Below are 43,577 nucleotides of genomic sequence, written 5' to 3'. Positions count from 1 at the left end.
GTGGTCCTACCCCCGTGCTTTCTACCTTGCACGGGGCCCATGGGTGCGATCGGCACCCGGCTTTCCCTGCGCCCTCTGCTCACAGAGCGGCGAAACGAGATGCAAAGCTCGGGCAATTCATGTCGCGAGAACGGCGCTTCACGCCCTCATCGTTGTCTGACATTTGAATCGGAGTTTTCTCCGTCATTGCGAGGCCCGCAGTGCCGCGGCAATCCATTGCCTCCGCAACGGCGGAATAGGTTGCTGCGCTTGAGCGCAATGACGGTGGAGGAGGGGATTCCGCCGCTACTCGAAGTCTGCCGGCGTCAGCTCGATCGGCTTGCCATGCGGCGTGCGGTCGGCGGCGTGGTCCCACGCATCACGGTAGCGATGGAGGGCCTGCGGCGTTGTCACACCCTTGGCCGCGACGAGATGCTCGAGCGTCGCCAGCCAGTGTTGGTAGTAGGTCTCGCCCGTGTCGGGATCGCCCGCAGCCTGCGCAAGCTTGATCTGTTCGGCGAGAGCTGCGGCCCATTCGGTCCAGGTGAAGAGGCCGCGCTCGTGAAGCGACAGCGCCATTGCGAAAGCCTGGGCTTCCCAGGGCGCGCGGAACACCGGACCGTCATCGTCGCGGGGAACGCCCGGCACCGCCCTGGCCGCGCGATCGGCTGCGACCGTGTCCATCACGCCGGCTCCAGATAAGGCTCGAACGCGTCGATCGAGACCTTGATGGTCGGGTCGGAGCCGGGGCCCCAGAGTTCGCGTCCATCAAACACGACGGTATAGAGCCATTGCGGATTCTCGCCGGCGTCGTTCGCCGCGGTATCCGGAAAGACATGGCAGCCATGGTCGCGTTCGACGACGCCGAGATGGCCGCGGACATAGCGCGGCAATCGCGTATGGGTGGTGGGATGGATGTTCCTGGCGCGCACCCTGTCGCCGGCCTTGAACTTCGCCGGCGCCGGCGCGGGGCGGCCGAACTTGCCGCGAACCATCGTGCGTTCGACGTCGCTGACGCTGAGCTTGCCGGGCGCGAGCGGCTTGGCCGGCTTCACGGCATGTCCCGCGGCGATGTCCTCCCTGGCGAGATAGCCCTTGTCGAGCAGCAGGTCCTCGAGCCCGAGCAGCCACTTCTTGTAATAGGAGCTCGAAAGATAGACGTGCGGGGGCAGGGCCTCGCGATAGAACCGCGAGGCGTCGATGTTGAAGGCGCCGGCCGCGCCCATCGCGCGGACCATCGCGAGCACCCGCGATTCCCACAGCTCGTGAAACATCGGCTCGTTCGCCTCGGGTTCGACCTTGCCGAACCCGTCCATGCCACCCATGTCATGCACACCGTTCACGATGGCGCTCCGGGCAGCTTCGGAAATCCGGTGCCGATCATGGAATCGCGTGTCACGAGTTCAGCGAGCTGCTGCTCGCTCCAGCCCTCGGTTCCCTCGGGCCGCATCGGCAGCACCAGGAAGCGCGTCTCCGCGGTCGAATCCCAGACACGGATTTCCGTCTCCTTCGGCAGACTCACGCCGAAATCGACGAGTACGCTGCGTGGGTCCTTGACTGCGCGCGAGCGATAGGGCGCCGCCTTGTACCAGACCGGCGGCAGTCCCAGCATTTCCCAAGGGTAACAGGAGCACAGCGTGCACACGACCATGTTGTGGCGGCCGGGCGTGTTCTCGACCGCGACCAGATGGTCGCCGACCCGGCTGACATGGCCGAGCGTTCCGACTGCCTTGGTGGCGTCTTCGAGCAGCGCCTTCTTGAAAGCGGGATCGGTCCAGGCCTTGGCGACGACCTGCGCGCCGTTGTGCGGGCCGATCCGCGTCTCGTAGGCCTGCACGATGGCATCGAGCGCGGCGGGCTCGATATAACCCTTCTCGGTCAGGATCGATTCCAGCGCGCGGACGCGCAGCTCGGTCTCCGACAATTCCGAATGGTCGTGATCGTGATGATCGTGATGTTCGCTCATGGGGGCAGGATAGGCGAACAGGCCGTGCTATGTCGAGGCAGGCAATCCCTACACCCAACAAAACAACGCGAGCAGGGAGGTACTGGTGGCTGACCATGTGACGATCGAGAAGGGCCTCGGACCCGAGGGCCGCATCGCCGTAGTGCGCTTCGATCGCGGCGACGGCATCAACGCGCTCTCGCCGGATGCGCTGCGTCAACTCACCGACGCTGCGCGCAGCTTCGAGGATGATGCTGGAACCTCCGTGGTCGTGCTGACCGGCGGCGCCAGATCGTTCAGCGCCGGCTTCGACCTGAAGGACGCCGAGGGCCGTGCGCGGCGCACCATGGACATGGGCACGCTGCGCCGGCACCTCAAGCTCGGGCCGCGGCTGACGCGGGCCTGGCAGGACATGGAGCAGGTCACGATCGGCGCCATCGAGGGCTTTTGCGTCGGCGGCGGCGTGGCGCTCGCGGTCGCGCTTGATTTCCGCATCATGGCGCGCGACGCGCATATGCGCGTGCCGGAGATCGGGCTCGGCATGAACATGAGCTGGCAGAGCGTGCCGCGCATGCTGCATCTGATGGGGCCGGCGCGCACCAAGCAGGCCGTGATCCTGGCCGATGACCGGATTTCCGCCGACGATGCGCTGGCGTGGGGTCTGGTGGAGCAGGTGGCCGCTTCCGGCAGATCATACGAGGCCGCGATGGCGCTCGCCGCCAAGGTCGCCGCCCAGCCGCCGATCTCGGTCGCGATGACCAAGCTCACGGTCAATCGCCTGGCCCATGCGCTCGATGACCTGGCCAGCCACATGGACCTCGATCAGTTCGCGCTTGCGAGCCTGACCGAAGACCACAAGGAGGGCGTGGAGGCATTCCTGGAGCGGCGGAAGCCGCGCTTCAGGGGCCGCTGACGGTGGTTCGCCCGCAGGGACGTTCGCGGATGGCCGGACGATATTGTCTTATGGTTGCTATATTTATGTGATACAACCTTACAATGCTGAATTGGCGACAGGGGCGGATCATGTTGCGAGCGGCTATTGCCTTGGGATGGCTTGCCGTCGTCGCGCTCGATCCGGCGCCGGCGTCGGCCTGGGGCTATCAAGGTCATCGCGTGGTAGGATCGATCGCGGATCAGTTGCTCAAGCCCGCGGCGAAAGCGCAGGTCCAGCAGATCCTAAACGATTTCGACACCCACGGCATCGACCTGCGCAAGGCCGCGCCGTGGCCGGATTGCGTAAAGAGCGTCGTCCGGCACGATGACGGCAAATTCCATTACGAGGTCGATCCTGATCATATCGAATTCGAGGTGCCCTGCACGCCGTTCAACTCGACGCGGGAGAGGGCGCGCATGGTGGATTACGCAGCCCGCAACTGGTCGACCTGCTCCTACACGCCCGACGGCTTCGAGCGCGGTTGCCACAACACCTTCCATTTCCTCGACGTCGCGATCCAGCGCAGCTACGTCGACCGCGGCCTCCAGGGCACCAATCCGCACGATCTGGTCGCGGCGATTGAGGCAGCCATCGCGGTGTTGCAGGGCAAGCCGATCCCGCCGCCGTTCCCGTTCTCGATCAAGGACAGGAAGGAGGCGCTGCTGTTGCTCGCGCACTTCATCGGCGACCTGCATCAGCCGCTGCATGTCGGCTCGGTGTATCTCGACGGCAATGGGCGGCTGGTCGATCCCGACGTCGCGCACAAGGTCGATCCGGACACCGAGACGAATGGCGGCAACGCCATCGAGGACAGCGTCGCTGTTCCGTTCCAGGTCATCAACCTGCATCATGAATGGGACGACATCCCGACCGACCTCGGGGATGCCGCGACCGGCGAACTCGTGGACGCCGCCAAATCGGTCCCACCGAGCCAGGGCGCGCTGGAGAGCTGGCCGGCAGCCTGGGCCACCGACACGCTGCTGGTGGCGCATGACGCGTTCAAGGGCCTGGTGTTCAAGCCAGCACAGCCGCCGGCACCAGCGAAGTGGACCGTCACGTACGACAATCACATCGACTATCTGCAGGCTGCCGACGCCATCAAGCGCAAGCAGTTGGCGAAGGGCGGCGCGCGGTTGGCGGAGCTCCTGAACACCATCTGGCCATGAGGAAAATCAGCGGCGGCATAGCGCGGGCATCCGTATCCGTAATTCGCATAAGGTATATTATGGAATATAATTATCTACAATTAAATCAGATATTTAGTGGGAAAACTTCACAGAATCCGAGGTCCGCGCCATCGTCGGTCATCGTCCGGCAGCGCATCGCGTGACGGCAGGCGGTCTCGTCAGAAAGCCCATATTGCCGCGGCTTGCGGACGCTGCAATAAGCGCGGCGGCATGCAGAGATCGCTGGTGACCCGGCGGCATCAGGTCCGTATAGGATTGACATCTCACAACAACAACAAGCCTCCTCGAGGGAGAAACCAATGAGCTTTTCACGACGCACGCTGCTGAAGGTCTCCGCCGCCTCCGCCGTCCTGGGCGGGATCGGCGCACCTTATGTCGCGCGCGCCCAGACCGCCGAGTTCAGCTACAAGTTCGCCAACAACCTGCCGGAGTCGCATCCGTTCGTGACCCGGGCCCGCGAGATGGCCGCGGCGATCAAGACCGAGACCAATGGCCGGTTTGATCTGCAGGTGTTCCCGAACAGCCAGCTTGGCTCCGACACCGACATGCTGAGCCAGGTGCGCTCCGGCGGAGTCGAGTTCTTCACCCTGTCGGGCCTGATCCTGGCGACGCTGGTGCCGGCGGCCTCGATCAACGGCATCGGCTTTGCGTTCCCGGACTATCCGACGGTCTGGAAGGCCATGGACGGCGACCTCGGCGCCTATGTGCGCGGCGAGATCAACAAGGCCGGCCTCGAAGTCATGGAGAAGATCTGGGACAACGGCTTCCGCCAGACCACGTCGTCGACCAAGCCGATCAACGGTCCCGATGATTTCAAGGGCTTCAAGATCCGCGTCCCGGTGTCGCCGCTGTGGACCTCGATGTTCAAGGCGTTCGACGCGTCGCCCGCCTCGATCAATTTCAGCGAGGTCTATTCGGCCTTGCAGACCAAGATCGTCGAGGGCCAGGAGAACCCACTGGCGCTGATCTCGGCGGCGAAGCTGTACGAGGTCCAGAAATACTGCTCGCTGACCAACCATATGTGGGACGGCTTCTGGTTCCTGATGAACCGCCGCGCCTGGCAAGCGTTGCCCGAGGATATCAGGACCATCGTCGCCAAGAACGTCAACGCGGCGGCGGTCAAGGAACGCGAGGACACCGAGAAGCTCAACGCGACAGTGAAGCAGGAGCTCACAGGCAAGGGGCTGGTCTTCAACCAGCCTGACGTGGCGCCGTTCCGCGACAAGCTCCGCGCCGCCGGCTTCTATGCCGAATGGAAGGGCAAGTATGGCGAGAAGGCCTGGGAGCTGCTCGAAAAGTCCGTCGGCAAGCTGTCCTGATCGAACGGGAGCGCTGCCATGGCTCATGTCGACATGACGCCGGCCGTGGCCGGTGAGGCGGGCGCCCCGTCCCCTCACCGCCGCTCCGTTCTCGGGTCGATCGAGGCCGCTCTTGGCCTGCTGGTCGAAATCCCGGCCGCGATCCTTGTCGTCGCCGAGGTCGTGATCCTGTTCGCCGGCGTGATCTCACGCTACGTGCTGCACTCGCCGCTGATCTGGTCCGACGAATTGGCGTCGATCCTGTTCCTGTGGCTGGCCATGCTTGGATCGGCGGTGGCGTTCCGCCGCGGCGAGCACATGCGCATGACGGCGCTGGTCGCGAGCGCCGGGCCGAGGCTGTGGGCCTATCTCGATGTCGTTTCGACCTGCGCGGCGTTGGCCTTCCTGATCCTGATCGTGCGGCCGGCCTATGAGTATGCCTACGAGGAAAGCTTCATCACGACGCCGGCGCTGCAGATTTCCAACACCTGGCGCGCGGCAGCGCTGCCGATCGGAACCTGCCTGATGGCGGTGTTCGCGCTGCTGCGGCTGGCGCGCGTCGGCGACTTCAAAACCTTCCTGATGGCCGCGCTCACGGTCGCGGTGCTGATCGGGGTGTTCTGGCTGGCGCAGCCTCTGCTGCGGCCGCTCGGCAATCTCAACCTGATCATCTTCTTCGTCGGCGTGGTCGGTTTCTGCGTCTTCGCCGGCGTACCGATCGGCTTTGCCTTCGGCATGGCGATCTTCGGCTATCTGGCGCTGACGACGCGGACGCCGCTGATGGTGCTGGTCGGCCGGATGGACGAGGGCATGAGCCATTTGATCCTGCTCTCGGTACCGCTATTCGTGTTCCTCGGCCTGCTGATCGAAATGACCGGCATGGCGCGCGCGATGGTGGCATTCCTGGCCAGCCTGCTCGGCCACGTTCGCGGCGGGCTGCACTACGTGCTGGTCGGTGCCATGTATCTTGTCTCCGGCATTTCCGGATCGAAGGCCGCCGACATGGCGGCTGTGGCGCCGGTGCTGTTTCCGGAAATGAAGCAGCGCGGCGCGCGACCCGGCGATCTCGTCGCCCTGCTCGCCGCGACCGGCGCGCAGACTGAGACCATTCCACCGAGCCTCGTGCTCATCACGATCGGCTCGGTGACCGGCGTCTCGATCTCGGCGCTGTTCACCGGCGGCCTGCTGCCGGGGGTCGTGCTGGCGATCACACTGTCGGGACTGGTGTGGTGGCGCTACCGCGGCGAGGATCTGAGCCATGTCCAGCGCGCGACGCGGAGCGAGGTCGGCAAGACCTTCGTCTTCGCCCTGCCCGCATTGGCGCTGCCCTTCGTGATCCGCTATGCCGTCGTCGAGGGTATTGCGACCGCGACCGAGGTCTCGACCATCGGCATCGTCTACGCCTTCGTCATCGGCCTTCTGATCTATCGCCAGTTCAAATGGCGGCGGCTCTTGCCGATGCTGATCGAGACGGCGTGCCTGTCGGGGGCGATCCTCTTCATCATCGGGACCGCGACCGGGATGGCCTGGGGCCTGACCCAGTCCGGCTTCTCGCGCGCGCTGGCGGCATCGATGACCGGCCTGCCCGGCGGCTCGGCGACCTTCATCGCAGTCTCGATCCTGGCTTTCGTGATCCTCGGCAGCGTGCTCGAGGGCATTCCGGCGATCGTGCTGTTCGGCCCGCTGCTGTTTCCGATCGCCCGCGCCGTCGGTGTCCATGAGGTGCACTACGCCATGATCATCATCCTGGCGATGGGCATCGGATTGTTCGCACCGCCGTTCGGCGTCGGCTATTATGCCGCCTGCGCCATCGGGCGCGTCGATCCGGCCGAGGGTATCCGGCCGATCTGGGGTTACATGCTGGCGCTGCTGATCGGCCTGATCGTGGTCGCCATCTTCCCGTGGATTTCGATCGGCTTCCTCTAAGAACCTTGGGATAGAGCCATGAGTGCAGCCCAAAACCAGTACGCGATCGGATTGGACAAGACGCCGGCCAACTACGTGCCGCTGACGCCGCTGAGCTTCCTGGCGCGTTCCGCCGCGGTGTATCCCAACCATCTCAGCGCGGTCTATGAGGGCCGCAGCCTCACCTGGAAAGAGACCTACGAGCGCTGCAGGCGCTTTGCATCCTATCTCGCCGGGCGCGGCATCGGCCATGGCGAGACCGTCGCAGCGATGCTGCCGAACGTCCCGGCGATGAACGAGTTGCACTTTGCCGTGCCGATGACGGGCGCGGTGCTGAATGCGCTCAACATCCGCCTCGATGCGGCATCGATCGCGTTTCAGCTCGACCACGGCGGGGCGAAGATCATCCTGGTCGACCCCGAATTTTCCGCCGTGATCGCCGAAGCCCTGGGCCTGATGCAGGGCCCGAAACCCTTCGTGATCGACGTCGACGACGCGGCGTTCACAGGCGGCAAGCGCATCGGCGAGATCGAATACGAGGCAGCCGTCGCGCAAGGCGATCCTGACTTCGTGGAGCGGCCCCCGGCCGACGAATGGGATGCGATCGCACTGAGCTATACGTCCGGCACGACGGGCAATCCGAAGGGCGTGGTGACGCATCACCGCGGTGCATACCTCAACGCCGTCAGCAATATCCTCGCCGGCAATCTCGGGCAGCATCCGGTCTATCTCTGGACGCTGCCGATGTTCCACTGCAACGGCTGGTGCTTCCCCTGGACCATCGCGGCGGCTGCCGGCATCAATGTCTGCCTGCGCAAGGTCGATCCGGCAAAGATCTTCGAGCTGATCCCGAAACACGGCGTCACCCACATGTGCGGCGCGCCGATCGTGTACAACACGCTGATCAACGCGCCTGACGCCCCCAAAGCCGGCTCGGCCAAACCGGTGGTCGGGCTGATCGCGGGCGCGGCGCCGCCTGTCGCCGTGCTCGAGGGCGGCGAACGCATCGGCATCAAGTTGACCCATGTCTACGGGCTGACCGAGGTCTACGGCCCCGCCTCCGTCTGCGCCGAGCAGCCCGGCTGGGACGAATTGTCGGCCGACCAGCGCGCGCAGATGAAGCGGCGCCAGGGCGTCTCCTATCCGCTGCAGGAAGGTGTCACGGTGCTCGACCCGGAGACGATGCGCGAGGTTCCACGCGACGGCGAAACCATCGGTGAGGTCATGTTCCGCGGCAACATCGTGATGAAGGGCTATCTGAAGAACGAGAAGGCTACACAGGAAGCCTTTGCGGGCGGCTGGTTCCACACCGGCGACCTCGGTGTGCTCGACGAGGACGGCTACGTCATCATCAAGGACCGCTCGAAGGACATCATCATCTCCGGCGGCGAGAACGTCTCCTCGGTCGAGGTCGAGGACATCCTCTACAAGCATCCGGCCGTGCTGTTCGCGGCCGTGGTGGCAAAACCCGATGCGAAATGGGGCGAAGTGCCCTGTGCCTTCCTCGAGCTGAAGGACGGCGCGCAAGCGACCGAGGCCGAGATCATCGCCTATTGCCGCGAGCACATGTCGGGCTTCAAGACGCCGAAATCGGTCGTGTTCGGCGCGATTCCGAAGACCTCCACCGGCAAGATCCAGAAGTTCCTGCTGCGCAACGCGGTCGGCTCCGCGAAGGCGATCTCGGCCTGAGCGGAGCCGTTCTCAGCCCTCGGCCAGCCGGCTGAGCAAGCCATAGAGCTGCTTTCTCTCGGCGGCATTGAGCGGCGCCAGCGTCTTTGCCGTGCACTCGATTTCGACCGGCAGCAACTGCTCGACCAGCGCCACCCCGGCGATCGTCAGATCGATCAGGATCAGCCGCTTGTCAGTCGGGTCACGGCGGGTCTCGAGCAGCCGACGTTTCTTGAGCCGGAGCACGACATCCCTGATGTTGGCGGGCTCCATCGCAACGAGTCGGCCGAGCAGGTTCTGCGACAGTGCGCCGCGCTCGTAGAGCCGGGCCAGCGTCGCAAATTGCGGTGCCGTAAGGTCATAAGCACCGATCCGGTCGACCAGGTTGGATGACGCGCGCTGATAGGCGCGCCGCAGCAGGAAGCCGACCTGATCCTCGAGGCTATAGTCCGGCGCTGCACGCTTGGCCGAGATGATGGACCTAGTCGACGTTCTCTGCATCCCGGTACATCACCTTGTGGCGCGTGGTGGAAACCCAGTCGTCGATCTGGGCCTCCGTCATGAAATGCGAGCCGTCGAACCGATTCCAGTTGCTGATATCGGCCAGGCTCTTCTTCCAGCGCTTGTACGGCGGTTTCGCCGGCGGGCCGAAACACATGATATCGAGCACCGATAGCTCCTCGGGGATGCCGAGCAACGGCTTCATGGCCCGTTGCGCCTTCTCCTGCCCGATCGCTGTCACCCACCAGACATTGTAGCCGAGCGCCGCGGCCGCCAGATGCGCCGACATCGTGGCGGCTGCAACGCTCTGCAGAAGGATCCGCTCCGCGTTCTCCTTGTACATCTTGTCGAGTTCAGAGCCGTCATTGAGGACAGGAAACGCCTTGACCCAACGGAAGTCGCTGGCGACGACGATGAAGCCCGGGGCCGATGCGAGCCCGCGATAGTCGGGGGTCGGGAATTTCATCTTGAGGCGGGCGCGTCGCACCTGCTCCTCGCGGAAATACTCGGTGATCTTGTTCTTCAGGTCCTGATCGGTGACGGCAATGAAGTGCCAGGGTTGGGCATTGGCTCCCGACGGCGCGTGCCGCGCCGCCTCCAGGATCATGTCGTAGTGTTCCGACGGCATAACGTAGCTGGGATCGAACGCGCGCGTGGTCAGGCGCTTCTTCACGACATCCATCAGTGCGTCATATCGCGTGCGGTCGGTGAAATCGCGCGTCGCCTCAGCCATCTGATGCTCCCGCATATCGTTATGATCATAACGATATGCCCAATGCGCGGAATGTCAACGCAAAAGCGCGGTGACGGGCGACATCGCGTGTGGGGGCGGCACGCGGGAGTGACCGGCAAGGACCGATCGGACGACGTTGTAGCTGTTGAGGTTTTCTAGCCGGCTCGGTCGAGCGTCAGCCGCATCCCGTCATAGGCCGGCACGACGCCGGCCGGCAGGCTCTGCCGCAGCACCTCGTAGTCGAGGTCGGAATGCATGTTGGTGATGACGGCGCGCTTCGGCTTGAAGCGGTCGATCCATGACAGCGCGTCGGCGACGCTGAAGTGGCTGGGATGTGGCGCATAGCGCAGGCCGTCGACGATCCAGAGATCGAGATCCCTGAGCGCCGCCCAGCTTTCCTCGGGGATGTCGTGCAGGTCGGGCGTATAGGCAGCATTCCCGATGCGGTAGCCGAGCGCAGGGATATTGCCATGCTGGACCAGGAAGGCGGAGAGCTCGATCGTACCGCCCTTCCCCTCGATCGTCTGGCTCTCGCCGGCCTCAATCGAACCGCGGTTGAGGATCGGCGGATAGTCGCTGCCTCTGGGTGAGATGAAGCAATAGGAAAACCGCGCCATGATGTCCTTGGCGGTCGACAAGTTGAAATAGACCGGGATGCGGCGGCGCTGATGCAGCACGACCGATCGCAGATCGTCGATGCCGTGGGTCTGGTCGGCATGCTCATGCGTCAGGAACACCGCGTCGATATGCTCGACATTGGCGTCGATCAACTGCTCGCGCAGATCGGGCGAGGTATCGATCACGACGCGAGTGGTGCCCTGCTCCGTCGTGCGCTCGGCCATGATCGAGCAGCGTCGGCGACGGTTGCGGGGATTGTTGGGATCGCAGGCGCCCCAGCCGAGCGCCGGCCGCGGCACGCCGGCGGAAGAGCCGCAGCCCAGAATTGTCAGTGTCAGCGTCATGCAGTCACCTTCGGCGCCGGCACTTTGGAGAACAGGCGGAAGAAGTTCTCGGTTGTTTGCCGCGAGATCTCCTCCATCGAGACGCCGCGCGTCTCCGCCAGCACCCTGGCGACCTCGACGACGTAGGACGGCTCGTTGCGCTTGCCGCGGAATTTGCCTGGCGCAAGATACGGCGCGTCGGTCTCGACCATGATGCGGTCGGCCGGAAGTTCGGCCGCCAGGGCCCGCAGTGCCTCCGACTTCTTGAAGGTCAGGATGCCCGTGAACGAGATCGACAGCCCGAGCGAGATCGCCTTCATCGCAAGCTCTCGCCCTCCGGTGTAGCAGTGCAGGACCGCCTTGAAGGGGCCCTTCGCCACCTCGTCCTGGAGGATGCGGCCGCAATCCTCGTCGGCCTCGCGGGTATGGATGACGAGCGGCAGGCCGGTGGCGCGGGCCGCTGCGATATGGGCACGAAAGCCGCGCTCCTGCGCCTCACGCGAGCCGTGCTCGTAGAAATAGTCAAGCCCGGCCTCGCCGAGCGCGACGACCTTCGGGTGCTTGGTGAGCTCGATCAGGTCGCTGGCCGGAATGCCATCCTCTTCATCGGCATGATGGGGATGAGTGCCGACGGAGCAATAAACGTCGGGAAAGCGCCCGACGATTGCGAGCAGGCCATCGAGCCGTTTCACCCGGGTCGAGATCGTGACCATACGGCGGACCCCGGCCGCCCCGGCGCGCCCGACGATTCCGTCGAGATCGTCGGCGAAGTCGGGAAAATCCAGATGGCAGTGACTGTCGACAAGCATGACTTTCGAACCGCTCACTCGGTCTTCGGTTCCACGTAGCGCGGGAACACGCCGGTCGGCGCCGGCAATGACGTGCCCGGCCTGATCCGCTCGCCAAGCGCCGCGAAGCTGCGCGCGTCCGCAGGGATGCCGAGACTGTCGAGCATCTTGGCGCAGGAGGACGGCATCACCGGTTGCGCCAGGATTGCGATCCGACGGACCACCTCGGCGGTGACATAAAGCACCGTCTTCTGCCTGACAGGATCGGTCTTCGCCAGCGCCCATGGTGCCTCGCCCGCGAAATAGCGGTTGGCCTCCGCGACCACGGCCCAGACCGTGTTGAGCCACTGGTGGATCTGCTGCGTCGCCATTGCGCTCCGCGACGCCTCCAGCATGGCGTCGGCCTGCGCCAGGATCGCCTTGTCGTTGTCGGTGAATTCACCGGGCTCCGGCAGCACGCCGCCGAGCTGCTTGCCGATCATCGACAGCGAGCGCTGTGCCAGATTGCCGAAATCATTGGCGAGGTCGGCATTGATGCGCGCGACGATGGCCTCGTGGTTGTAGTTGCCGTCCTGTCCGAACGGCACCTCGCGCAGGAAGAAATAGCGCACCTGGTCGACGCCGTACTGCTCGGCGAGATTGAAGGGATCGACCACGTTGCCGACCGACTTCGACATCTTCTCGCCCCTGTTGAACAGAAAGCCGTGCGCATAGACGCGCTTCTGCACCGGAATGCCGGCCGACATCAGGAATGCCGGCCAGTACACCGCGTGGAAGCGGATGATGTCCTTGCCGATGATGTGCACATCGGCCGGCCAGTAACGCCAGTTCGCATCACCTTCATCGGGATAGCCGACGCCGGTGATGTAATTGGTCAGCGCGTCGACCCAGACATACATCACATGTTCGGGGTCATTGGGGACCTTGACGCCCCAGTCGAAGGTGGTTCGCGAGATCGACAGATCCTTCAACCCGCCCCGCACGAAGCTCATCACCTCGTTGCGGCGTGAATCCGGGCCGATGAAGTCAGGCTGGCTCTCATAGAGATGCAGCAGCTTGTTCTGGTAGGCCGAGAGCCTGAAGAAATAGCTATTCTCCTCGACCCAATCGACAGGTGTGCCCTGCGGGCCGCGACGGACATTGTCCTCGCCGACGACCGTCTCCTCTTCGGCGTAATAGGCTTCGTCGCGCACCGAATACCAGCCGGCATACGTGTCGATATAGATATCGCCATTCTGCTGCATGCGATTCCAGATCGATTGCACGGACCTGTGGTGCGCAGGCTCGGAGGTGCGGATGAAGCGATCGAAGGAGACGTTGAGCCGCTCGTCCATCTCCCTGAAGCGGGCCGCATTGCGGGTCGCGAGCGCGTGCGGCGTCAAGCCCTCGCCCTGCGCGGTCTGGATCATCTTCTGGCCGTGCTCGTCGGTGCCGGTGAGGAAGAACACGTCCTTGCCATCGAGCCTCTGAAAGCGCGCCAGCGCGTCGGTCGCGATCGCCTCATAGGCGTGCCCGATATGCGGCTGGCCGTTCGGATAGGCGATCGCGGTGGTTATGTAGTAGATGTTGCCGCGATCGGCGACCGGTGCAGGCGCCTGAGCGACCGCCGGCGCGGCCTTTGGTACCCTCTTGACCGGCGGCGCCTTTGGCGTTGCCGGCTTCACCGCCGCCGATGCGACGACCTTCGCGGCCTCCGTTTTCGGAGCCTGAGCTTTGGCAGCCTTCTTCGCAACCTTTCTGACGGCCTTTTTTGCGGCTTTCCTGGTGCTCGATGTCCTCGCGGCTTTCTTTGCCGCCTTGTTCGCCTTCTTGGCGACGCGGCCGCCTTTCTTGGCCGCGCGCGACTTGGCGGCGGCCTTCTTCGCGGTCGTCCGCGCGGGCGAAGCCTTGTTCGTCTTCTTGGCTTTCTTCTTCGACGATTTCTTCTTAGCGGTCGCCACCACGGAATCCTTTGCAGATCGAAACGAGATTGTCGGGAGTGCTGTCAGGCAGGTGTGTCTTCAGACAGATGTGTTTTCAGACGAGGCGTCTATCGGGTCGCGTCCGCAAGCATCGAAAACACCGAGAAAACCAGCGGCTTGCGCTCCAGATTATAGGCCTCGGTGTCGCGCGCGGCGCGGACGATCTTTTCCCATACCTCCGCCAGCCGTGCAAGGCGCGGCAGATTGGCATTGGCGTCGCCGTCGCGCATGCGCTCGCTGATCCAGCGATCGATTCCGTCGATGAAGGCGGCGAGCGCGACGCGGTCGCTGGTGCCGAGCGCATCGCCCAGCGCATGCAGCTCGCGCGGATCGACCTTGGGCAGCGTTGCCAGCAGCGCGGCGGTGCGCTGCTGCAATCTGAGCGCGTCGCCGCCGAGCAGCGACAGCGCCCTGCCCACGCTGCCTTCCGATGCCGCCGCAGCCTCGACGAGTTTGGGATCATCGGGCGCGAGGTCGGTCGCAGCCGCTGCCGCAGCGATGACGTCGCGTGTATCCAGCGGTCGCAGCAGCAATTTGCGGCAGCGTGACAGGATGGTCGGCAACACCCGCGACGGCGCGTGGCTGACAAGGAGGAACAGCGATTGCTGCGGAGGCTCCTCGAGAATCTTGAGCAGCGCGTTCGCAGCGTTCGGATTGAGCTCGTCGACGGTGTCGACGATGCAGATGCGCCAGCCATCGACGGCGGCGGTCGAGCCGAAGAAGGAGATGGTCTCGCGCGTCTCGTCGACGGTGATCACCGTCCGCATCACCCCGCGATCGTTGAGGCCGCGCTCCAGCACCAATAGCCCGCCATGCGCCCCGGCGGCAACCTGTCGCGCCACCGGATCGCCCGGATCGAGCCGCAGCGTCGGCGCTTGCTGCACCTGGGAGGCCTGCGGGTTGCGGAATGCCAACACGAATCGCGCCATGCGATAGGCCAGCGTCGCCTTGCCCAAGCCTTGCGCCCCGCCGATCAGCCAGGCATGGGGAATGCGCCCGCTGCGATAGGCATCGAGCAAGGTCTGCTCGGCCTCGCGATGCCCTGACAGCCCGGACGTCTCGCGCGGGTGCCGGACCGCGATGTCCTGCTCGCTCTTGCGCGCGCTCATGCGGGGCTTGCCGCCGTTGCCGCCGCGAACAGATGGTCGCGCAGCGCGGTCCATATTCGCGATGCGACCGCATCGGGATCGTCCGTTGCATCGATCAACACGCAGCGCTGCGGATCCTCCGCGGCGATCCGCTTGTAGGCCTCGCGCAAATCCTCGTGGAACTTGACGCTCTCGGCCTCGAAGCGGTCGGCCACGCCGCTGCCGCGGCGCGCGGCGGCGCGCTGCAGCCCGATCTCGACCGGGACATCGAGGATCAACGTCAGGTCGGGCTTGAGGTCACCAATGGTGACGCGCTGCATGGCATTGACGAGCCCGGGCAGCACCTGTCCGAGCTGACCCTGATAGGCGCGCGTCGAATCGAAGAAGCGGTCACACAGCACCCAGATGCCCTGGTTGAGCGCGGGCAGGATCACGGTGCGGACGTGATCGTCGCGGGCGGCGGCAAACAGCAGCGTTTCGGCATCCGGCCCAAGCAGCTTGCCCATCCCCGACAGCACGAGGTGGCGGATGATCTCGGCCCCAGGCGAGCCACCTGGCTCGCGGGTCACGATGGCGCGCAGCTGCGCGGCATCGAGGCGTTCGGCGAGCTTGCGGATCTGGGTCGACTTCCCGGACCCTTCGCCCCCCTCAAATGTGATGAAGCGACCGCGCAGGGTCGGCCGTTTGACGGCTGTTTCAGCCATGTCACAGCCTCTCGGCGCCGGCGCGGAACATGCCGATGACGAGTTCCTGAACGCCATCCAGCGCGCGGCGCACCGTTGATCCGGTGCCAACCGCGTCCGCCGCGAACACCGGCGCCTCCATTGCGACATTGGCACCGCGCCAGACCCTGACCACGCCGATCTTCTGCCCGGCGGCGATTGGTGCCTTCACCGGGCCGCTATAGACCACGCGGGCCAGCAGCTTGTCGTTGCCGTTCTTGGAAACCATCACCTTGATCGGATCGGGACTGACGAGTTTCACCGAGCGGCTGTCGCCGCCGAACACCCTGGCATAGCCGATCGGCTGGTTGGCCGCGATCAGTGTCCGGCTCTCGAAGCTGCGGAACCCCCATTCCAGCATCTTCTTGGCTTCTGTGGCGCGATCCTCCGAGTCCTCCAGGCCGTTGACCACGACGATCAGACGGGTGTCGTTCTGCACCGCCGATCCGACCATGCCGTAGCCACCCTCCTTGGTGTAGCCGGTCTTGAGGCCGTCGGCGCCGGGCATCGCATTGAGCAGCGGATTGCGGTTCTGCTGGCGTATCTTGTTCCAGGTGAATTCCTTCTCGCCGAACAGCTTGTACATGTCGGGATAGGTCAGGATGATATAGCGCGCCAGCGTCGCGAGTTCCCGAACCGTCATCTTGTTGCCGGGGTCGGGCAGCCCGTTGGAGTTGGCGAAGGTTGATTTGGTCAGCCCCAATTCGCGGGCGCGCTTGGTCATGAAATCGGTCGCGAAGGTATACTCGTTGCCGGCGATGCCTTCGGCGAGCGCGATGCAGGCGTCGTTGCCGCTCTGGATGATCGCGCCGTGCAGCAGGTCGTCGACCGAGACCTTGCTGTTGATCGCGGCGAACATCGTCGAGGTCCCGGACGGCGCCCCGCCGCGCCGCCAGGCGTTCTCGCTGATCCGGTACTCGTCGGTCAGCTTGACGTCGCCCTTCTTGAGGGCGTTGAAAACCACCTCGGCCGTCATCAGCTTCATCATGCTGGAGGGGGCGCGCAGCTCATCGGCGTTCTTCTCGAACAGCACGCTGCCGCTGGAGGCCTCGATCAGGATCGCGGTCGGGGCGTCGCCGTCAAAGCCCCCTTCCTCCTTCTTGGCGCCCTGCACGCTGTTGTTGGCGGCGAAGGCCACCCCGCAGCCGATGCCAAGGGCAACCATTGCCGCGACGAGTCCACGCCAGCACCGCCCGGCGCGAGCGGCGAACGTGCGGGGAACTGCGGTTGGTGCTGCCATCGGCGATGTCCTGAAAGGCTGCGTTCTAACAGGTGGAAGTATCGCAAACAACTGAGGTTTCTGCGCCTGTGCACGAGCGGCTGGATTGCTGCCGGCGGCGAACGCCCCTAAGGTTCGGCTTGGCCCACGACAGCAACAGAACCGGCAAACAAGGCGGAAACGCGATGTCTTCCTCACGCACGATCTCCGCCAACGGACTCGACATGTTCGTCCGTGAGGCCGGGCAAGGCCCGCTGGTCGTGCTCTGCCATGGCTGGCCGGAACTGTCCTACTCGTGGCGACACCAGATCGCGGCGCTGGCCGCGGCCGGGTTTCATGTCGTGGCTCCCGACATGCGCGGTTTCGGGCGAACCAGCGCGCCGGCGGAGATCGGCGCCTACACGATCTTCGATACCGTCGGCGACATCGTCGCACTGGTCGCCGCACTGGGCGAGAAGCAGGCCATGGTCGTCGGCCACGACTGGGGCGCGCCGGTGGCCTGGCACGCGGCGCTATTCCGGCCTGATGTCTTCACCAAGGTCGCCGGGCTCAGCGTCCCGCCCCCATTCCGGGGCCGCGGTCGCCCGCTCGAGACCCTGCGCCAGAGCGGAATCACCAACTTCTATTGGCAGTACTTCCAGGCACCCGGTGTCGCCGAGGCCGAGTTTGAGCGCGACATCGCCCGCACAATGCGCCTCGTGCTCGGGCGCGGCGTTTCCGACCCGAACTCGATGTTCGTCGATGAGGCAAAGGGCTTCCTCGGCAATCTGCCGAGCGGACAGGCTTTGCCGGCATGGCTGACCGAGGCCGATATCTCGGAGTTCGCGGCCGGCTACGCGGTGTCCGGCTTCCGGGGCGGGCTGAACTGGTACCGCAACCTCGACCGCAACTGGGAGCTGACCGCGCCCTGGCAGGACGCCCAGATCCGTCAGCCCTCGCTGTTCATCGCGGGATCGAACGATTCGGTGATCACAGGACTGATCGGCGCCAAGCGGGTCGCCGACATGGAACGCGTGCTGCCGAACCTGAAGCAGAAGCTGATCATCGAGGGGGCCGGCCACTGGATCCAGCAGGAGCGGCCCGACGAGGTCAATGCCGCCGTGATCGAGTTTCTCAAATAGTCAGATGAAGTGATTGGTTCAGTAGAGCCCGCGTCCGCTCAGGACCTCAGCCGGTCCGCGCGAATCAATCGGCACGTAGGAAGCCGCGGCCGGGCTCGGGGCCGACGCATAGCGCTCATCATTCTCGTAGGAGACTTCACGCGGGTTGTTCAGCACGCGGCCCCGCGAGCGGCTCGAGGCGGACATTTCGGACGTGGCGTTGATCGAGGCATAGTCGGCGGACGTATTGCCGAGGCTGTACGGCCGGCCCTCGGGCACCGGGACATCACCACGGATCCGGCCGGCCGACGAGGACATCGCTGGCAAGAACGGACGGGCCGAGGCGACCCGAACCATCGAGGGCGATGGCGCCGGCGTGCCGGTACGCAGCGTCGCCATCAACTGGCGGTCATCGGAGCCTTCGAGCGGCGCCCGGCCGACATATTCCACGCGGACATGCGCCGTACCATTGCCTTTGAATTCAAGGAGTTCCGCGGCCTTGTTCGAGACATCTATGAGGCGATTACCGTGGTATGGACCACGGTCATTGACACGGACAATCAGGGACTTGCCGTTGCTCAAGTTGGTGACGCGGGCGTAGCACGGCATCGGCAGCGTCGGATGGGCCGCTGTCAGCGATCCCATGTCGAATACCTCGCCATTGGCGGTCAGACGGCCGTGGAAGTCATCTCCGTACCAGGACGCGGTACCCTCGGCCCGGTAGTTCTCGTCTTCCTCGGGCACATAGGTGCGGCCTGCCACGACATACGGCTTGCCGACGCGGTAAGTGCCGCCGCCCTTCGGCACGGGATCACCGAAGGCCACGACGCGCGGGCTCGACGAGACGCCGTATTTGGGATCGACGCGGCTCGCGAACTGGCTCGAGGCGCAATTGGCGAGGACGAGGCACGCAGCCACGGCAACGGCGCCGCGCGCCGTCCGGACGATCGAATCTGGCCGTCTAGTCCCCATCGCCCCAAGTACCATTCTGCCGAATGCCCGCCTACTGCGCGGTGTGACATCCTTGCCGTCGCGATGCGGCCCACCTCCGCACCAGAGATGGACGATATCGCAACCGGAACACGGCGGAAATGGGGAGAGCCGCCCCACGATACCCGCATGGTGAATGGGCTGTTGCATGCCCCTTCGTTGAACTACGGAGTTTTGACCCTCGCGAGCCGTCGCCTGCAACACTCGCCGTCCCGCGATCAGACACACTGTTGCAGCAAATCATCAGTCGGGGGTGATCTTCGATTCCAACAATTGAATCTTTTTGACTGTGCAGGGCTGCAATCGTTTTCTCTCGCGTGTGGGGCGCAAAGGAAGTTTGCGATGATCGAGATGGTTACAGCGGTTATGGGTCTGGTCAGTGCAGCCATCTTCTTGGCTCATGCCGTGGAAGGCTATCGGTACCGGGCCTGACGGCCCGCCAAGGCGGAAAGAGACATCACATCTTTCCGGGAGTTGCGTGTTCGGAAAGCTTTAATCAATTCGGATGAGCATCGGGTCAAGGCAGGTGTATCATGCGTAATCACGATTTGGTCTCCGACGGATTTCTGACGTTGACCGCGGCTAGTCTCGTGCTGCTGTGCTCAAGCCTCCTGGCTTTTGCGCTCGCCTGAACCCGTGAGGCCGGCGCACCCGGCCCCGCCCCTCGGCCATTGCCGTCTCCGGCGGCAGGCCATCCCCGACAAACGAACGTGCTGCGGCCGGCAATCAACCCGGCCAATCCGACGGTCGAAATCAAGGCATCACCTCGATCAGATGTGGGGCCGCGATCCTGCATTGCGCCGGCGAACTGGGCGCGCAACTTGCGTGGCGATACAGCACGGGCGAGTCGTCGCGTCCCGCCAGGACTCATCCTGTCCGCTGTCGAGCGGAGTGATGTCAGACCGGCTTGTTCGGACGGACGCTTGCGCGGAATTCCTCGAAACTCTCCTTCATGCGGTCCTGGATGATCTTCACCGCATCGGTGGTCGACTGCCGCGCCGTCGACGCGCTGTCCTGGGCCCCCTTCACCGCGATATCGAACATCTTCCGGGCGAACTCGGTTTGCAGCGCGAGGTTCTCATGAACCTTGCCGAGCGGCTTGTATTCGCTCGCCAGCGTCGCCGCCTCGCGCAACCCGGCCTCCATCACCTCGCGCTGCTTCTGCGCCACCGATTGTGCGCCCTGCGCCGCAACCTTGGCGCTCTGGCCGAGCGCCTCGAGGTTCTTCCTCTGGGTCTGCAACAATTCGTCGACGTTCAGCTTGGGCAAGCCAAGATCGCTCCCGAATTTCCGGAGCATGTCGATGTAAGAGCTGTTGTCCGTCATGATATCCTCCCTGGTTGCTGCCTATGATTTGTGGTGTTCGCCTCCGGACGTCGGAACGAGTGTTCTGAGGTGATCGTTCGTTCGAGAAAGCAAGGATGACGGCTCGACCCGCGGTCTCTCGCCACCGAGGAACGCCTCGATCAGGGCCGCCGTCTCCACCGGTCTTGTCACCATGAACAGGTGCCCGTCATCGATCATGCGGAGCTCGGCGTTCGGGATCAGGCCGGTCAGGATGTGACCGTTGATCGGAGGAACCAGCGGATCGTCGCTGCCCATCAGCACCAGGGTTGGCTGCGGCAGCGACCACAGCCATGGCAGGCTGGTCCATCCGGCCATCGCCAGCAGCTGATAGAGGTAGCCGACATTGCGCGCACCATGCATCGCGGACGCGTGACGGCCGATCAACGAGGGGTCGTGGCGAAACGCCCCACCATAGATATCCGCCGCGATGCTGCTCATGTAGTCCTTGTCGGTGTAGCGGCGCGGGGTCGCCATCTTCCAGAGCACCGACGGGCTGGCGGGTACCATCGTGAAGCCCGGCGCGGTCGCGGCGAGCACCAGGCGCCGGCAACGCTTCGGAAACTGGTGCGCGAACTGCTGTGCGATTCCGCCGCCCCAGGACACGCCGGCGACGTCGACCTCCATGCAGCCGAGCTCCGCGGCGAGATCAGCCGCAAGGCGGGCCAGCGTCGAGGGGCGATAGGGCCAGGCAGGTCTGGGCGACCCGCCGATCCCAGGCACGTCAAAGATGATCGCGGTGGTGGTCGTGAGCGAGTCGAGGAACGGCTTTGCCAGCTCCCAATTGGCGCCGATCCCGTTAAACAGCAGCAGCGGCGGCCCGCTGCCGCTGCCGTGCTTGATTGCGACCTGAAGCGGTTGGCCGTCGATCGTGATCTGCCGCGCCTCGATCGTTCCCGGCTTTGCGAGATTGTCACTCAAAGACGTAGGTCCCCGGAGCGTCGCCAAGTGTCGGATGGCGCCCGCTGCCGAGCGACGCCGGCGCGGTCACCTCATCGCCGGAGCGCGCCTGCAGCCAGTCTCGCCAATCGAGCCACCAGCTTCCCTTGCGCTTCTCGGCCGACGTCAGGAATGCATCGGGTGCACCCTCACCGACTGCACCGATCATGAAGGTGGCCTTCGGATTGGTCGGCGGATTGAGCAGGCTTTGCAGGTGCCCGCTGTTCGAGAGCACGAAGGTGGTGCCCTCGCCCATGATCTGGGCGGTCTTGTAGACGCCCTTCCACGGCGTGATGTGGTCGGTGACGCCGGCGACGACGTAGCTGTCGGCCTTCACCTTGCTCATGTCGATGGTCTTGTCGTTGAGTTTCAGCTTGCCGGGATTCACGAACGGGTTGCTGAAATAGAGATCGAGATAGTCGCCATGCAGCGCCGCCGGCAAGCGCGTCGTGTCGGCGTTCCAGAAAAGGATGTCGAAAGCTGGCGGCTGGTTGCCGAGCAGATAGTTGTTGACCCAGTAGTTCCAGATCAGATCGTTGGGCCGCATCCAGGCGAACATCCGCGCCAGATCGTGGCCGTCGACGATCCCGCGCAGCTGCGACGACGCCTTGGCGGCGCGCATGGTTTCTGGCGTCATCAGGCAACCGAAGGCGCTCTCCTCGGCGGAGTTCGGATCGAGCAGGCAGACCGCCAGCACCAGGTTCTTGATCTTCGCCGGCGCACTGCCGAGCGTTGCGAAATAGGCGGTTGCGGTGATTCCGCCCGAGCACGATCCCATCATGGAGATGTCGTCGCTGCCGCTGATCTCGCGCGCAGCGTCGACGGCCTCGTCGAGCGCTGCAACATAGGTGTCCAGCCCCCAGTCGCGATGAGCCGCGGTCGGGTTACGCCAGCTGACTGCAAAGATCTGGATGCCGCTTTCGAGCAGGAAGCGGACCATGCTCTTGTCCGGCGAGAGGTCGAGCGCGTAGTACTTGTTGATCTGCGGCGGCGTAATCAGCAGCGGCCGCCTTCTGACGGTCGCAGTCGTCGGCGTGTACTGGATCAACTCGATCAGCTCGTTGCGGAATATCACCGCGCCCGGAGTGGTCGCCAGGTTCTCACCGACCTTGAACGCACTGGTGTCCACCATCGACGGCATGCCGCGGTTGCGCGTCAGATCGTCCATGTAGTTCTTCAGGCCGCTCCACATGCTCTGTCCGCCGGTGTCGATGAACTTGCGGACCGCCGCCGGATTGGTGAGCATCGTATTGGTCGGCGCGACGGCGTCGATCAGAATGTCCGTGACAAGGTGCGCGCGCTGCTTGTCGATATCGCTGAGGCTGGTCTTGTCGACCAGGCCGCTGACCGCCTCGCCCCACGCCAGGTAGGCCTTGAGCAGGCTGCTGTGCAGCGAGCTCTCCTTCCATGTCTGATCCGAAAACCGCCTGTCGCCTGTCTTCGGTGCCCGCTCGGATTTGCCCGCCATGATGGAACCGAGCTCACCGACAAAGGACAGCCATTGCTCGGTGGCGACCTTCGGCTCGTTCATCACGGCCTTGAACAGGATGCCGGCACTCTCGACCAGGTCCTGGCCCTGGATGCCGACGAGGGGATTGAGCGCCAGCGTGGTTCTGGACGCCGCTTCGGACATCTCCGACGCCGGGGACGCCATGTCGCGATCCTCGGTGCTCATCGCCGCGCTCCCGCTGCAGGAATCAGCAGTGCCAGCGTCTCCGCGATCAGGGCCGGCTTCTCCGATCCTTCCACCTCGAGCGTATTCTGGGTCTTCATCACCACCTGCCCGCCTTCCCTTGGCTCGATCCCGGCGAGCACGACGCGCAGCCTGACCCGCGCGCCCGACGGCACCGGCGCCAGGAAGCGGACCTTGTCGATGCCGTAGTTCAGCCCGGCGGCGGCATCGCCGGGGATGACCCCGACCTGCATCGCCAGCGGCGCCACCATCGCGAGCGTCAGATAACCGTGCGCGATCGGACCGCGGAACGGGCTTTCGCGTTTTGCCCGTTCGACGTCGACATGGATCCACTGCTGATCGCCGGTGCAGGACGCGAACGTGTTGATGCGCTCCTGGTCGATCGTGACCCAGTCGGACATTCCGAGTTCCTGTCCGATTCTCTCGCTCAATCCGGCAAGGGTGAGGTTGCCCATGATGTCCTCCCTGGTCTGTTCGCGGTCCCGTTCGGACAGCTACATGTTGCCGTACTGCTCGCGCAGCTCCTTCTTGTTGATCTTGCCGACGCTCGTCTTGGGAATGTTGTCGATGAAGATGATCTTCTCCGGAATCCCGTACTTCGAGATGGTGCCCTTGTCGGCGAACGTCTTGAGATGGTCCTTGATCGCAACGTCGCTGACACCGTGATGCCCTCGAGCAGTCCGACGAATTCGTCGTTGACGAGCAGCGTCGAGGCGCCGGCGTGATCGATCGTAAAGGCGATCTGTTCGGGCGACAGGCGGACATTCACCGTCTGCAGCACAGCGGCCATCATCGGGATCGCGAAGAACGCCTCGAGGAAGCGATGGCTGTCCCACTCGAGAACCCCGACCGTGTCGCCGGGCTCAACCCCCGCCCTGCTCAGGGCCGATGCGAGGCGGCCGATCCGCTCTCTGGTTTGACGGTAGGTGAAGCGCTTCGGGTCGCGATAGACGACCTCCTGGTCCGGCGCCTGCACGCGCGGCGTGTGCCACAATTGCTTGAAGATGAGCGGATATTGATAGGCGGATTTGGCGGTTTGAATCAGCCTTCCCACCATGGTGGCCTCCCTCGACTTTGCCGTTTCCTCCGACCATTGTGGCGTCCGCAGTTCTGAGCGCGCGCGGATCGCCTGGTTGCCGTCCTGCCTCGCGACGGTTGGCCGGGCTTCACATTAGACTGAAGCGTCGCGTGGCGCCCGATCTTTGTGAAGGTCCGAAACGGACATCGCCGGGGTCTCAATCGGACACATTACCTTCATCACGGGCGCTGGTCTTTACCGAAGCTGCTGCCTTGCCGTAGCCTGCGCTTTGCGGCGCAGCCTTGCTGCCCCGCAACAGTGACGAGCCGGCGCTCGTTGCCGCAAGCAGGATTCGCTCAATTGCTTCGATCGACACGCGTGAAGAGGTCTCGGAATTCCCGTAGCCGGCCAGACGGTTCGCGCGACATCCTGGCCGTCGGGGTCGGCGACAGGGTCTACGAGGCAACCAAGCTCGCCGCGATCTTCGATATGCTGGTCAGTCTGGGCATTTCGGCCGACGCTATTCTGCGCGACGTCAACATTCCGCTGCAGGATGTGCATTCGTCCCAGGCGCGGATCTCTCTGATGCAGTTGATGACCATCAGCCAGAACGCGATCCGGCTGTCAGCCGAACGTCATTTGCCTTACCGCATCGGCGCATCGATCCACGTCTCGACCTACGGGATGTATGGCTATGCGATCCTGTGCTGTCCCGACTTCCGCAAGGCGATGGATTTCGCGACGCGGTACCACGCCCTCGCCGCGCCGCTCGCCGCGATCGAGTTCGCCGAGCAGAACGGCCACGCAAGCTGGACGATCGAGCCCAACTCCCACATCGCCGACGGCTCAGCGCTCCATCGCTTCATCACGGAGATGCAGATCGGCATCCACATCTCCCTGATGCGAGATATCATGGGGGCGGCCTTCGTGCCCTCCAGGATCGAGCTGACCTATGCGCAGCCGGAAGACTTCGCTCTTCCACCGGATCACGTCGGTTGTGCGGTTCACTTCGGGCGGCCGGCCAATCAGATCGTGTTCCAGTCGGACTGGCTCGACCAGGCCGCCGGGCTCGGCAACAAATTGACTTATCCGACCATCGTCGCCCTGTGCGACGAACTGCTCGGCGACCTGAAACTGCGCGTCGGGGTGGCCGGAAAAATCCGCGCAATCCTGCTGCGTGACATCGCAAATCCTCCGACCTTTGAGGCCACCGCCAAGCTGCTTGGCGTGAACGACCGGTCACTGCGGCGGCAGCTGCGCCAGCAGGGCTTTTCGTTCCGCGGCTTGCGGGACGAGCTGCGAACCCAGGTCGCCCTGAAATATCTTCGTGCCACAGACCTCGCCAACGAGGACATTGCGCTGGCCCTCGGCTTCAGCGACGCCGCGAACTTCAGGCGAGCGTTCCATCGTTGGACGAACAAGGCCCCGAGCGAAATCCGCGGCAAGTGATCGGCGGCGTCCTGACGCAAGCATGGGGTATCGATGATCCAAGACGCGACACGGTCGTTGCGAGTTGCGAACTTACGCTACCCGCTCGCTCCCGGCATAAAGCAGCGCACAACTGGATGACCGTCTATATACATCCGCCAAGCCAGCGCGAAGCCAGCCCTGTTGTTGCCCTTGACCAGTTTTTCCGGCCGTACATTGACCCATTCGCCTTCCAGGAAAACCTGATACTGGCCATCTTTGATCGTCCATTGGGGATCCGTCAGGTGATTGACATCGGCGCCGTCGCAGCACCACTCACCTTGTTCGCAGCGTAAACTTTTGTACCAGTCGTCCAGCTCAGGATGGGTATGGTCGTGCGCGTTAGCTGGCCAAATCCAAACCAAGGCGGCGCTGATGCAAACTAAATTCGTTCCGGTCAGCAGGTGGTTCATAGCTGCCACCGCAATGCAATTGATGAAACCAATAACGCGAACCTAGGACTCCTCGAGCGCACGCAACAATCCGTACTTGCCCGGATGCGCGAAGCCTCCGCACATCCGGCGAGAACCGCGGATTCAAGCGGTGCGCGCAGCCGCCTTCGGGCCATCAATCGGCGGCCCGCAGCGTTCCGTAATTACGCTACGGCCTAGCCGAGCGCTGTAAGGAAAGACAACTTCGCTCGGACCTAACCGAAAATGCTACAACCTTCGAAACTCGGCGAGCAGTACAGTTTGTGCCAGCTAGCGGAGTTACTCCGAAAGAGAGGTGGAACGCAGCCGGGCGGCGTTTAAGATTCAGGCTCCTGCTCCCACAGGCGTGATCCATGGAGGGAGGGGCATGCGACGGCGTGAGTTCATCACGGGGACGGCGGCCACGGCCGCGATGGGCCTTGCCCAGCCGACATTCGCCCAAACTGAAACCCGGTTGCCAGCCATCAAGCGCATCGCGATGGTTCACCCGTCCGAACCACCCGAGGGGCTCTCCATCAATGGTCGCCCAGCGTACCAGGCATTTTTCGGGGAGCTAAGTAAGCTCGGCTACAACGAAGGCCAAAACCTGATCCTGGAGCGGTATTCGGCATTCGGGCACAGCAATGGGTATGAAGATGTCGCTCGCGCCATTGTCGCAGGTCATCCTGACCTAATCGTCTCGCTCGGCGGCCCGGTTACACGCGTGCTCAAGCCGCTGACCGCAACCATTCCTATTCTGGCAATAACGAGCGATCCGGTTGCCGGTGGCATGGTCACGAACTTGGCCAAGCCCGACAGGAATATCACAGGAGCAACTACTGATGTCGGATTGGAAATCTGGGGTAAGCGCCTTGAGCTCCTGCGCGAGACCGTGGGCAAGCTAATAAATGTGCGGTTTCTGATGCCTCCTTCTTTGATTGCCTTTTGGGAAATGGCGGGAGGACCAGCAAGAGCGCTAGAAGCCGCACGACGAGATGGTATCGCATTCGGCACAGCATTGGTCGCCGAACCGTTCGACTGGCAAGACTTTGAGCGGAAGTTCAACGCAATGGCTGCAGAAAAGGTTGACGGTCTCATGGTCGGGGCCGTGGCTGAGTTCTTCACATACCGTCAGCTAATCGTTGACGCCGCTGCCAGGCATCATCTGCCTGCGATTTATTTCGCTCGTGAATGGGTCGATATCGGAGGATTGCTGTCCTACGGCTACGACACTGTGGCCATCATGCGTCGGATCGCGGATATGACGGATCAAATATTAAAGGGCGCGAAGCCGGGTGATATTCCGTTCTACCAGCCAACCAAGCTCGAACTGGTGCTCAATCGCACAACGGCGAGATCGCTCGAATTGGAGTTTCCGCCGTCATTGCTGGCGGCCGCCGACGAGATCATCGGCTGAGACGCGACTTCCGTTGCAGGCCCTTCGCGTCCGTTTGCGCGGCACGCGGAAACGTCCGAAGTCGAGGTGAGATCGGAAGTCACCCGCCATGGCTCAAACCGACGCTCATGATCCGGGGCGGTCATTAAGTTGCCTGTGGCTCCATCGCTGCCATGCATTGTGGTGAGCTGTCGCGCCAGGCTTGGCCCGTCGCTTCGACCACTTTGATTTGGATCAAGATTGCCCTTCGCAGACTGCGATATTCGTAACGCCCGTCTCTCATAGAGGGGTCCACTCACATGAATCGCAAGAGCTTTCTTGTTGGTCTCCTGGCCGCTGGTTGCTTCGTCGCAACATCCACGCTCATGACGAGTCCCGGCAACGCGCAAACGGACCCAAAAGTCGCGAAGGCCATGGCGATATTGAAGACCGAGACAGCGAAATTGGGCGCGCCCAAGGCCGAGGGGACCGTTCAGACAGCCGACAAGACGACCCCAGGCTTGTATTTTGGCTCAACCAAGGTGAACAACGACTTCACGATTGTCGACAAAGTCAAGGCTGAGGCCGGCGGCACGGCTACGCTGTTCGTAAAATCTGGTGACGATTATGTCCGCGTATCCACCAATGTGCCGGGCAGCGTACAGGGCCGGGCGCTTGGGACCATCCTGGACCCTAAGGGAAAAGCGATAGTGAATATCAACAAAGGTGAGGCTTTCTACGGCGAAGTCGACATCCTCGGCAAACCGTACGTGACCGGTTATGACCCGATCAAGGATGCATCGGGCAAGGTAATCGGCATCTGGTACGTCGGCTACGAAAAATAGGAATTCTCGACCCACGTCGGCACGGTGGCCTTCATCGACTTCGGCGCCGCGCCGGCGACTCAACATTCTGCGGGGGGCGAAGCCCCCCGATCTTCCGGTCGAGCAGCCGACCAAGTTCGACCTCGTGATTAACCTGATCGTGGCGAAGGCGCTCGGCCTCGACGCGCCGCCGACGCTTTTGCCCGCGCCGACGAGGTGATCGAGTGACCCGCCTAAATGGCCGCTTTGCCTATGAGCTCTGGAGGAGGACACAATTAGTGACGGGACGCTGTATCAGCGCTTTGATGGATATGACGAACGTGTTGAGTAAACCCTTTCGAGTTTTCAAATAGCTGTGCTCTCGCTGCGCGCCCCATGACATGAGGGCCTGCAGCAGCTTGGCCCGACGATCTGCATTCACCGATCGGAGGGGTGGGATATCGATGAGCGCCCTTACTCCATGAACATGATAATCCCGATAATGACGAGAGGGCTCAGCCCCAGCAGCACGATGCACGCGTACATTAGGTTGCCCATGGCTGCCCCTTTGCGCACAACCCGCTTGAAATACACGCGGACGGCGCTGGCCCTAGCCCAGGAAGGTCGTGGCAAAGATCCTGACGCCTCTGTGTCCGCACAAAAAGGGCCAAGGTTCATGACGTTGACCCGTATGGTTACGGATTATCTACGGGAGCGACTCGACCAAGTGCACTTTGTGCCAGACGCACATGGCCCCATGCGCCTCCGGTGTTCTCCAGCCGCGTCGTTCGATTTACTTCAACGAGGTGCTGATCGAGCTGAAGGTCGAGCTCAGTGCCGTGCCGACGCCGTTCACGGCAGCGATGATGGCGATGGCAATGCCGGTTGCGATCAGGCCGTATTCGATGGCGGTAGCCGCAGACTCGTCGTTCAGGAAGGCAACGCAGAGTTTCATGTGAGATGGCCTTTCCTACCCAATACAAATGGCTAGACACCCGCCCGTCCCGTTCCGAAACTCTGGCCGGACAACTCTTACGGTTGCGTAAATCGGCAATCGAGAACTGCGACCTATCCTTCGATGCAAGGCATTCGGGTATGCACGTTAGTGTGCAAATTGTTGAGTCCGCTGCCCGAGTTGCAGTCATCAGCTCATTCCAAAGACTATCACCTCGAGCTGTTGCGGACCCAGCACGGGGCGCGCACGATTGGAGCGCCTGTCCAAATCCCGGATAAGGCAACGGCCCCAGCACACGCCTGTACGCCTCCAGAAGTAGTGCTGGGGCCGTTCGACGGGTTCAGATTCCTTCATTTCCAGATGTTTCAGTCGAGCGCGGCAGGCTCCGGGATCTCCTGGCCGAGGACCATGACTACCCGGAATGATGTCTTCGGAGGCGCCTGCGAGCGAACCTCGACGATGAAGTTGTCGTCGTTCGCCGCAGAGGCTGAGACCGAGGTAGATCCGGATGACGATCCCACACCTGAAAGCGCCAGGGTCGCGATTGTCGGAGAACCGGAGCACGAATTCGACGAGCTTGCCAGCGTCCCCCCCGAAGAGACGCCAATGGCGGTCGAGGAATTCACGACCACGATGTTGACCGCGAGGCTGTTCGCAGCGGTGGCAGTCATCGCGGGACAGGTGACCGGGTTCGCGGTGTTCGTACTCGACGAGACGGCTCCGATCGGGCTGCTCGCGACCACCCCACTAAATTGACGCTCACCTACTTAGATGCTTGGGCTAGGCAGCCACAGTGGGCTTCCATGTCTCCCATTGAGAAAATACGAGCGTGTTTTTCATGTGCACGTAAGATGTAGACCGACCCCACTAAGACCGGGCCAAGAGTAGCTCGATGCGATGTCCGCCTCTGGACCCACACCGACGAAGTCCGGCGATCATCCGAAGGTCGGCTTCAGGGGATAGAGCGGAAAATCCGGTAAGGCGACGCAACCGTCGCTGATGGCCCTGAGCCGAAGTCGAGACCGCCACCATCTCGGGCCGCCGGACACCTGATGTTCGAGCAACGCAAGCTTCCGCCAATTTCATCAGCTGTCAGTGTGCCTTATTGTCCGAGTACGCCGCGTTGCTCCCATGGTCCCGGATTGATAACCGCGCCGTTGACTTTACCGGCTGCGTCTCTGACGAAGGCGATCCGCGTGTGATCGCCGCCCTCGACTTGGAATTCATCCTTTGAGCGGATCGCCACGGGCGTCGGCCGTCCCTTTTCGAAATCGAGGATTGACCATTGGCCTGTTGCCTCGACGACGAGCTTGCCGTCCACGCCACTGACTTGAAGCGCGACACTCTGCGCAGGAACCGCCTCCCGGGCAAAGGCAACAACGAGCGGACCGCTCTGCGTCACGCGGATGATCTTGAACTTGATCGCGGCGTTGACCGGACCTGAAATCCGACGAAAGGCCGCCTCCAAGGTCAAGCCCTTGATCGACTTGTCGTCGATCGCTGTGATGAGATCTCCCGCCATGACGCCTGCTTTCGCGGCAGGGCCGGTGTCGGCCAATTTGACCACCCTGAGGCCATCGGTGCCCGCGATAACGGACTCAAGACCGGTCCAGCCATTGCCGTCGGCGACCGAGGTCTGCCTGTCCAGCGAACTTGCGGACCCGCCGAAAACGTAGCGTCCGACATATTCGGCGAGCGCGCCGGCATTTCCTTGCCCGGAGGCAACCGGCGCCGGCGCTTCAGGCACATTCAGCGCCGCATAGGGCATGCGACGGATGGCGTCGAAATAGAAGCCGTTCTCACTGTGCTCGCTCCGCTGCATCATCATGATCAGGATCAGCTTCTGTGCCGGATCGATCGAGAAGAACGTGCCCCAGCTTCCCTGCCAGTTGAAGCTTCCGACTGCGCCCGGAATGTAGCTGAAATCGGGGCTGGTGCGGACTGCGAAGCCGAGCCCCCAGCCCGTACCGAAGGCCGGACCGACTTCATGCCCCGCAATGTGCATTTTGGGCGGCAGCGAATTCGTCGTCATCAGCCTGACCGTTTCAGGCTTCAGGATACGCACGCCGTCAAGCTCGCCGCCGTTGAGCAGCATCTGGCAGAAGCGCAGAAAATCAGGAACCGTGGAGACGATGCCTCCGCCGCCCGAGAAGAACGTCTGCGGCTTGCCGACGTCGCCATTCGCGAAAGGGGGTTGGGGCTGCGGTCCCGGCACGGCAACGAGACGGGCAAGCTTGTCCTGCGGTACCGAGAAGCCGCTATCGACCATATGCAGTGGCGCGAAGAGGCGGCTTTGCAGAAACTGATCGAAGGGCTGTCCCGACACGACTTCAATGACGCGGCCGAGCACGTCGTAGCCGATGGCATATTCCCAGACTTCGCCCGGCTGGTGCAGAAGCGGCAGGGCGCCGAGGCTCGCGACGAAGTCCGCGATAGGCTTGTCGCGCCGGAACGGCGCCCTGGCGCCGTACAGTACGTGAATCGCGGCTTTCTCAAATCCGGGATCGGCGTAGTCCGGCGAAGCATAAACGAGGCCGGACGTATTGCGCAGCAGGTCCCGGATCGTCATCGCACGCTTCGCCGGCTCAAAAATCTTCCGCGCAACATCCGAGAGGATTGGATCCCCGGTGACCGGATCCTTTTTGACGACCTGCATATCCCTGAGCTCCGGCAGATACTGGGCCACGGGAGCATCAAGTTCGAGCTTGCCTTCATCGACCAGTATCATGGTGGCGACGCTGGTGATTTGCTTGGACATCGATCCGATGCGAAAGATCGAATCCGGCCGCATCGGCATTTTCCTGTCGTGGTCCTCGAAGCCGGTGGCTTGCAAATAGGCGAGCTTGCCGCCCCGAGCGATCCCCACGACAAAACCGGAAGGATCGCCCTTTTCGCTCTGCGCTTCGAACCAGGAGGTCATGCGCGCCAGCCGCCGCGCCGAAAAACCGAGACTGTCCGGGTCACCGACGGTCTGCAAATCGTCGGCAAGCGCCGCCCCTGCCGGACAGAGTGTAAGCGCCGCCAATGCGGCCAATAGAACGACAAACCGCTGATTTCGCATGGGGAACCCCGTTGGCGCAGCTACTGCGAGGAAGGATCGCCATCAGCCTGTCGAATGTTTTCGATTCCTTCTCGCCGATTCCTGCAAACCGGCTGGCCGATTCCTCAACTCGACTGGCCTATCTTCAATCGATCGTTTACCGGGGCCGCATTTCCCGCCATGGCGAGGCGGCGAAATTCAGTTGGGGTAAAATTTGTCGCGGCCTTGAACCTGTGTCCATGGCAATTGTCAGCACCGGGACTTCTACTTGTTCGGGGTCGACCAGCGCCGCCTTAGCTTCCCCGATCCGGTAATGATTGAGAAACGCATTGAAATTGCGGTAGCCGAGGCCCTCATTGATGAGCTGCCGCAACCGGTAGTCCGGCACGCCCAACTCGGCGGATAGCAATCCAATCGTCAATCGCTCACGCCGGTAGATGCGCTCGACGGTCATCAGCTGTTCCAACCGGCGCAAGAGAGCCGGTTCAATCGTGGCAGGCTTGCTCTGATCGTCAGACGCCTTGGCTGGCGCCCCGAAGCGCCTGCGGCTTTGCCCTGACCAACAAGGGCCACGATACCCGAGCGCTCCAGGCTTACCTGGGACACAAAAATATCCAGCACATCGTCGGATATACCGAGCTGGCAGCCGACCGGTTCAAGGACTTCTGGCGCTGAGGTTCGCCGCCAAGGGTCGCGAGCGACCCGCGGCCCCTGGTGTCAGCCGGCGACCTCTTCGCGTCCAAGGAACAGGCCGATAATGGTCCCCACTAGCTGACAGGCCGTAAGAAAGATCGGGTCGCGGGCTGCGTACTCGAGGAGGATAACTCCTCCGAGAAAAATAATGCCCAGAGTGCTGACCACGTAGGAAATCGCAGACGGGTCCGCGCTTTTCAACCACGAGCATGTGATCAATAACCCCAGGCAGCCAATGGCACCCGCTGTCATCAACTCCAGTGGACCTTGCACGAAAAAATAATTGAAGTACTCGGGCAGAATCGACAAGTCATGGGCCCAAGAGTTCAAAAATCCAATGATGGGACTCGCCACGATCACGATAGCGCAGCAGACAATGATGCCCAGGACTGTGGTGGCGCGATTGAATTTTCCGCTCGGTTTGGAGATTTCCATGCTAGCACGCGGGCCCTGCCGCACTCAATTTCGCTTGATGTAGTTCGACGCGTCAAGCCCAGGGCCTGAGCGCCCCCTCACCCCAACGCGGCAGCCGACGGCAGTCCCGCGCAAGAGACCATAGGACCGCCGTGTTGCGGGGCAGCGGGGCGCGGCACGTGCGGCAGCTCACATTCGCCGGAGTTGTCAGTTGCTATTACGGCTTTGGCGAGAATGGCTCGCTGGACACAAACACAATGGAGTATCAAATGAAGAAGCACGTGAAAAAGACTGCCCTTGCTGAGATGCAGTCTTACGAGTTGTCCTTGAACGAACTCTGCGAAGTGTCAGGCGGTGATGGCCGTCCGCAACACCTGACTTTGTCGAGCCTCCAGGATGATTTCATAGCGATGATGGCATCAGCCAAAGCAGCAGGCGAGTACAAATAGCGTAGGTCGGAGCAGCCCCCCTTGGATGGTCGCTCGTCCAAGGAGGGGGCTACGAAATGCGATGCCTCGGCAAACCAGGCGAGCATCGCAAGGGACCGTCAACGCTGGTTCTCGTCGCGACCTTTCTGGCGGTCGTGGCCTTGGCCCTCGCGGCCCAATGGGTCGCATCTCCAGGTCGCAGCCACGTTGAACTGAAGCGGCATCCTTAATCTGCGACACCAATTGCAGTGATGCTCTGACGGAACAGAGCTGTTCCCAGTCGCGCTATTTAGTGCCGCGGACGTCGCCCGCGGCGACATCACGGTCAAGGATTGCGACGACGCGATAAGCATCGTCAAGCCGATTGCTAACCACGGCGGCACGCAAACGTTCAACACTATCCTAATCACTTCACTTCAAGTGATGCCCTAGGCCTTGGAGTTGGTGCGCGGCCCGAGCCCGAGGTCGCGCCGTGCGCCAATCTGCGAACGCTCTGCCAGTTCCCTCGGTAAGGATAATGCCGAATTTAAGCGCCGGCCACCTTGCGCGCACCGGGCGTTTTCATTTGGATAGGTTGTGCGGTAGCGCCTCGCGCTATCGCTGCCCTCCTTGGGCGTTTCCTCCCTTGGGCCGTTTGTTCATTCAAGCGGCCCGATCTTTCGATGGGCAAAGGGCAGGTTGCGACAATGGCATTTCGGCTCGAGGTTAAGAATATTTGCCCGCCTCCCAATCCCTATACGTGGGAGATTTACGTGGACGATGAGCTTCATTGGTTCGCGTCCTCGACGACCTTTTTCAGCTCGCCAGCCGAGGCGGAAGCGGTTGGCCGAGCCGCGCTAGAGCGGCTTCGGAGCAGCAAGGCGGATTTCTACGGAATCTGACCTAGGTCGTCCCCACGCGGACACGACGCCCATGACCAAAATGGGCTTCCGGTGTTCTCCGGGCGTGAACAAGTTTCGGACCTCATAAATAACTCAATAGTCGAGCGCCGTGGCACCCGCATAACAGGGCAAGACGGTCCCGGCCGGCGAAAACTGGTTTCACGAAGTGAAGTATGACGGCTATCGCCTCCGCGCCGAGCGCGACGGAGACCGCGTCCGGCTGATCACCAAGGGCGGCAACGACTGGGCCAAGCGCTATCCGTGGATCGTGGAAGCCGCGCTTTCGAACCGACAGAAGCAGTTCGAGGCATGGCCGCGACACCTCAACGCCAGCCGCGTTTATCCTCGCGCATTCGACGTAGAGTTCGGCACTCCACAGGGGAAATTGATTCAGATCCACGGCATCGCCGCGGCTGCGGTGACAGATCTACGCCGGCGGCGTTTGCGGACCGGGAGTTTTTATTTATTGCTGAAGTTCAGTCTGCACTAGCCTATCAGGTTCCGTCGAGCGTAGACTTCAACTCCAACGCAGGAGTTGTGTCATGGGCAGTGACCTGCTTGAAAGCGTTTGCATTGTGCTGCTCGGGTTGAGCCCGGTCGTCATCCTCGGCTTCGTGATTTTCGTGTGGTAACCCGCAACCTTGGCCCGCGTCCAAATCCGGCCGGCAGGTGGCCCCAGCAAAGCCTCCTCCTGACCCCCAAAGCAGTTGCCTAGCGGGCCAAAGGTTCATGGCACCGGCCCCGTGTGATTCCGGTACTCCGTGTGAGCATGGGAAGAGCTGCCCGAACCGCGTCTAGGATCGAGTCATTTCGAGCATCTAGATTTGAAATCCGTTGTTTCATGCCGGGAAGCTTCATGCTGAGTGCCGTGTCGACCGCGGCAATTGCCTCTTCAAGCTCTAGCCGACACCGAGCGATATCCTGCTCCGTGGCTGAAGTTGCCGGACCAACCGGCGCTTAGCGGAGCCTGATGGAAGACGACAACGACGAATTCTGGACTGACGAGCGGCGAATGCGGATTCGCGAAATGCTTGAGCATGAAAACATCCGCCACGACCAACTCCGCTTTCATGTTTTCCCGGGAGCGCTGCACGAGCCGGAGCCGTCGTCACAGCGCAAGCCGTCACGGCGGCGGACCCTTCTTTTCTGCCTTTTCCTCTTCCTCGTCGCCTGTCTCGCAATCGGATCGTTGTGTTTGGTTCTTGACTTCTGATGCGGATGAAAGGTGAGAGGTTAGGCACAAAATCGCCGGCGCTGGGGCGCAGCCTACCCCGCTATTCATTTGGCTCGCTGGGTTGGCTTTGATGCCGAATACCGCGGACCGTGTAGCCCAGCGGCAGTGTCCGTGACTTGAGCTGTCCCGCTGGCCCCAAAAAGATACGCCGCCGGGCTCGAAATGCGCTGTCCCGGCGGCGCCCTGTCTCAGGCTGGGCTGCCAAATCCCGGCCAGGAAACACATCGCAGCGGCTGTGCCAGTCCCTTCGTGCGCCGGCCATCGGCGGCGTTATTGCATGCGCTCGCGTAGCTTCTTGATGATCTCCCGGAGGCTGTTTGCATACTCCTCGATGATCCGCCGCGCCTCTTCCAGGCGCGTGGGGCGCGTCGTCTCATCGTCCGGTTCGACGGGTTCGCGTTCCTTCATTTCAGGATATTTCAGCCGAGCGCGGCGGGCACCTTGAGATAGATCAAAGCGGCGTGCAGTTTGTGCCAGCCGCGCATGGCCCAATTGGGCCTCTAGAGGCCATTGGTGAAGGCGCCGAGCCTGCCCAAAGCCCTATTGCAGAGGCGGGCTCACAACCGCGCTCCCGCGTCTCACTTCGCTGTTCGTGATCGCGCGCAGTTCCACCTTCACCCGCAAAGGCCATGCCGTTGACATCAAACAGGTCGGCTGCGGATCAGTGGGGAACTGTCCTAATTCGGACACACTCTGGAACAAACTAGGACACTGCGAATTGTACGTATAATTACACCATCGGTAGAAAGGCCTCGACGCGCTAGCCCCCGTCGGGGCCTTTCGCTGTCTGGGCACGCAAAAACGCCGTCCGCTTAAATCTATCGCGGACGGCGGTTAGCTAGCCCCAGGAGGAAACGGCAAAATCCTGATGGGTATTAGTGTGCACGAACCGGGCCAAGGTTCATGACCCAAATGGGTCTTGTGCCCCGTATGACTCCGGTACTCGGGGAAAGTGGCCGGGGAACGTCTGGGATCGGACCCATCGCAATCCCGATCATTGCCAACCGCGTCGGAAGCGGTCGGGCTACCGATGAGGTCCGCTTACCCCGATAGCGGTTGCACACTGCAACAACCGCTTTTCCGATCATCTAAGGCAAGCGGCGTCGGATGTCGCAAGCACCTTGGTGCTTGCTGTACAACTCCAACCACCGCGCCTGATTGGGCGGGAACGACCGCTCATCAAGCTCCCAGTCTAAAAGCCGCCCATGTTGGTCCACCGGCGGTTCCGCGTCGAGGCGCTCAAACTCCCTCGTTTCCGCATAAGTCAGGCCCATCAGGACCGTTCGACCAAGAACGTCGCGATCGTACGGACCGCCGCATCTTGAGGAAAATGCCATTGTGAAATCGGACTGCTTGAAAAACGCCAGTCTACGCCACGGTTTTACCAAGGCAATTGCAGTCCGGGATTAACCTCAACTCACAACCCTAACGGAGCAGGAGAAGCTGACAAAGGCCGTCCTGATCTACGTGGACAAGACCCGCGGAGAAACGGATTACCTCAGAGTGTTCGGGACCGAGAACGCGGCCGAGACCTGGCTGGAAGAAAACGATCCTGCAGGCGTGGTGTTCTTGTACGAAGTTTTCGAGTGAACTGCATTGCCGGTTTTCTCCGGTCTTGAGCGCGCCGCAGCACCCGAAACGGCCACGACTGGAGCAAAAGATTTCAGCTGATCACCGGGCCGCGCTGCGAAACCGCTGCCATCGGTCCGTACTCGACAGCGAGGCGGTGCTGCTCCGCGTTTATGGCCGCTCGGACTTCAACGGCCTCACTCACGCAAGCACGACGCCGAGGTCGAGCTCCATGCGTTTGACATTCTCGGGATTCGAGGGCCTCGCTCCAAGCGCCGCCACCGCCCCTATCCGGCCGCTCAAAAGATCAGGCCAAGGTGAAAAATCGGAAGCACCCGGCGATGGGCCGGACGCTGGACGACCGGCCATGACGGCCCGCTAACGATGAGACAAGGCTGAATCGTCATCGCGCTTGAGCTTTTTGTTTGAGCATGATCTTTTCGGAAAACCGCTACACATTTTTCCGGATCATGCTCTAGTGCCGCGGATACCCGCGCCGGTGTTTTCCTCTGTTTATAGGCTCGAGTGACCTGATCACGGAGTCGCTAGCGATGCACTGGTGGTTCTTTGCCGCTGCCGCGATCGTCCTCATCGTCTGGGTCGCACTTGTCGCTCGTCGCCGCCGCAGGGATGCACTTTACGACGCGGACCTGAATCGGCGCGTCAACAATCGTCTTGAGAGCGTCGTTCTGGTGCGCCGCGGGGACGATTCCGGATTTCCGGAGCTGATCGAGATCCCGCCCGAAGTCGCGCAGCAGTTCCTTGCCGACATGCAGGCTTATCACTCCGAGCACGACACCCTGCGCCGCGACGAGATCGCCTTCCGCGCTCGTCAGATCTTACTCCAGCATGTACCGGCAGGTGCGACGCTTCCGCTCACCGACGTCGAGGAGATCTTCGAACGGTTGAAGTCGGAGGGATGAAAAACGATCGTTCCGGCCGGCTTTTCCCGAATGGCCACCCCGCACTGTATCCGCCCCGCCACATGCAGAATGTTCCGCTTGCAGGAACAGCAATTCGGACTCCACTGATCGGAAGCCTTGCGGCAACCTCGACCTACCGGGGCTGGAAGTATCGTACATTGCACTGACAGACAATTTTCCCGGTCAGGCCGCAGCGCGCAATGCTTTGCGGCCTTTTTTCCTGCCCGCTTCGCGCGATCGTCGCGAGGTCACCGTTGGGCATGAAATCAAGCTCGGTCGATTCTCCGTCGGGTCTAAGGCGTGACGCAAGGAGCGACCGCCGGGCGTTGCTCAGGCGGCCTCCAGTTTGTCGAGCAATTTGTCGATGGTGATCGGATACTCGCGAACCCGGATTCCTGTCGCGTTGCAAACCGCGTTGGCGACGGCCGCGGCGACACCGCAGATGCCGAGTTCGGCGACGCCCTTGGCCTTCATCGGCGACGAGATCGGATCGGTTTCGTCGAGGAAGATCATGTCCTGGTGCGGGATGTCGGCATGGACAGGCACTTCATAGCTGGCGAGATCGTGATTGAGGAACAAGCCATGACGCCTGTCGACGATCAAATCCTCCAACAGCGCCGCGCCGACCCCCATGGTCATCGCGCCGATCACCTGGCTGCGCGCTGCCGTGGGATTCAGGATTCGTCCCGCGGCACATACCGCCAGCATCCGCCGGACGCGCACCTCCGCAGTGTCGATGTCGACGCCGACCTCGACGAAATGCGCGCCGAACGTCGATTGCTGATAGGTCTTGGCAAGGTCTCCGTATTCGATGGCGTCCTCCGCCACGAGCCCGCCCTTGCCGGCGGCCTGTGCCAGCGGCACGCTGCGGTTGCCCATTCGAACGACGCCGTTCTCGAATGCCGCTTCCGCAGAGTTGAAGCCGAGTTTCTGCGCGATGGCCTCACGCAGCTTGACGCAGGCGGCGTAGACACCGGCCGTGGAATTGTTGCCGCCCCACTGTCCGCCCGAGCCGCATGAGACCGGAAAATCGGAGTCGCCGAGCCGGACCACGACGCGGTCCAGCGGCACGCCCATCATCTCGGCCGCGGTCTGCGCGATGATGGTGTAGGAACCGGTGCCGATATCGGTCATGTCGGTCTCGACCGTCACCCTGCCGTTCTGGTCGAGGTGCACGCGCGCCGCGGATTTGGTCAGGAGATTGTTGCGGAACGCGGCGGCAACGCCGATGCCCACCAGGGATCGTCCGTCGCGCACCTGCCCGGCTTGCGGATTGCGCCGGCTCCAGCCGAAACGCGCAGCGCCTTCGCGCAGGCATTCGACGAGTTGACGCTTTGAGAACGGCCGCTCCGGATGCTCGGGATCGACCTGGGTGTCGTTTCTGATGCGCAGTTCGATCGGATCCATGCCGAGCTTCTCGGCGAGCTCGTCGATCGCGATTTCGAGCGCCATCATGCCGGAAGCCTCGCCCGGCGCGCGCATCGCGTTGCCCTCGGGCAGGTCGAGCTCCGCCAGCCGCATCGCCGTCATCCGGTTGGCACCGGCATAGAGCAGCCGCGTCTGGTCGACCGCGGTCTCCGGCTCGCCGCCTGCCACGTTGCCGGACCAGCTCTCATGGCCGATCGCGGTGATCCTGCCGTCGCGGTCGGCGCCGATCCGGATGCGCTGGATCGTCGCCGGCCGATGCGTGGTGTTGTTGAACATCAGCGGGCGTTGCAGGGCCACCTTGACGGGGCGGCCTGCGGCACGGGCCCCGAGCGCGGCGAGCAGCACGTCGGCGCGCAGGAACAGCTTGCCGCCGAAGCCGCCGCCGATATAGGGCGAGATCAGCCGGACGTTCTCCTTCGGAAGGCCGAGCGTCTTCGCCAAGTCGGTCGCGCCCCAGGCGATCATCTGGTTGGAGGTCCAGACCATCAGCCTGTCGCCTTCCCACGCCGCGACCGAGGCATGGGGCTCCATCATCGCGTGTCCCTGATCGGGAGTGGTATAGGTGGCATCGAGCTGGACCGGAGCCGCGGCAAACGCCGTCGCAAAGTCGCCCATCGCAGTGTCGGCGGGACCGCCGATCTTGGGATCGGGAGTGAAGGCCGCATCCTTCGACCGGGCAAGATCGAACCGGCCATCGCCCGGCGCGTATTCGACCCGCACCAGCTGGGCAGCGGCGCGCGCCTGCTCGAAGGTCTCGGCGACGACCACGGCGACCGCCTGGTGGTAGTGCGCAATGTCGGGACCGCCAAGCAGGGGCGCCGCGTTGCGCTCGCCCTTTGCGAGCTTGCCGGCATTCTCGGCGGTCACAATGGCGAGCACGCCCGGCGCCGTCCTGGCTGCGGCGAGATCGATCGCGTTGATCCGCCCCTTCCCGATTGCCGACCCCACCACATAGCCATAGGCCTGGTTCGCCACGAACTCGTGCCGTTCATAGGCATAGGGTGCGGTGCCGGTCGTCTTCAGCGGCCCCTCGATCCGGCTGGTCGGCCGCCCGACCACCTTGAGCTGGTCGATCGGATTGAAGGTGGCGGGATGTTCGAATCGCATGCCCTAACCTCTTGCCTCGCGCAGCACCGCCGACAGCGTTCGTTCGGCGAGCGGCAGCTTGAATGCGTTGTCCCGCGTCGGCCTTGCATCGGCGAGCAGGCGTGCAGTGACGGCCTTGGCGCCACGCGGCAATTCCGCTTCCGCCGCCTCGACGCGCCATGGCTTTGGCGCGACGCCGCCGAGCGCGACACGGCCCGAACCGTCGGGCTGCACGATCGCGGCGACCGAGACCAGCGCGAACGCATAGGACGCGCGGTCGCGAACCTTGCGATAGGCCTGCACGCCGCCGACGGGTTTGGGCAGCGCCACGGCAGTGATCAACTCGCCCGGTGCAAGCGAGGTCTCGATATCGGGGTGCTCACCCGGCAGCCGATGCAGTTCAGCGATCGGGATGGTCCGCGTGGCCCCGTCGGGCCGCACCGTCTCCACCACAGCGTCGAGCGCGCGCATCGCAACCGCCATGTCGCCCGGATGAGTCGCGATGCACGCTTCGCTGGCGCCGATCACCGCGTGCTGCCGGCTGAAGCCGCCGATTGCGCCGCAGCCGCTGCCGGGCTTGCGCTTGTTGCACGGCAGATTGGTGTCGTAGAAATACGGACAGCGGGTCCGCTGCAGCAGGTTGCCCGCGGTGGTCGCCTTGTTGCGCAATTGGCCGGAGGCGCCCGCCAGCAGCGCGCGCGACAATACGCCATAGTCGCGGCGCACGCGCCCGTCTGCCGCCAGGTCCGTGTTGCGAACCAGCGCCCCGACCCGCAGGCCGCCGTCCGGCATCGCTTCGATCCGGTCGAGCGCGAGACCGTTGACGTCGACGAGATGCGCCGGCGTCTCGATCTCCAGCTTCATCAGGTCGAGCAGATTGGTGCCGCCGGCGATGAATTTCGCGTTTGCTGTCTGCGCGGCGGCCGCGGCGGCTGCGCCCGGCGACGTTGCGCGCTCATAGCTGAACGTTCTCATGCGCTCCTCCCTGCGACCTCCTCGATCGCCTCGGCGATGTTGGAATAGGCGCCACAGCGGCAGATGTTGCCGCTCATGCGTTCGCGAAGCTCGGCGTTGCTCAAGCGCACCGGGGCGTTGAGATCATCGGTCACGTGGCTCGGGATGCCGGCCCGGACCTCGTCGAGCACCGCAACGGCCGAGCAGATCTGCCCGGGCGTGCAATAGCCGCACTGGTAGCCGTCATGCTTGACGAACGCCGCCTGCATCGGATGCAGTCGCCCCGGCGAACCCAACCCCTCGATCGTGGTGATCTCGTCGCCCTGATGCATCACGGCGAGCGTCAGGCAGGAGTTGATGCGGCGCCCGCCGACGATGACGGTGCAGGCGCCGCACTGGCCATGATCGCAGCCCTTCTTGGTGCCCGTCAGATGCAGATGCTCACGCAGCGCATCGAGCAGCGTCGTTCTGGTATCGAGCTCGAGCTCGCGCAGCTCGCCATTGACGGTAACGGATACCTTCGACATCGCAGGTGCTCCCCGCTTGAGAGTTTCGGCAGTTGCAGGCGGGGGCGCGCCGGCAACCGACGTTGTCGTCAGCGACGCGGCGCCCGCGATCAACAGCGCTCGACGGGACAGTTCAGTGCTGGATGTCGTTTGCACAGGCGTCTCCCGCTTCAGGGAACAACATCCGCGTGCTCGGCTCACGGACGTACGCCGTGATCACCACTTCTGGCGACCGTACCATTCGTTCACTTCCTTGGTCGCCTGATCCTTCGCGTAACCGTAGCGGTGCTGCAGGCGTCCTTCGAGCTGCTCCTGCTTGCCGTTGATCACGTCGAGGTCGTCATCCGTGAGCTTGCCCCATTGCTCCTTGACCTTGCCCTTGACCTGCTTCCAGTTGCCTTCGACACGATTCCAGTCCATCGCCGTCTCCCTTGATGAAGATGAGACCGACCAACAGAACAGCGGAGGCTTCGTTCCTTCGGGTTATTCCGGATGCGACCCTGGCGGATCATGGAACGGCTGCCGGCCATTCACACCCGGCAGCAACCTTACGACATTTTCACCTTGCGCATGCCGCTGTTCCAGCAACAGCGCGGTTCAGCATGCGTTGACCCTAACGCCACTCACAACAAGGATGCACCATGAGAACAATAGCCATCGCCCTGCTTACGACGTCAATGCTGGCCGCACCGGCCGCATTCGCGGCACCCAACAATCAGCAGCAAGGGCGGCAGCAGACGCAACAGAGCCAGCAGAACGCGCAGGACCAGCAGAAGAACCAGCAGAATGCACAGGACCAGCATCAGCAGCAGCAAAACGGCCAGCAGCAATCTGCGCGGAACGAACCGATCGCGCCGCGGAGCCTGTCGAGACATGAGGTGCGACGGGTACAACAGGCTCTCGACAAGGACGGTTTCAAAGCCGGGCCGACAGACGGCCGCTGGGGCAACGAAACCCGGAACGCCGTGAAGCAGTTCCAGCAGAGCAAGCAAATCCAGGCGACGGGGCAGCTTGATCAGCAGACGGTCGCCGACCTCGGGCTGGACGCATCCAGGCTCCAGCAGCGGCAAGGCCAGAAGTAACGGCCTTGGACCTGTCCACTGACAGGCAGCTCTCCGGCGCGATTCTCCTCTCTCCTCCGGAGAGCGCCGCGGACCCCAAGCTCGGCTCCTGAGCTTGGGGTCTTTAACTTCGGGACAGTCAGTCGCTGAAAGTCAGCGCAAACATGAAGATTCTCCGGAACAGGCCGGCCATGGCAACGATGCGAACCAATGTGGTCGCGTTCCTCAGATCCATCAGGAACCCGGCAAGTGCGACAGCCATCACCACCGCAACAACGAGACCGAGCGCGAAGTTGCCGGCACCGAGGGGCAGGTAGGCCGCACTTGCCGCAAGACCAACATCAGGAAGGTCGAAGCGGCGCCGGCACTTAATTCCTTTCTGCAGGAACATCGCAAA

44 protein-coding genes and 1 pseudogene are annotated in these 43,577 nt (G+C 63.0%); 16 read left to right on the top strand and 29 right to left on the bottom strand.

Translation table 11 applies throughout. The features are described 5' to 3' along the window. Positions 1-285: 285 nt before the first annotated feature. From JQ586_RS36170 to nthA, 3 genes are read right to left on the bottom strand one after another with little or no spacing between them, the layout of a single operon-like run. Entirely contained in the window at positions 286-663 is a 378-nt protein-coding gene (locus tag JQ586_RS36170; protein WP_212399420.1) for a nitrile hydratase accessory protein, read from the bottom strand. After that, positions 663-1,322, bottom strand: a complete 660-nt coding sequence (nthB, locus tag JQ586_RS36165) for a nitrile hydratase subunit beta (protein WP_212399419.1) — start codon at positions 1,320-1,322, stop codon at positions 663-665. Before nthB ends, JQ586_RS36170 begins: the two co-directional genes overlap by 1 nt. Further along, positions 1,319-1,945, bottom strand: a complete 627-nt coding sequence (gene nthA / locus JQ586_RS36160) for a nitrile hydratase subunit alpha (RefSeq protein ID WP_212399418.1) — start codon at positions 1,943-1,945, stop codon at positions 1,319-1,321. Before nthA ends, nthB begins: the two co-directional genes overlap by 4 nt. An 85-nt stretch (positions 1,946-2,030) precedes the next feature. Between nthA and JQ586_RS36155 the strand changes: the two genes are divergently transcribed. The 5 genes from JQ586_RS36155 to JQ586_RS36135 all read left to right on the top strand — a co-directional run bounded on the left by JQ586_RS36155 (position 2,031) and on the right by JQ586_RS36135 (position 8,937). Next, on the top strand, positions 2,031-2,837 hold the full coding sequence (locus JQ586_RS36155; protein WP_212399417.1) for an enoyl-CoA hydratase/isomerase family protein: 807 nt from the start codon (positions 2,031-2,033) through the stop codon (positions 2,835-2,837). A 110-nt stretch (positions 2,838-2,947) separates the two neighbouring features. After that, entirely contained in the window at positions 2,948-4,024 is a 1,077-nt protein-coding gene (locus JQ586_RS36150) for a S1/P1 nuclease (RefSeq protein ID WP_212399416.1), read from the top strand. A 320-nt stretch (positions 4,025-4,344) separates the two neighbouring features. After that, positions 4,345-5,364, top strand: a complete 1,020-nt coding sequence (locus tag JQ586_RS36145; protein WP_212399415.1) for a TRAP transporter substrate-binding protein — start codon at positions 4,345-4,347, stop codon at positions 5,362-5,364. An 18-nt stretch (positions 5,365-5,382) separates the two neighbouring features. After that, positions 5,383-7,269 carry a TRAP transporter large permease subunit gene (locus JQ586_RS36140; RefSeq protein ID WP_212399414.1) on the top strand — a complete coding sequence of 629 codons (1,887 nt, stop codon included), beginning with the start codon at positions 5,383-5,385 and terminating at the stop codon, positions 7,267-7,269. A gap of 18 nt (positions 7,270-7,287) precedes the next feature. Next, complete coding sequence (locus tag JQ586_RS36135; RefSeq protein ID WP_212399413.1) at positions 7,288-8,937, top strand: acyl-CoA synthetase; 1,650 nt, start codon at positions 7,288-7,290, stop codon at positions 8,935-8,937. A 12-nt stretch (positions 8,938-8,949) separates the two neighbouring features. Here JQ586_RS36135 and JQ586_RS36130 read toward each other — a convergent pair whose 3' ends face one another. The 8 genes from JQ586_RS36130 to JQ586_RS36095 form a co-directional block, all read right to left on the bottom strand. After that, entirely contained in the window at positions 8,950-9,417 is a 468-nt protein-coding gene (locus JQ586_RS36130; protein WP_212399412.1) for a MarR family winged helix-turn-helix transcriptional regulator, read from the bottom strand. Next, the gene (locus tag JQ586_RS36125; RefSeq protein WP_212399411.1) at positions 9,398-10,150 is read right to left on the bottom strand and encodes a nitroreductase family protein; all 753 of its coding nucleotides are present in this window, start codon (positions 10,148-10,150) and stop codon (positions 9,398-9,400) included. Before JQ586_RS36125 ends, JQ586_RS36130 begins: the two co-directional genes overlap by 20 nt. Before the next feature lie 155 nt (positions 10,151-10,305). Continuing rightward, entirely contained in the window at positions 10,306-11,112 is an 807-nt protein-coding gene (locus tag JQ586_RS36120) for an MBL fold metallo-hydrolase (RefSeq protein ID WP_212399410.1), read from the bottom strand. Continuing rightward, the gene (locus tag JQ586_RS36115; protein WP_212399423.1) at positions 11,109-11,900 is read right to left on the bottom strand and encodes a TatD family hydrolase; all 792 of its coding nucleotides are present in this window, start codon (positions 11,898-11,900) and stop codon (positions 11,109-11,111) included. The genes JQ586_RS36120 and JQ586_RS36115 overlap by 4 nt, the downstream gene beginning before the upstream one ends. Before the next feature lie 14 nt (positions 11,901-11,914). Continuing rightward, positions 11,915-13,819: a methionine--tRNA ligase gene (metG, locus tag JQ586_RS36110; RefSeq protein ID WP_212399409.1), complete on the bottom strand. Its 1,905-nt coding sequence runs from the start codon at positions 13,817-13,819 to the stop codon at positions 11,915-11,917. An 89-nt stretch (positions 13,820-13,908) separates the two neighbouring features. Beyond that, entirely contained in the window at positions 13,909-14,949 is a 1,041-nt protein-coding gene (locus JQ586_RS36105) for a DNA polymerase III subunit delta' (protein ID WP_212399408.1), read from the bottom strand. Next, the gene (gene tmk, locus JQ586_RS36100) at positions 14,946-15,632 is read right to left on the bottom strand and encodes a dTMP kinase (RefSeq protein WP_212399407.1); all 687 of its coding nucleotides are present in this window, start codon (positions 15,630-15,632) and stop codon (positions 14,946-14,948) included. The genes JQ586_RS36105 and tmk overlap by 4 nt, the downstream gene beginning before the upstream one ends. 1 nt (position 15,633) lies before the next feature. Continuing rightward, a complete protein-coding gene (locus JQ586_RS36095) occupies positions 15,634-16,815 on the bottom strand; it encodes a D-alanyl-D-alanine carboxypeptidase family protein (RefSeq protein WP_249148584.1) in 1,182 nt (393 codons plus the stop codon). 239 nt (positions 16,816-17,054) lie between these two features. Here JQ586_RS36095 and JQ586_RS36090 point away from each other — a divergent pair, with 239 nt between their 5' ends. Further along, on the top strand, positions 17,055-17,990 hold the full coding sequence (locus JQ586_RS36090) for an alpha/beta fold hydrolase (RefSeq protein ID WP_212399406.1): 936 nt from the start codon (positions 17,055-17,057) through the stop codon (positions 17,988-17,990). Between the two features lie 18 nt (positions 17,991-18,008). On the opposite strand, the gene JQ586_RS36085 is transcribed toward JQ586_RS36090, so the two are convergent. From JQ586_RS36085 to JQ586_RS36055, 7 genes are all read right to left on the bottom strand, one after another. Next, entirely contained in the window at positions 18,009-18,941 is a 933-nt protein-coding gene (locus tag JQ586_RS36085; protein WP_212399405.1) for a septal ring lytic transglycosylase RlpA family protein, read from the bottom strand. Between the two features lie 915 nt (positions 18,942-19,856). Then, a complete protein-coding gene (locus JQ586_RS36080) occupies positions 19,857-20,285 on the bottom strand; it encodes a phasin family protein (RefSeq protein WP_212399404.1) in 429 nt (142 codons plus the stop codon). A 21-nt stretch (positions 20,286-20,306) separates the two neighbouring features. Continuing rightward, on the bottom strand, positions 20,307-21,224 hold the full coding sequence (gene phaZ, locus JQ586_RS36075) for a poly(3-hydroxyalkanoate) depolymerase (RefSeq protein ID WP_249148581.1): 918 nt from the start codon (positions 21,222-21,224) through the stop codon (positions 20,307-20,309). Beyond that, on the bottom strand, positions 21,217-22,917 hold the full coding sequence (locus tag JQ586_RS36070) for an alpha/beta fold hydrolase (RefSeq protein ID WP_212399403.1): 1,701 nt from the start codon (positions 22,915-22,917) through the stop codon (positions 21,217-21,219). The genes phaZ and JQ586_RS36070 overlap by 8 nt, the downstream gene beginning before the upstream one ends. Further along, the gene (locus JQ586_RS36065; protein ID WP_212399402.1) at positions 22,914-23,390 is read right to left on the bottom strand and encodes a MaoC family dehydratase; all 477 of its coding nucleotides are present in this window, start codon (positions 23,388-23,390) and stop codon (positions 22,914-22,916) included. The genes JQ586_RS36070 and JQ586_RS36065 overlap by 4 nt, the downstream gene beginning before the upstream one ends. Next, on the bottom strand, positions 23,363-23,992 hold the full coding sequence (locus tag JQ586_RS36060) for an AMP-binding protein (RefSeq protein ID WP_212399401.1): 630 nt from the start codon (positions 23,990-23,992) through the stop codon (positions 23,363-23,365). The genes JQ586_RS36065 and JQ586_RS36060 overlap by 28 nt, the downstream gene beginning before the upstream one ends. Before the next feature lie 178 nt (positions 23,993-24,170). Continuing rightward, on the bottom strand, positions 24,171-24,329 hold the full coding sequence (locus JQ586_RS36055) for a hypothetical protein (protein ID WP_212399400.1): 159 nt from the start codon (positions 24,327-24,329) through the stop codon (positions 24,171-24,173). Positions 24,330-24,331: 2 nt separating this feature from the next. On the opposite strand from JQ586_RS36055, the gene JQ586_RS36050 reads away from it, so the two are divergent. Continuing rightward, a complete protein-coding gene (locus JQ586_RS36050; protein WP_212399399.1) occupies positions 24,332-25,402 on the top strand; it encodes an AraC family transcriptional regulator in 1,071 nt (356 codons plus the stop codon). 77 nt (positions 25,403-25,479) lie between these two features. On the opposite strand, the gene JQ586_RS36045 is transcribed toward JQ586_RS36050, so the two are convergent. Further along, complete coding sequence (locus JQ586_RS36045) at positions 25,480-25,833, bottom strand: hypothetical protein (protein ID WP_212399398.1); 354 nt, start codon at positions 25,831-25,833, stop codon at positions 25,480-25,482. Between the two features lie 385 nt (positions 25,834-26,218). On the opposite strand from JQ586_RS36045, the gene JQ586_RS36040 reads away from it, so the two are divergent. Continuing rightward, a complete protein-coding gene (locus JQ586_RS36040; RefSeq protein WP_212399397.1) occupies positions 26,219-27,247 on the top strand; it encodes an ABC transporter substrate-binding protein in 1,029 nt (342 codons plus the stop codon). A gap of 278 nt (positions 27,248-27,525) precedes the next feature. Beyond that, positions 27,526-28,050, top strand: a complete 525-nt coding sequence (locus JQ586_RS36035; RefSeq protein WP_212399396.1) for a Cache 3/Cache 2 fusion domain-containing protein — start codon at positions 27,526-27,528, stop codon at positions 28,048-28,050. Positions 28,051-28,801: 751 nt separating this feature from the next. Here the strand turns inward: JQ586_RS36035 and JQ586_RS36030 are convergent. Next, positions 28,802-28,963, bottom strand: a complete 162-nt coding sequence (locus JQ586_RS36030; RefSeq protein ID WP_212399395.1) for a Flp family type IVb pilin — start codon at positions 28,961-28,963, stop codon at positions 28,802-28,804. 408 nt (positions 28,964-29,371) lie between these two features. Between JQ586_RS36030 and JQ586_RS36025 the strand changes: the two genes are divergently transcribed. Next, a complete protein-coding gene (locus JQ586_RS36025) occupies positions 29,372-29,719 on the top strand; it encodes a hypothetical protein (RefSeq protein ID WP_212399394.1) in 348 nt (115 codons plus the stop codon). Between the two features lie 346 nt (positions 29,720-30,065). On the opposite strand, the gene JQ586_RS36020 is transcribed toward JQ586_RS36025, so the two are convergent. Together JQ586_RS36020 and JQ586_RS36015 are read right to left on the bottom strand one after the other, a co-directional pair. Continuing rightward, complete coding sequence (locus tag JQ586_RS36020) at positions 30,066-31,997, bottom strand: serine hydrolase domain-containing protein (protein WP_249148580.1); 1,932 nt, start codon at positions 31,995-31,997, stop codon at positions 30,066-30,068. Between the two features lie 163 nt (positions 31,998-32,160). Next, positions 32,161-32,457 (bottom strand): helix-turn-helix transcriptional regulator, encoded by a 297-nt coding sequence (locus JQ586_RS36015; RefSeq protein ID WP_212399392.1) that lies wholly within the window; start codon positions 32,455-32,457, stop codon positions 32,161-32,163. On the opposite strand from JQ586_RS36015, the gene JQ586_RS41655 reads away from it, so the two are divergent. After that, positions 32,406-32,678, top strand: coding sequence for a tyrosine-type recombinase/integrase (locus JQ586_RS41655; RefSeq protein WP_409334583.1), 273 nt, complete (start codon positions 32,406-32,408; stop codon positions 32,676-32,678). The two genes, JQ586_RS36015 and JQ586_RS41655, sit on opposite strands and share 52 nt — an antisense overlap. A 42-nt stretch (positions 32,679-32,720) precedes the next feature. Here the strand turns inward: JQ586_RS41655 and JQ586_RS36010 are convergent, their stop codons facing one another. Next, entirely contained in the window at positions 32,721-33,131 is a 411-nt protein-coding gene (locus tag JQ586_RS36010) for a hypothetical protein (RefSeq protein ID WP_212399391.1), read from the bottom strand. A 248-nt stretch (positions 33,132-33,379) separates the two neighbouring features. Here JQ586_RS36010 and JQ586_RS36005 point away from each other — a divergent pair, with 248 nt between their 5' ends. The 3 genes from JQ586_RS36005 (at position 33,380) to JQ586_RS35995 (ending at position 35,632) form a co-directional block, all read left to right on the top strand. After that, positions 33,380-33,559: a hypothetical protein gene (locus tag JQ586_RS36005; protein ID WP_212399390.1), complete on the top strand. Its 180-nt coding sequence runs from the start codon at positions 33,380-33,382 to the stop codon at positions 33,557-33,559. Positions 33,560-34,585: 1,026 nt separating this feature from the next. Continuing rightward, positions 34,586-34,909, top strand: coding sequence for a hypothetical protein (locus JQ586_RS41385; RefSeq protein ID WP_212399389.1), 324 nt, complete (start codon positions 34,586-34,588; stop codon positions 34,907-34,909). 480 nt (positions 34,910-35,389) lie between these two features. Beyond that, a complete protein-coding gene (locus JQ586_RS35995) occupies positions 35,390-35,632 on the top strand; it encodes a hypothetical protein (protein ID WP_212399388.1) in 243 nt (80 codons plus the stop codon). A 291-nt stretch (positions 35,633-35,923) separates the two neighbouring features. Here JQ586_RS35995 and JQ586_RS35990 read toward each other — a convergent pair whose 3' ends face one another. Continuing rightward, the gene (locus JQ586_RS35990; RefSeq protein WP_212399424.1) at positions 35,924-36,145 is read right to left on the bottom strand and encodes a hypothetical protein; all 222 of its coding nucleotides are present in this window, start codon (positions 36,143-36,145) and stop codon (positions 35,924-35,926) included. A gap of 1,628 nt (positions 36,146-37,773) precedes the next feature. On the opposite strand from JQ586_RS35990, the gene JQ586_RS35985 reads away from it, so the two are divergent. Continuing rightward, positions 37,774-38,145: a hypothetical protein gene (locus tag JQ586_RS35985; RefSeq protein ID WP_212399387.1), complete on the top strand. Its 372-nt coding sequence runs from the start codon at positions 37,774-37,776 to the stop codon at positions 38,143-38,145. A gap of 330 nt (positions 38,146-38,475) precedes the next feature. Here the strand turns inward: JQ586_RS35985 and paoC are convergent, their stop codons facing one another. From paoC to JQ586_RS35965, 4 genes are read right to left on the bottom strand one after another with little or no spacing between them, the layout of a single operon-like run. Further along, positions 38,476-40,680, bottom strand: coding sequence for an aldehyde oxidoreductase molybdenum-binding subunit PaoC (gene paoC / locus JQ586_RS35980; protein WP_212399386.1), 2,205 nt, complete (start codon positions 40,678-40,680; stop codon positions 38,476-38,478). Between the two features lie 3 nt (positions 40,681-40,683). Next, a complete protein-coding gene (locus tag JQ586_RS35975; protein WP_212399385.1) occupies positions 40,684-41,634 on the bottom strand; it encodes a xanthine dehydrogenase family protein subunit M in 951 nt (316 codons plus the stop codon). Continuing rightward, a complete protein-coding gene (paoA, locus tag JQ586_RS35970; protein ID WP_212399384.1) occupies positions 41,631-42,275 on the bottom strand; it encodes an aldehyde dehydrogenase iron-sulfur subunit PaoA in 645 nt (214 codons plus the stop codon). The genes JQ586_RS35975 and paoA overlap by 4 nt, the downstream gene beginning before the upstream one ends. Positions 42,276-42,335: 60 nt before the next feature. Further along, positions 42,336-42,539: a CsbD family protein gene (locus JQ586_RS35965; RefSeq protein ID WP_212399383.1), complete on the bottom strand. Its 204-nt coding sequence runs from the start codon at positions 42,537-42,539 to the stop codon at positions 42,336-42,338. 257 nt (positions 42,540-42,796) lie between these two features. Here JQ586_RS35965 and JQ586_RS35960 point away from each other — a divergent pair, with 257 nt between their 5' ends. Further along, on the top strand, positions 42,797-43,201 hold the full coding sequence (locus JQ586_RS35960; RefSeq protein WP_212399382.1) for a peptidoglycan-binding protein: 405 nt from the start codon (positions 42,797-42,799) through the stop codon (positions 43,199-43,201). 118 nt (positions 43,202-43,319) lie between these two features. On the opposite strand, the pseudogene JQ586_RS35955 reads toward JQ586_RS35960, so the two are convergent. Further along, a pseudogene (locus JQ586_RS35955) lies at positions 43,320-43,577 on the bottom strand (hypothetical protein); the annotation flags it as partial.

Source organism: Bradyrhizobium jicamae (assembly GCF_018130215.1).
GTDB classification, from domain to species: domain Bacteria; phylum Pseudomonadota; class Alphaproteobacteria; order Rhizobiales; family Xanthobacteraceae; genus Bradyrhizobium; species Bradyrhizobium jicamae_A.
The sequence above is the reverse complement of the archived record's forward strand: the minus strand, read 5'-3'. Positions and strand labels throughout refer to the sequence as shown.

Bases quoted from the DNA above. Each gene is read 5' to 3' on its own strand.
- JQ586_RS35985 (WP_212399387.1), top strand. From the start codon at position 37,774: ATGCACTGGTGGTTCTTTGCCGCTGCCGCGATCGTCCTCATCGTCTGG.
- JQ586_RS36005 (WP_212399390.1), top strand. From the start codon at position 33,380: ATGAAGAAGCACGTGAAAAAGACTGCCCTTGCTGAGATGCAGTCTTAC.
- JQ586_RS36105 (WP_212399408.1), bottom strand. From the start codon at position 14,949: ATGAGCGCGCGCAAGAGCGAGCAGGACATCGCGGTCCGGCACCCGCGC.
- JQ586_RS36085 (WP_212399405.1), bottom strand. From the start codon at position 18,941: ATGGGGACTAGACGGCCAGATTCGATCGTCCGGACGGCGCGCGGCGCC.
- paoC (WP_212399386.1), bottom strand. From the start codon at position 40,680: ATGCGATTCGAACATCCCGCCACCTTCAATCCGATCGACCAGCTCAAG.
- JQ586_RS36060 (WP_212399401.1), bottom strand. From the start codon at position 23,992: ATGGTGGGAAGGCTGATTCAAACCGCCAAATCCGCCTATCAATATCCG.
- JQ586_RS36130 (WP_212399412.1), bottom strand. From the start codon at position 9,417: ATGCAGAGAACGTCGACTAGGTCCATCATCTCGGCCAAGCGTGCAGCG.
- JQ586_RS36115 (WP_212399423.1), bottom strand. From the start codon at position 11,900: ATGCTTGTCGACAGTCACTGCCATCTGGATTTTCCCGACTTCGCCGAC.
- JQ586_RS36095 (WP_249148584.1), bottom strand. From the start codon at position 16,815: ATGGTTGCCCTTGGCATCGGCTGCGGGGTGGCCTTCGCCGCCAACAAC.
- JQ586_RS36080 (WP_212399404.1), bottom strand. From the start codon at position 20,285: ATGACGGACAACAGCTCTTACATCGACATGCTCCGGAAATTCGGGAGC.
- nthA (WP_212399418.1), bottom strand. From the start codon at position 1,945: ATGAGCGAACATCACGATCATCACGATCACGACCATTCGGAATTGTCG.
- JQ586_RS35965 (WP_212399383.1), bottom strand. From the start codon at position 42,539: ATGGACTGGAATCGTGTCGAAGGCAACTGGAAGCAGGTCAAGGGCAAG.
- JQ586_RS36090 (WP_212399406.1), top strand. From the start codon at position 17,055: ATGTCTTCCTCACGCACGATCTCCGCCAACGGACTCGACATGTTCGTC.
- JQ586_RS36070 (WP_212399403.1), bottom strand. From the start codon at position 22,917: ATGAGCACCGAGGATCGCGACATGGCGTCCCCGGCGTCGGAGATGTCC.
- JQ586_RS36065 (WP_212399402.1), bottom strand. From the start codon at position 23,390: ATGGGCAACCTCACCCTTGCCGGATTGAGCGAGAGAATCGGACAGGAA.
- JQ586_RS35995 (WP_212399388.1), top strand. From the start codon at position 35,390: ATGGAAGACGACAACGACGAATTCTGGACTGACGAGCGGCGAATGCGG.
- JQ586_RS36170 (WP_212399420.1), bottom strand. From the start codon at position 663: ATGGACACGGTCGCAGCCGATCGCGCGGCCAGGGCGGTGCCGGGCGTT.
- JQ586_RS36125 (WP_212399411.1), bottom strand. From the start codon at position 10,150: ATGGCTGAGGCGACGCGCGATTTCACCGACCGCACGCGATATGACGCA.
- JQ586_RS36015 (WP_212399392.1), bottom strand. From the start codon at position 32,457: ATGACCGTCGAGCGCATCTACCGGCGTGAGCGATTGACGATTGGATTG.
- JQ586_RS36030 (WP_212399395.1), bottom strand. From the start codon at position 28,963: ATGAAACTCTGCGTTGCCTTCCTGAACGACGAGTCTGCGGCTACCGCC.
- JQ586_RS36120 (WP_212399410.1), bottom strand. From the start codon at position 11,112: ATGACGCTGACACTGACAATTCTGGGCTGCGGCTCTTCCGCCGGCGTG.
- tmk (WP_212399407.1), bottom strand. From the start codon at position 15,632: ATGGCTGAAACAGCCGTCAAACGGCCGACCCTGCGCGGTCGCTTCATC.
- JQ586_RS36025 (WP_212399394.1), top strand. From the start codon at position 29,372: ATGACTACCCGGAATGATGTCTTCGGAGGCGCCTGCGAGCGAACCTCG.
- JQ586_RS36150 (WP_212399416.1), top strand. From the start codon at position 2,948: ATGTTGCGAGCGGCTATTGCCTTGGGATGGCTTGCCGTCGTCGCGCTC.
- JQ586_RS35960 (WP_212399382.1), top strand. From the start codon at position 42,797: ATGCTGGCCGCACCGGCCGCATTCGCGGCACCCAACAATCAGCAGCAA.
- JQ586_RS35975 (WP_212399385.1), bottom strand. From the start codon at position 41,634: ATGAGAACGTTCAGCTATGAGCGCGCAACGTCGCCGGGCGCAGCCGCC.
- JQ586_RS36140 (WP_212399414.1), top strand. From the start codon at position 5,383: ATGGCTCATGTCGACATGACGCCGGCCGTGGCCGGTGAGGCGGGCGCC.
- JQ586_RS36010 (WP_212399391.1), bottom strand. From the start codon at position 33,131: ATGGAAATCTCCAAACCGAGCGGAAAATTCAATCGCGCCACCACAGTC.
- JQ586_RS36135 (WP_212399413.1), top strand. From the start codon at position 7,288: ATGAGTGCAGCCCAAAACCAGTACGCGATCGGATTGGACAAGACGCCG.
- JQ586_RS36145 (WP_212399415.1), top strand. From the start codon at position 4,345: ATGAGCTTTTCACGACGCACGCTGCTGAAGGTCTCCGCCGCCTCCGCC.
- JQ586_RS36035 (WP_212399396.1), top strand. From the start codon at position 27,526: ATGAATCGCAAGAGCTTTCTTGTTGGTCTCCTGGCCGCTGGTTGCTTC.
- JQ586_RS36045 (WP_212399398.1), bottom strand. From the start codon at position 25,833: ATGAACCACCTGCTGACCGGAACGAATTTAGTTTGCATCAGCGCCGCC.
- JQ586_RS36040 (WP_212399397.1), top strand. From the start codon at position 26,219: ATGCGACGGCGTGAGTTCATCACGGGGACGGCGGCCACGGCCGCGATG.